Source organism: Pseudomonas syringae group sp. 26L6, from assembly GCF_032587815.1.
GTDB lineage: Bacteria > Pseudomonadota > Gammaproteobacteria > Pseudomonadales > Pseudomonadaceae > Aquipseudomonas > Aquipseudomonas amygdali.
This window is the reverse complement of the sequence record NZ_JAWHPJ010000001.1, coordinates 112,434-170,104: the sequence shown is the minus strand read 5'-3', so window position 1 is coordinate 170,104 and position 57,671 is coordinate 112,434. Positions and strand designations below refer to the sequence as shown.

At 59.9% G+C, this 57,671-nt stretch carries 43 protein-coding genes (2 of these 43 cut by a window edge); 24 read left to right on the top strand and 19 right to left on the bottom strand.

Annotation, left to right across the window (positions count from 1 at the left end; translation table 11 throughout):
* The 3 genes from dbpA to yccS form a co-directional block, all read left to right on the top strand.
* A protein-coding gene (gene dbpA, locus RYA97_RS00710; protein WP_316891686.1) for an ATP-dependent RNA helicase DbpA crosses the window boundary here: on the top strand, positions 1 to 756 show its 3' portion. 624 nt of this gene lie to the left of the window's left edge; 756 of the gene's 1,380 nt are visible here — the last part of the coding sequence; the start codon falls outside the window, past its left edge; its stop codon occupies positions 754 to 756.
* Positions 757 to 1,052: 296 nt separating this feature from the next.
* Positions 1,053 to 2,231 carry an NAD(P)/FAD-dependent oxidoreductase gene (locus tag RYA97_RS00705; protein ID WP_005778819.1) on the top strand — a complete coding sequence of 393 codons (1,179 nt, stop codon included), beginning with the start codon at positions 1,053 to 1,055 and terminating at the stop codon, positions 2,229 to 2,231.
* A gap of 123 nt (positions 2,232 to 2,354) precedes the next feature.
* On the top strand, positions 2,355 to 4,553 hold the full coding sequence (yccS, locus tag RYA97_RS00700; protein ID WP_011167518.1) for a YccS family putative transporter: 2,199 nt from the start codon (positions 2,355 to 2,357) through the stop codon (positions 4,551 to 4,553).
* On the opposite strand, the gene RYA97_RS00695 is transcribed toward yccS, so the two are convergent.
* The gene (locus tag RYA97_RS00695) at positions 4,516 to 5,271 is read right to left on the bottom strand and encodes a substrate-binding periplasmic protein (RefSeq protein ID WP_117140128.1); all 756 of its coding nucleotides are present in this window, start codon (positions 5,269 to 5,271) and stop codon (positions 4,516 to 4,518) included. The two genes, yccS and RYA97_RS00695, sit on opposite strands and share 38 nt — an antisense overlap.
* A 227-nt stretch (positions 5,272 to 5,498) precedes the next feature.
* Here RYA97_RS00695 and RYA97_RS00690 point away from each other — a divergent pair, with 227 nt between their 5' ends.
* Both RYA97_RS00690 and RYA97_RS00685 read left to right on the top strand, forming a co-directional pair.
* Entirely contained in the window at positions 5,499 to 5,957 is a 459-nt protein-coding gene (locus RYA97_RS00690) for a GNAT family N-acetyltransferase (RefSeq protein WP_002551760.1), read from the top strand.
* Positions 5,958 to 6,018: 61 nt separating this feature from the next.
* Positions 6,019 to 6,315 carry a helix-turn-helix domain-containing protein gene (locus tag RYA97_RS00685; RefSeq protein WP_002551759.1) on the top strand — a complete coding sequence of 99 codons (297 nt, stop codon included), beginning with the start codon at positions 6,019 to 6,021 and terminating at the stop codon, positions 6,313 to 6,315.
* Between the two features lie 16 nt (positions 6,316 to 6,331).
* On the opposite strand, the gene RYA97_RS00680 is transcribed toward RYA97_RS00685, so the two are convergent.
* On the bottom strand, positions 6,332 to 6,856 hold the full coding sequence (locus tag RYA97_RS00680; RefSeq protein ID WP_005731076.1) for a M48 family metallopeptidase: 525 nt from the start codon (positions 6,854 to 6,856) through the stop codon (positions 6,332 to 6,334).
* A gap of 33 nt (positions 6,857 to 6,889) precedes the next feature.
* Positions 6,890 to 9,028: an EAL domain-containing protein gene (locus tag RYA97_RS00675; protein ID WP_004654469.1), complete on the bottom strand. Its 2,139-nt coding sequence runs from the start codon at positions 9,026 to 9,028 to the stop codon at positions 6,890 to 6,892.
* A gap of 314 nt (positions 9,029 to 9,342) precedes the next feature.
* On the opposite strand from RYA97_RS00675, the gene RYA97_RS00670 reads away from it, so the two are divergent.
* Positions 9,343 to 10,014, top strand: coding sequence for a polysaccharide lyase family 7 protein (locus RYA97_RS00670; RefSeq protein ID WP_005743045.1), 672 nt, complete (start codon positions 9,343 to 9,345; stop codon positions 10,012 to 10,014).
* 98 nt (positions 10,015 to 10,112) lie between these two features.
* Here RYA97_RS00670 and putP read toward each other — a convergent pair whose 3' ends face one another.
* Positions 10,113 to 11,600 (bottom strand): sodium/proline symporter PutP, encoded by a 1,488-nt coding sequence (putP, locus tag RYA97_RS00665; RefSeq protein ID WP_005731074.1) that lies wholly within the window; start codon positions 11,598 to 11,600, stop codon positions 10,113 to 10,115.
* 448 nt (positions 11,601 to 12,048) lie between these two features.
* Here putP and putA point away from each other — a divergent pair, with 448 nt between their 5' ends.
* Together putA and RYA97_RS00655 are read left to right on the top strand one after the other, a co-directional pair.
* Positions 12,049 to 16,002: a trifunctional transcriptional regulator/proline dehydrogenase/L-glutamate gamma-semialdehyde dehydrogenase gene (putA, locus tag RYA97_RS00660; RefSeq protein ID WP_117140127.1), complete on the top strand. Its 3,954-nt coding sequence runs from the start codon at positions 12,049 to 12,051 to the stop codon at positions 16,000 to 16,002.
* A gap of 226 nt (positions 16,003 to 16,228) precedes the next feature.
* Positions 16,229 to 18,031 carry an acyl-CoA dehydrogenase gene (locus RYA97_RS00655; protein ID WP_010193706.1) on the top strand — a complete coding sequence of 601 codons (1,803 nt, stop codon included), beginning with the start codon at positions 16,229 to 16,231 and terminating at the stop codon, positions 18,029 to 18,031.
* A 21-nt stretch (positions 18,032 to 18,052) separates the two neighbouring features.
* Here RYA97_RS00655 and RYA97_RS00650 read toward each other — a convergent pair whose 3' ends face one another.
* On the bottom strand, positions 18,053 to 20,671 hold the full coding sequence (locus RYA97_RS00650; RefSeq protein WP_316891683.1) for a dermonecrotic toxin domain-containing protein: 2,619 nt from the start codon (positions 20,669 to 20,671) through the stop codon (positions 18,053 to 18,055).
* Positions 20,672 to 20,781: 110 nt separating this feature from the next.
* Positions 20,782 to 20,952, bottom strand: a complete 171-nt coding sequence (locus tag RYA97_RS00645) for a hypothetical protein (RefSeq protein WP_162232060.1) — start codon at positions 20,950 to 20,952, stop codon at positions 20,782 to 20,784.
* A gap of 248 nt (positions 20,953 to 21,200) precedes the next feature.
* On the opposite strand from RYA97_RS00645, the gene RYA97_RS00640 reads away from it, so the two are divergent.
* Both RYA97_RS00640 and mscK read left to right on the top strand, forming a co-directional pair.
* Positions 21,201 to 22,943, top strand: coding sequence for a potassium/proton antiporter (locus RYA97_RS00640; RefSeq protein ID WP_004666441.1), 1,743 nt, complete (start codon positions 21,201 to 21,203; stop codon positions 22,941 to 22,943).
* A 38-nt stretch (positions 22,944 to 22,981) separates the two neighbouring features.
* Positions 22,982 to 26,371, top strand: a complete 3,390-nt coding sequence (gene mscK, locus RYA97_RS00635) for a mechanosensitive channel MscK (protein WP_044295622.1) — start codon at positions 22,982 to 22,984, stop codon at positions 26,369 to 26,371.
* A gap of 69 nt (positions 26,372 to 26,440) precedes the next feature.
* Here the strand turns inward: mscK and RYA97_RS00630 are convergent, their stop codons facing one another.
* Genes RYA97_RS00630 through RYA97_RS00610 form a run of 5 tightly spaced genes read right to left on the bottom strand, consistent with a single transcriptional unit; the run spans position 26,441 to position 32,597 of the window.
* On the bottom strand, positions 26,441 to 28,174 hold the full coding sequence (locus tag RYA97_RS00630; RefSeq protein ID WP_316891679.1) for an acetyl/propionyl/methylcrotonyl-CoA carboxylase subunit alpha: 1,734 nt from the start codon (positions 28,172 to 28,174) through the stop codon (positions 26,441 to 26,443).
* A complete protein-coding gene (locus tag RYA97_RS00625; protein ID WP_316891677.1) occupies positions 28,171 to 29,775 on the bottom strand; it encodes a 5-oxoprolinase/urea amidolyase family protein in 1,605 nt (534 codons plus the stop codon). The genes RYA97_RS00630 and RYA97_RS00625 overlap by 4 nt, the downstream gene beginning before the upstream one ends.
* 9 nt (positions 29,776 to 29,784) lie before the next feature.
* The gene (locus tag RYA97_RS00620) at positions 29,785 to 30,582 is read right to left on the bottom strand and encodes a putative hydro-lyase (protein WP_316891675.1); all 798 of its coding nucleotides are present in this window, start codon (positions 30,580 to 30,582) and stop codon (positions 29,785 to 29,787) included.
* A gap of 2 nt (positions 30,583 to 30,584) precedes the next feature.
* On the bottom strand, positions 30,585 to 31,349 hold the full coding sequence (locus RYA97_RS00615; RefSeq protein ID WP_117140122.1) for a LamB/YcsF family protein: 765 nt from the start codon (positions 31,347 to 31,349) through the stop codon (positions 30,585 to 30,587).
* 15 nt (positions 31,350 to 31,364) lie between these two features.
* Complete coding sequence (locus tag RYA97_RS00610) at positions 31,365 to 32,597, bottom strand: NRAMP family divalent metal transporter (RefSeq protein ID WP_002551747.1); 1,233 nt, start codon at positions 32,595 to 32,597, stop codon at positions 31,365 to 31,367.
* 253 nt (positions 32,598 to 32,850) lie between these two features.
* Here RYA97_RS00610 and RYA97_RS00605 point away from each other — a divergent pair, with 253 nt between their 5' ends.
* Both RYA97_RS00605 and selO read left to right on the top strand, forming a co-directional pair.
* The gene (locus RYA97_RS00605) at positions 32,851 to 33,516 is read left to right on the top strand and encodes a GntR family transcriptional regulator (RefSeq protein WP_316891672.1); all 666 of its coding nucleotides are present in this window, start codon (positions 32,851 to 32,853) and stop codon (positions 33,514 to 33,516) included.
* Positions 33,517 to 33,654: 138 nt separating this feature from the next.
* Entirely contained in the window at positions 33,655 to 35,118 is a 1,464-nt protein-coding gene (gene selO / locus RYA97_RS00600; protein WP_316891670.1) for a protein adenylyltransferase SelO, read from the top strand.
* An 897-nt stretch (positions 35,119 to 36,015) separates the two neighbouring features.
* Here the strand turns inward: selO and RYA97_RS00595 are convergent.
* Genes RYA97_RS00595 through pilG form a run of 6 tightly spaced genes read right to left on the bottom strand, consistent with a single transcriptional unit; the run spans position 36,016 to position 45,954 of the window.
* Positions 36,016 to 36,486 (bottom strand): chemotaxis protein CheW, encoded by a 471-nt coding sequence (locus RYA97_RS00595; protein ID WP_002551743.1) that lies wholly within the window; start codon positions 36,484 to 36,486, stop codon positions 36,016 to 36,018.
* A complete protein-coding gene (locus RYA97_RS00590) occupies positions 36,479 to 42,439 on the bottom strand; it encodes an Hpt domain-containing protein (protein WP_316891669.1) in 5,961 nt (1,986 codons plus the stop codon). Before RYA97_RS00590 ends, RYA97_RS00595 begins: the two co-directional genes overlap by 8 nt.
* A gap of 47 nt (positions 42,440 to 42,486) precedes the next feature.
* Positions 42,487 to 44,529 carry a methyl-accepting chemotaxis protein gene (locus RYA97_RS00585; RefSeq protein ID WP_002551741.1) on the bottom strand — a complete coding sequence of 681 codons (2,043 nt, stop codon included), beginning with the start codon at positions 44,527 to 44,529 and terminating at the stop codon, positions 42,487 to 42,489.
* A 48-nt stretch (positions 44,530 to 44,577) separates the two neighbouring features.
* The gene (locus RYA97_RS00580) at positions 44,578 to 45,117 is read right to left on the bottom strand and encodes a chemotaxis protein CheW (RefSeq protein WP_002551740.1); all 540 of its coding nucleotides are present in this window, start codon (positions 45,115 to 45,117) and stop codon (positions 44,578 to 44,580) included.
* A 14-nt stretch (positions 45,118 to 45,131) separates the two neighbouring features.
* Positions 45,132 to 45,497, bottom strand: coding sequence for a twitching motility response regulator PilH (gene pilH, locus RYA97_RS00575; RefSeq protein ID WP_002551739.1), 366 nt, complete (start codon positions 45,495 to 45,497; stop codon positions 45,132 to 45,134).
* Positions 45,498 to 45,543: 46 nt separating this feature from the next.
* Positions 45,544 to 45,954: a twitching motility response regulator PilG gene (gene pilG, locus RYA97_RS00570; protein ID WP_002551738.1), complete on the bottom strand. Its 411-nt coding sequence runs from the start codon at positions 45,952 to 45,954 to the stop codon at positions 45,544 to 45,546.
* A 244-nt stretch (positions 45,955 to 46,198) separates the two neighbouring features.
* On the opposite strand from pilG, the gene gshB reads away from it, so the two are divergent.
* From gshB to RYA97_RS00535, 7 genes are all read left to right on the top strand, one after another.
* On the top strand, positions 46,199 to 47,158 hold the full coding sequence (gene gshB / locus RYA97_RS00565) for a glutathione synthase (protein WP_117140117.1): 960 nt from the start codon (positions 46,199 to 46,201) through the stop codon (positions 47,156 to 47,158).
* A gap of 156 nt (positions 47,159 to 47,314) precedes the next feature.
* Positions 47,315 to 48,217, top strand: a complete 903-nt coding sequence (locus RYA97_RS00560) for an energy transducer TonB (RefSeq protein ID WP_016982509.1) — start codon at positions 47,315 to 47,317, stop codon at positions 48,215 to 48,217.
* A gap of 75 nt (positions 48,218 to 48,292) precedes the next feature.
* Positions 48,293 to 48,865, top strand: a complete 573-nt coding sequence (locus RYA97_RS00555) for a YqgE/AlgH family protein (RefSeq protein WP_002551735.1) — start codon at positions 48,293 to 48,295, stop codon at positions 48,863 to 48,865.
* The gene (gene ruvX / locus RYA97_RS00550; RefSeq protein WP_002551734.1) at positions 48,865 to 49,305 is read left to right on the top strand and encodes a Holliday junction resolvase RuvX; all 441 of its coding nucleotides are present in this window, start codon (positions 48,865 to 48,867) and stop codon (positions 49,303 to 49,305) included. The genes RYA97_RS00555 and ruvX overlap by 1 nt, the downstream gene beginning before the upstream one ends.
* A 98-nt stretch (positions 49,306 to 49,403) precedes the next feature.
* Positions 49,404 to 49,916: a bifunctional pyr operon transcriptional regulator/uracil phosphoribosyltransferase PyrR gene (gene pyrR, locus RYA97_RS00545; RefSeq protein WP_057422021.1), complete on the top strand. Its 513-nt coding sequence runs from the start codon at positions 49,404 to 49,406 to the stop codon at positions 49,914 to 49,916.
* Between the two features lie 12 nt (positions 49,917 to 49,928).
* On the top strand, positions 49,929 to 50,933 hold the full coding sequence (locus RYA97_RS00540; protein ID WP_004666454.1) for an aspartate carbamoyltransferase catalytic subunit: 1,005 nt from the start codon (positions 49,929 to 49,931) through the stop codon (positions 50,931 to 50,933).
* Complete coding sequence (locus RYA97_RS00535) at positions 50,930 to 52,201, top strand: dihydroorotase (RefSeq protein WP_117140116.1); 1,272 nt, start codon at positions 50,930 to 50,932, stop codon at positions 52,199 to 52,201. The genes RYA97_RS00540 and RYA97_RS00535 overlap by 4 nt, the downstream gene beginning before the upstream one ends.
* Positions 52,202 to 52,769: 568 nt before the next feature.
* Here the strand turns inward: RYA97_RS00535 and RYA97_RS00530 are convergent.
* Positions 52,770 to 53,174, bottom strand: coding sequence for an NINE protein (locus tag RYA97_RS00530; protein ID WP_004666455.1), 405 nt, complete (start codon positions 53,172 to 53,174; stop codon positions 52,770 to 52,772).
* Between the two features lie 250 nt (positions 53,175 to 53,424).
* Here RYA97_RS00530 and RYA97_RS00525 point away from each other — a divergent pair, with 250 nt between their 5' ends.
* On the top strand, positions 53,425 to 54,102 hold the full coding sequence (locus RYA97_RS00525) for a C40 family peptidase (RefSeq protein ID WP_002551729.1): 678 nt from the start codon (positions 53,425 to 53,427) through the stop codon (positions 54,100 to 54,102).
* A gap of 95 nt (positions 54,103 to 54,197) precedes the next feature.
* Here RYA97_RS00525 and RYA97_RS00520 read toward each other — a convergent pair whose 3' ends face one another.
* A complete protein-coding gene (locus RYA97_RS00520; protein WP_002551728.1) occupies positions 54,198 to 55,232 on the bottom strand; it encodes a type IV pilus twitching motility protein PilT in 1,035 nt (344 codons plus the stop codon).
* A 55-nt stretch (positions 55,233 to 55,287) separates the two neighbouring features.
* Between RYA97_RS00520 and RYA97_RS00515 the strand changes: the two genes are divergently transcribed.
* From RYA97_RS00515 to RYA97_RS00500, 4 genes are all read left to right on the top strand, one after another.
* On the top strand, positions 55,288 to 55,974 hold the full coding sequence (locus RYA97_RS00515) for a YggS family pyridoxal phosphate-dependent enzyme (protein ID WP_005743062.1): 687 nt from the start codon (positions 55,288 to 55,290) through the stop codon (positions 55,972 to 55,974).
* Positions 55,975 to 55,996: 22 nt separating this feature from the next.
* A complete protein-coding gene (proC, locus tag RYA97_RS00510; protein WP_005743063.1) occupies positions 55,997 to 56,815 on the top strand; it encodes a pyrroline-5-carboxylate reductase in 819 nt (272 codons plus the stop codon).
* A gap of 25 nt (positions 56,816 to 56,840) precedes the next feature.
* Positions 56,841 to 57,431, top strand: coding sequence for a YggT family protein (locus RYA97_RS00505; protein WP_004666457.1), 591 nt, complete (start codon positions 56,841 to 56,843; stop codon positions 57,429 to 57,431).
* Positions 57,432 to 57,624: 193 nt separating this feature from the next.
* Positions 57,625 to 57,671: the 5' portion of a homoserine O-succinyltransferase MetX gene (locus RYA97_RS00500; protein ID WP_002551724.1), read on the top strand. Its footprint extends 1,093 nt past the window's final position; 47 of the gene's 1,140 nt are visible here — the first part of the coding sequence; its start codon is at positions 57,625 to 57,627; its stop codon lies off the right edge, out of view.

Sequence of the window (57,671 nt, the reverse complement as noted above, 5' to 3'; positions counted from 1 at the left end):
GAAGCGCTGCACGCCGACAGCCAGATCGAGCAGATTTTCTATGAAATCTCTCCGGAACAGCGTCTGGAAGCGGTGGTCAAGGTACTCGGTCATTTCCGCCCAGCGTCCTGTGTGGCGTTCTGCTTCACCAAGCAGCAGGTTCAGGAAGTGGTCGACCACCTGACCGCCAAAGGCATGTCTGCCGTCGGTCTGCATGGTGATCTGGAACAGCGCGACCGCGATCAGGTACTGGCGATGTTCGCCAACCGCAGCACCTCGGTACTGGTCGCCACCGATGTGGCCGCGCGCGGTCTGGACATCGAAGCACTGGACATGGTGATCAACGTCGAGCTGGCGCGCGATTCGGAAATCCACATTCACCGCGTAGGCCGTACCGGTCGCGCAGGCGAAAAAGGCATCGCGGTCAGCCTTGTGGCACCGTCGGAAAGCCAGCGAGCCCGCGCTATCGAAGAATTGCAGAAAGCCCCGTTGAACTGGCAGCAGTACGATCAGCTAAGCGTCAAGGAAGGCGGCAAACTGCTACCGACCATGACGACGCTGTGCATCGGTTCGGGTCGCAAGGACAAACTGCGCCCGGGCGACATTCTTGGCGCGCTGACCGGCGAAGCGGGTATTGCGGGCACTCAGGTGGGCAAGATCGCGATCTTCGATTTCCAGGCGTACGTCGCCGTCGAACGCAGCATGGCCAAGCAGGCACTGGAGCGTCTGAACAACGGCAAGATCAAAGGCAAGTCACTGCGCGTGCGGATTTTGTAAAGTTTATAGTTGACCCTGATAGTCCCTACACTCCGCGCCGAGCATCATATACAGGCCCCGAAGGTCCTGAAAACGCGGTTTTCAGGCCTCTGCCCGTAGAGCGTGGGAGCGAACTTGTTCGCGAAGACGGTAGTTCAGACGATAAATCTTCGGAGAACATACCGGCCCTTTCGCGAACAAGCGAAGCGTCGCCCGGTCCGCTCCCACGGCCTTCGGCCAGAATCAAAAACAGGCTTGTATATAGCTTAGCGCGGAGCATGGGAACGATCGTGACCTACAGATCGAGGAAACACGCTGTGCCCGTTACCGACGTTGTAATCATTGGCGCTGGCGCCGCTGGTCTGATGTGTGCGTTCACCGCTGCCGCTCGCGGGCGCCGGGTGATGTTGATCGATCACGCCAATAAACCTGGCAAGAAGATCCTCATGTCCGGCGGCGGACGCTGCAACTTCACCAACATGTACACCGAGCCGGCCAATTTCCTGTCGCAGAACCCGCACTTCTGCAAATCGGCGCTGGCGCGCTACACCCAGTGGGATTTCATTGCGATGGTCGCCAAACATGGCGTGCCGTATCACGAGAAAAAACTCGGCCAGCTGTTCTGCGACAACAAGTCCAGCGACATTCTGGAAATGCTCCTGGAGGAATGCCGTCAGGCCGGTGTCAGCCTGCACATGGACACTTCCGTGCAGCAGATCGACAAAACCGAATCCGGCTACAGCCTGCAAACCACGCTGGGCACGTTGAATTGCGAGGCGCTGGTTATCGCCACGGGCGGGCTGTCGATCCCGACGCTGGGCGCGACCGGCTTTGGCTATCAGGTCGGCAAGCAGTTCGGCCACACGCTGCTGCCCACCCGCGCAGGCCTGGTGCCGTTCACCATCACCGATCAGCTCAAGGAGCTGTGCACCGAGCTTTCGGGCACATCGGTGGATTGCCTGGTCAGTTGCAATGACACCAGCTTCCGCGAAAACATCCTGTTCACACATCGCGGCCTCAGTGGCCCGGCGATCCTGCAGATCTCCTCGTTCTGGCAGCCCGGTGACACGGTGGAAATCAACCTGCTGCCCGATCACGATGTGCCCGCCTGGCTCAGTCAGCAACAGGCCGAGCGTCCCAACAGCGAGTTGAAAACCCTGCTGGGCGAGATTTTCACCAAAAAGATGGCCAACCTGATCGCCGAACACTGGTTCGTGTCCAAGCCCATGAAGCAGTACACCCACGCCGAACTGTCCGACATCGCCGAAAAACTGGCGAGCTGGAAGGTGGTCCCGGCAGGCACCGAGGGTTATCGCACTGCTGAAGTGACGCTGGGCGGTATCGATACCCGTGAAGTGTCGTCCAAGACCATGGAGTCGCTGAAATCCCCTGGCCTCTATTTCGTCGGCGAAGTACTCGACGTGAGCGGTCATCTGGGCGGCTTCAACTTTCAGTGGGCGTGGGCCTCGGCCTACGCAGCGGCGCAGTACGTGTGACGTAGTGCGCACGACACTGCAAACCGGTATAAATTTTGCCAAGCGGATGTACAGCCAGTCGTTTGGTCTGTACATATCCTCCTGCAGAATTGATCAATTGCGAACAGGGCCGTCAGCTTACCCATGGCATCGAAATCTCTCCGTCATACATTCCGTCGATTGTGGGCGCTGGATAAATTCAGCTATAGCGTTCGAGTCTTTATCGCACTGACCGGCAGCATGGCGCTGTGCTGGTACCAAAACGAGATGGCATTGCTGATCCCGCTGTTTCTGGGGATTATTGCCTGTGCACTGGCAGAGACTGACGATAGCTGGCAAGGCCGGCTAAATGCTCTGGCCGTGACGCTGGTGTGCTTCAGTGTTGCCGCACTCGCCGTAGAACTGCTCTTCCCCTACCCCTGGCTGTTTGTCTGCTCGCTGGCGCTGGCCAGCTTCTGCCTGACCATGCTCGGCGCGCTGGGCGAACGCTATGGCGCGATTGCCTATGGCACGCTGATCCTCTCGGTCTACACCATGATCGGCGTCGATCAGCGCGGCGGTGAGGTACTGGACTTCTGGCATGAGCCGATGCTGCTGGTGGCGGGTGCAGCCTGGTATGGCCTGCTGTCAGTGCTGTGGCAGATGCTGTTTTCCAACCAGCCGGTGCAACAGGCGCTGGCCCGGCTGTTCCGTGAGCTGGGGCAGTACCTGAAACTCAAGTCGACGCTGTTTGAGCCGATCCGCACACTCAATGTAGAGGCCCGTCGTCTGGAACTGGCGCAGCAGAATGGCAAAGTGGTCGCCGCGCTGAACTCCACCAAGGAAATCATCCTGCACCGCGTTGGCAGCGGCCGCCCCGGTTCGAAAGTCAGCCGCTACCTGAAGCTGTATTTCATCGCCCAGGACATCCACGAGCGCGCCAGCTCGTCGCACTACCCCTACAACTCACTGGCCGACGCCTTTTTCCACAGCGATGTGCTGTTCCGCTGCCAGCGCCTGTTGCGTCAACAGGGCGTTGCCTGTCAGGCCCTGTCGGAATCCATCCAGTTGCGTCAGCCATTCGTATACGACCCAAGCTTCGCCGAAGCCATGGAGGACCTGCACGCCTCTCTGGAACACCTGCGCATCCAGAGCAACCCTGCGTGGCGTGGCCTGTTGCGTTCGCTGCGCGCGCTGGCTGCCAACCTCGGCACACTGGATCGCCTGATCAGCGACGCCAGCAACCCGGACGCCGTGGCCGATGCCACCGACAGCAGCCTGCTGGATCGCTCGCCGCGCAACCTCAAGGATGTCTGGACCCGCCTGCGCTTGCAGATGACGCCGACCTCACTGCTGTTCCGTCACGCCCTGCGCCTGCCGCTGGCGCTGACCATCGGTTATGCGATGGTGCACCTGATTCACCCGTCACAGGGCTACTGGATCATCCTGACCACGGTGTTTGTCTGCCAGCCGAGCTACGGCGCCACCCGACGCAAACTCGGCCAGCGGATCATTGGCACGGCAATAGGTCTGACGGTCGGCTGGGTACTGTTCGATCTGGTTACCAGTCCGATTCTGCAATCGATGTGCGCGGTGTTGGCCGGTGTGGTGTTCTTCGTCAATCGCACCACGCGCTACACCCTGTCGACCGCCGCCATCACAGTCATGGTGCTGTTCTGTTTCAATCAGGTCGGCGACGGTTACGGGCTGTTCCTGCCACGGCTGTTCGATACGCTGCTGGGCAGCTTGATCGCCGGGCTCGCGGTGTTCCTGTTCCTGCCGGACTGGCAAGGACGACGCCTGAACAAGGTGCTGGCCAACACCCTGACCTGCAACAGCATTTACCTGCGGCAGATCATGCAGCAGTACGCCAAGGGCAAGAGTGACGACCTTGCCTATCGACTGGCGCGACGCAACGCACACAATGCCGACGCTGCGCTGTCGACCACATTGGCAAACATGCTTATGGAGCCCGGTCACTTCCGCAAGGAGGCCGATGTCGGTTTCCGCTTTCTGGTCCTGTCACATACGCTGCTGAGCTACCTTTCCGGCCTCGGCGCGCACCGTGATACACAGTTGCCTGGCGATGTCCGCGAACACCTGATCGATAACGTCGGCGCTACGCTGGCAGCCAGTATCGACGAAATCGCCGCAGGGCTGGCCGAGAAGAAACCTGTCGCCGTACAGAGTGACGCAGAGGAAGCACTGGCCGCGCAACTGGAACAGCTGCCGGAAGAGATGGACGAAAGCCAGCGTCTGGTACAGGCTCAGCTAGCCTTGATCTGCCGCCAGCTGGCACCGCTACGCACCCTTGCCGCCCACCTGATCAAAGCTCCGGAGGCTGTTGCAGCCCATGCAGTCTGAACAGCTCGTCGTAGGTGCCGTCGGCCTTCATGGCGACAATTTCACGATCAAAATCGGCGACGATTTTTGCGTGCTGAGGGTTTTTCAGGCTGACCAGAATATGCAGGCTGTTCTTGCTCAACGAGCCGGGTAGAAACTCGACACGGTCGCGAACCGCTTCTGGCTCCATCGCAAGGTTATAGCGGGCGACGTATTCGTCCTCCAGTGTCAGGTCTACACGTTCGGCAGCGAGCATGCGTACGGCTGTGGAGAAGTTTTGTACAGGGACCTTCTTGAGCAGACTGTCGCCGTCAAACGCAGGGGAATAGGCATAACCGCGTACAACCGCAATCCTGTAATTGTGCAGTTGTTCATGGGTCCGAACCTCGATAGGCGATTCCCTGCGTTTGATGAAGCGCACGCGATTGAGCAAGTATTCGGCTGAAAACTGGCCAATTTTTGTGCGATCTTCGCTGAACCATGCGTTGATCAGCACATCGTGCCGCCCTTCACTCAACCCCAGCATTGCCCGCGCCCAAGGCACTTGCTCATACAGGGTGGTGTATCCGGCGCGGCGTAACGCCGTATTGACGATATCGGTCGCAAGCCCGCCGTTGAGCAGCAGCGCATCGGTAAAAGGTGGCCAAGGGTCAGCGACGAGGCGCAGTTTCTCCGCTGCACTGGCATGCGCCATCAGCAAAAAGACCAGCAACCCAACCGCTCGAAGCCACTGCGACATGCTCAGGTTCCTGAAAAGGGCGGTATACCCGATTTAATCCTATCGGCAGCAAAACCATCACTCATGAGAGTGCCAGCAGCTTTTAATTGAAGACCTGAAGCGGTCAGTAGACAAGCCGGAAGAAGAACATGCTCAGTAAAGCTGTACGCACATCGTTGACAGCGTTTATTGGGAATGTCGGCGGATACGTTTAGACTTCGCTTCTGGTTTCCCTGCGAGTCTGCGACATGTCTATCAAATGGATCTGCAAACATCACACCGAGTTGAGCATCCAGCAGCTGTATGCCGTGCTGCAACTGCGCGCCGAGGTGTTTGTGGTCGAGCAGCAATGTGTGTATCTGGACGTGGACGGGCAGGACCTGACGGGCGATACCTGCCACCTGATGGCCTGGCAGGAAGACAAGCTGGTCGCCTACCTGCGCTTGCTGGACCCTATCCAGCAGGGCGGCGACGTCACTATTGGGCGAGTCGTGACAGCCCCTTCGATTCGCAGCCGGGGCATTGGCCATGAACTGATGGAACAGGCTCTGGAAAACGCCGAACGCAAATGGCCTGACCAGCCAATCTATCTGTCGGCACAAGCCCACCTGCAAGGCTATTACAGCCGCTACGGTTTCAACCCGGTGGGCGAGGTCTACCTGGAAGACGACATCCCCCACATCGGCATGCGCCGCGATCTGGACTAAGAGCAGTTGCACGCCTTGAGCTGCAAGCTGCACATTGAAAGCATTGAAAAGGGATTCGTCGATGGAGGTCAGCAAGACCAAAAGCAGTTTCTATCGCCGCCTGTACGTGGCGTACCTGATTGATTCGAAGCTCGCCAGCAGCGTACCCGAACTGACCGCCGTGACCGGCATGCCACGCCGCACCGCGCAGGACACCATCAGCGCGCTCTCCGATCTGGACATCGTGTGTGAATTCGAACAGCAGGAAGGTGCCCGCAATCACGCAGGCAATTACCGTATTCGCAACTGGGGCGCCATCGACAAAACATGGATCGCCCGCAACCTGAACAGCATCAAGGCCGTGCTCGGGTATCCCTAGCAGGGCAGTTGCGAGCTTAAAGCTTGCCGTTCGAAGCCTGCAGCTCGTTATAGGTCAGGTAGACGCGCAGGTCGAATTCCAGCTGGTGATACCCGGGCAGCATGTGCTCGCATAACTGGTAGAACGCCTTGTTGTGGTCTGACTCGCGAAAATGTGCGAGCTCATGAACCACGATCATCTTCAGGAATTGTGCAGGGGCTTCCTTGAACAAGGCGGCTACCCGAATTTCATTGCTTGCCTTGAGCTTGCCGCCCTGCACTCTGGATATTTTAGTGTGCAACCCGAGCGCGCGATGGGTCAGGTCCAGGCGACTATCGAAGAGCACCTTCCTGATGGCCGGCGCGTTGCGCAGGTGATCCTGCTTGAGCGCCAGCGCGTAGGCGTAAAGAGCCTTGTCGCTTTGTATCTGATGACGCTCAGGGTAGCGCTGCTCCAGATAGTCCGCCAGACGGTTCTGGGCAATCAACTGATGCACTTGATCCTGCAGGGTCTGCGGATAGGCCTGCAGGTATTTGAGCGGAGCATGGCTGGCGGCAGTCATGGGGCCTTTTGCATGATGACGAAAGACGCCATTCTACAGCAATCCACTCGATCTCAAGCCTGCCACCTCAAAGTGCCCGGGGAAGCGCAGCGCGTCTTCGGGCACCATCGGATGCGCGATCAGAAAGCCCTGCATGACCTGACAGCCGTTGTCCGCCAGCCACTGGTATTGCTCGGGGGTCTCGACCCCTTCGGCAATAACCAGCATATCGAGGTTGCGACTCAGGTCGATGATGCTGCTGGCCATCGCCGCCTCGCGCCTGGACTCGACAATGTTGGCGACAAAACGCCTGTCCAGCTTCAAGGTGTCTAGCTGAAGATTGCGCAAGTGCGACAGCGAGCATTCGCCGGTCCCGAAATCGTCCAGCGCAATACGCACGCCGACGTCATGCAGCAACTTCAGCTGTTTATGGCTATGCGTAAGGTTATGCACCAGAGAGCTTTCAGTGATTTCCACCTCGATCTGCCCTGGTTTGAGCTCGAAGCGATCCATGGCACGCTTCAGCTCCGAAGCCAGGTTGGGCATGCAGAATTGCGTGGGGCTGACACAGACACTCAGTACCACATCGGCAGCAAACACCCGACTCCACGCCTGACGCTGTTCGGCACCCTGATCGAAAATCCAGCTGCCTAGCCGGTTGATCAACCTGGTCTCTTCAAGCAAGGGAATGAACAGTGCAGGAGGTACCTCGCCGACCGCCGGATGCTGCCAGCGCAACAACGCTTCGAAACCACGCAGGCGGCCATCCGCAACGTGGACCTGGGGCTGGTACACCACCGAAAAATCCTTGCCATCGATGGCCGTGCGCACGCTTTCCTCAAGCATCAGCCGTGAGCGGGCGCGTCCGTTCATGTTCTGGTCGTAGAACCGGTATTGCTGACGCCCTGCACGCTTGGCCTCGTACATGGCGATATCTGCCGCACGCAGCAAACCGTCCAGATTCGAGCCGCAGTCCGGAAAGGTCGCAATACCGACACTGGCACCCAAGGTGATATCGACACCGTCGACCTGGCGTCTTCCCGACACCCGTTCAATGAGCTTTTCGGCGATTTTGGCCGCCTGTTCGGGGTAATCAAGCCCATCGATCACGACCGTGAATTCGTCGCCGCCAATGCGCGCCAGAACATCATAGGGGCGCATGCTGTCCTTGAACTGCTCGGCGACCCAGAGCAATACCTGATCACCGGCGTCATGACCCAGCGCATCATTGATCTGCTTGAAGCCGTCCAGGTCCATGAACAGCACAACCAGGTATTTGTCTGTCTGCTCCTTTCGCAGGAGCATGCCTTCAACGGCCTGATAAAGCCCGCGGCGATTGAGCAGGCCTGTCAAAGCGTCGGTAACGGCCTGTTTTTCAAGTTGCTGATAAAGATCACGGACTACCGACATATCCAGAACCGTCATCACCATCGCCTTCTGCTCCGCAGGCAGCGCCGCGCAAGACAAGGCAACCGGCAACTGTGTACCTTGTGCGGTACGCAGAACGGCATCGTGCACCCGGTAGGTGTCGGCCTTGCGATAGTGCTTGTAGAAGCCAGACTCCAGCCAGTCGCCCACTTGCGGTTCGATAATGTAATCCAGCACTTGCGTACCGCGCAGTTGATCGACCGAAGCGCTCAACAACTGGCAGATGGCGGGATTGGCAAAACTGATGGTGCCCGCCTCATCAACGACCAGAATGCCTTCGGCGACGTTGGCCAGCACTGACGCGTTGAACGCTCGGGCCGATTCAAGCTCCAGCGAGAGCTGTTGCAGCGCACGACGGTTACGCTGCTGCTCAAGCAGGGTCTGCACCTTGGGCTTGAGAACGTTCGGGTCGAAGGGTTTGAACAGGTAATCCGTCGCGCCATTCGCATACCCCTTCTGCACGGCATCCTGAGTCTGCTCATTGGCCGTGAGAAAGATAATCGGCGTCAGACGGGTGCGCTGACTGCCTCGCATTAGCCGGGCGACTTCGAAGCCGTCCATGCCCGGCATCTGCACATCCAGCAGAACCAGATCGACTTCCTGCTCAAGAAGTACCGTCAATGCTTCGATGCCTGAACTCGCAGTCACAATATGCCAGTCCGTTCTTTGCAGAACAGCGCACATCGTCACCAGATTTTCCGGGTAATCGTCTACAACCAGTAAAACCGAAGAGCCATCGTGTGGCTGTGTTGGCACGCGTTCCATGCTGCTTCTCTATGTGGGCATGACGCCTGGGTTTCAGGACGACCGTCATACTTTGGAATAACTCTAGCCCCGTCTCGCAAAAAGCAGAAGCAAGGCACCCCTTCCCTACCATCAAAGTTCGATCTACCCGACTAACGGTCATTCCCTGTACGCCGTGCACACTCTGCTCTGCAGGAAAAGTGACAGCACTTTGACGTCATTGGTTCGACAACTTTTAATTAACAAATCGCCCTACAATCCGTATAAAACTCGCTCAAACCCTCTTGCTAGAGGCCCCCCTTGGTAGCAAACAGACATGCGCGGAAGGATTGAACATGATCGATCTCGGATCGTACCAACTCAGCATTCCAGTGGGCTCACCCCCCAAAACCATTACCACCGCTCAGCTTGTTAAGGGTTATGACGGCAAATACTTCAAATCAAAATCGGACTCCATTGTGTTCTGGTCTCCGGTGACCGGGACCAAAACCGAAAACGCTAAATATTCGCGCAGCGAGTTACGGGAAACATGGTCAGATGGATCACTGCACAATTGGGTATATCCCGACGCGGACAACTATCTGAACGCTAAACTGGAAGTCGATCAGGTGCCCTCTTCCGGCAAGATCGTGATCGGCCAGATACATGCCTACGAGAGCACCGAGCCTCTTCTGAAAGTCGAGTATCAATACAAGGAAGACACCAAGACCGGAGACATCGTTGCGAAAGTTCGCAATCGTTTCGATGACGACGAAAGCAAGGTCTATAAGATAGTCGAAGGTGTGAAGCTCAATCAGACATTCAGTTACGTCATTCACCTGAGCAAGGGTGGAAAATTGACTGTCAGTGTCAACGACACCGACTGGAGCAAGCGCATCAGCGAGACCTGGCGCGACAAGCCTTTGTATTTCAAAGCCGGTGTTTATACCCAGGACAACACCGGGTATACCTCGGAAGGCGGCAAGGCCACGTTCTATAATCTGGATATTGATCACAACAAGAGCTGAGTCGCACGCAGGCCTTGAATCAAACGATCAAAAAAACGGCCCGCACTTGCAGAAAGTGCGGGCCGCTTTTCATTTCATCGGTTATTCAAGCAGCATTATCAGCGGTTGGCTTTGAACTCCTGCTCAGCCGCCAGGAAACGTGTCTGCATGGACGCGGACGCAGGCTTGCCGATCAGACTGAATACCACGATGGCAATGCTGGCAAGGATGAAACCCGGGATGATTTCATACAGGCCAAGGGTACTGAACTGCTTCCAGAGTACGACAGTCGCAGCGCCGACTATTACCCCAGCCAGCGCACCATTGCGCGTCATGCCTTTCCACAGCACAGATATCAGCACCACAGGGCCGAATGCAGCGCCAAACCCTGCCCAGGCATAGCTCACCAGCCCCAGTACGCGATTCTCGGGATTGGCGGCCAGCAGAATGGCAATGACAGCGATCAGCAACACCATCGCACGCCCGACCCACACCAACTCAAGCTGCGAAGCCCCCTTGCGCAGATAAGCCTTGTAGAAGTCTTCGGTCAGCGCGCTGGAGCACACCAGCAACTGGCAACTCAGCGTACTCATCACCGCAGCCAGAATGGCCGACAGCAATACACCGGCAATCCATGGATTGAACAGCAGCTTGGCCAGTTCGATGAAGACCCGCTCCGGGTTCTCGGTCACCGGCCCGGCCACATCCGGGTGCGCGGAGAAGTAAGCGATACCAAAGAAGCCTACCGCCACAGTACCGCCAAGGCACAGGATCATCCAGGCCATGGAGATGCGTCGGGCGCTGGCAATCGACTTGACCGAATCAGCCGCCATGAAGCGCGCCAGGATATGCGGCTGACCGAAATAACCCAGTCCCCAGCCAAGCAGGGAAATGATGCCGATGAAGGTCGTGTTCTTGAACATGTCGAAGCTGGTCGGATCTTTCGCTTCAATGGCCAGGAAGGTGGTATCGACCCCGCCTGTTGCCAGCAGGACGATGATCGGCGTCAGGATGAGGGCGAAGATCATCAGCGTGGCTTGTACGGTGTCGGTCCAGCTCACGGCCAGAAAACCACCGACGAAGGTGTACGCAATGGTAGCCGCAGCGCCGGCCCACAGTGCGGTTTCGTAGGACATGCCGAAGGTGCTTTCAAACAGACGCGCGCCCGCAACGATGCCCGAGGCGCAATAGATGGTGAAGAACACCAGAATCACGATGGCCGAGATGATGCGCAGCAGGCCGCTGTTGTCTTCGAAGCGGCTGCTGAAGTAATCCGGCAGGGTCAGCGCGTCACCGTTGTGCTCTGTCTGCACACGCAGACGACCGGCCACGAACAGCCAGTTCAGGTAGGCGCCGATGATCAGACCAATGGCGATCCAGCTTTCCGACAGGCCGGACATATAGATAGCCCCCGGCAACCCCATCAACAGCCAGCCGCTCATGTCCGAGGCCCCTGCTGAAAGCGCTGTTACCACGCTGCCCAGGCTGCGCCCGCCGAGGATGTAATCCGAAAGGTTGTTGGTAGAGCGATAGGCCATCAGGCCGATCAAGACCATTGCCGCTATATAGATCACAAACGTGATCAAGGTAGGGTTACTGACACTCATGAGTTCTGCCTTGGCATTGTTTTTATGTTGGCACCCGATGCCAAAGGGAATAGCGACCGATATTCGGCGCATCCGTGCTTTTGCACCCGACACCGCGTTGACTGATCGCTCCGCAAGGATCGGCAATCAATGACTGGCGGTTGCACCGCGGGAATGAATCCTATTAAACAAACCAAACAAGGTGCAACCCATTTCAACGTGCAAGTTGCACCTGTTACAAAAAAACCAATAAAGGCGTTTTTCTGCGCCATTTTAGGGCGTTTTCGACCCTCTCTACAAACAATCGCGCACCAGCTCTGAGCAAAGCAGCACTCTCGCGGGTCACTTGCCGGGAATGTCACAAAATATTATCGAAACAGGGTTGCACTCGGTTGCACCTGACCCCGTCACAGCGCTAATCTTCGCCAAAGCCGATGCCACCGTTGCGTGGCTATAATGAGGACAACACATGGCCACCACTACTCTAGGCGTCAAACTTGACGACCCGACCCGCGAGCGATTGAAAGCCGCCGCCCATTCGATCGACCGCACACCGCACTGGTTGATCAAGCAGGCGATTTTCAATTACCTGGAAAAACTGGAGAGTGGTGCAACCTTGCTGGAGCTCAATGGCGCGACTGGCAAAGACAGCGAAGACCGAGGCGAAGTGGCGGAAGACACAGGCCTGCAATGCTTCCTGGATTTCGCCGAGAGCATTCAACCGCAGTCGGTATTGCGGGCGGCCATCACCTCCGCCTACCGCCGCCCCGAGCAGGAAGTGGTGCCGATGCTGCTGGAGCAGGCGCGCCTGACTGCACCTGTTGCCGAAGCCACCAACAAGATGGCCGCGTCTATTGCCGAAAAGCTGCGCAACCAGAAAAGTGCTGGCGGCCGCGCTGGCATTGTTCAAGGCCTGTTGCAGGAATTTTCGCTGTCCTCGCAGGAAGGCGTTGCACTCATGTGCCTGGCCGAGGCGTTGCTGCGCATTCCGGACAAGGGCACGCGCGATGCCCTGATTCGCGACAAGATCAGCAACGGCAACTGGCAGCCGCACTTGGGCAACAGCCCCTCGCTGTTCGTCAACGCTGCCACCTGGGGCCTGCTGCTGACCGGCAAGCTGGTCGCCACTCACAATGAGGCAGGCCTCACTTCTTCACTGAGCCGCATCATCGGCAAGAGCGGCGAACCGATGATCCGCAAGGGCGTCGACATGGCCATGCGCCTGATGGGCGAGCAGTTCGTCACCGGCGAAACCATCGGCGAAGCCCTGGCCAATGCCAGCCGTTTTGAAGCCAAGGGCTTCCGCTATTCCTACGACATGCTGGGTGAAGCGGCGCTTACCGAGCATGATGCGCAGAAGTATCTCGCGTCCTACGAGCAGGCCATACACTCCATCGGCAAGGCCTCCCACGGCCGCGGTATCTACGAAGGCCCGGGCATTTCCATCAAGCTGTCGGCACTGCACCCGCGCTATAGCCGCGCCCAGTACGAGCGCGTGATGGAAGAACTGTACCCGCGCCTGCTGTCGCTGACCCTGCTGGCCAAGCAGTACGACATCGGCCTGAACATCGATGCCGAAGAGGCTGATCGTCTGGAGCTGTCACTGGATCTGCTCGAGCGCCTGTGCTTCGAACCGCAGCTGACTGGCTGGAACGGCATTGGCTTCGTAATTCAGGCTTACCAGAAGCGCTGCCCTTATGTGATCGATTACGTGATCGATCTGGCTCGGCGCAGCCGTCACCGCCTGATGATCCGTCTGGTCAAGGGCGCGTATTGGGACAGCGAGATCAAGCGCGCCCAGGTCGAAGGTCTGGAAGGCTATCCGGTGTACACGCGCAAGGTGTACACCGACGTCTCGTACATCGCCTGTGCCCGCAAGCTGCTGGCGGCACCAGAAGTCATTTATCCACAATTCGCCACACACAACGCCCACACCCTGGCGGCTATTTACCAGATCGCCGGGCAGAATTATTACCCAGGTCAGTATGAGTTCCAGTGCCTGCACGGCATGGGCGAGCCTTTGTACGAGCAGGTCGTAGGCAAGGTCGCAGACGGCAAGCTGAACCGTCCATGCCGCGTGTACGCTCCGGTCGGCACGCATGAAACGCTGTTGGCCTATCTGGTCCGTCGTCTGCTGGAAAACGGTGCCAACACGTCGTTCGTCAACCGGATTGCCGACCATTCGATCTCCATTCAGGAACTGGTGGCCGACCCGGTCAGCCAGATCGAACGCATGGCAACACAGGAAGGCGGTTTCGGCTTGCCGCACCCGCGCATTCCGCTGCCGCGCGACCTGTATGGCACCGAGCGCGCCAACTCCAGCGGCATCGACATGGCCAACGAGCATCGTCTGGCTTCGCTGTCCTCGGCCCTGCTCGCCACAGCGCACAATGACTGGAAAGCTGCCCCCATGCTCGGCTGCCCGGCCAGCGCAGGCACACTGACTGCCGCGTTGAACCCATCGGACCTGCGTGATGTGGTCGGTCATATTCAGGAAGCCTCGCTGCAGGATGTCGAGAACGCCATCCAGTGCGCCTTGAGCGCTGGCCCGATCTGGCAGGCAACACCGCCTGCCGAACGCGCCGCAATTCTGGAACGTGCTGCCGATTTGATGGAAAGCGACATCCAGCCCTTGATGGGCCTGCTGGTCCGCGAGGCGGGCAAGACCTTCGCCAACGCCATCGCCGAGGTGCGCGAAGCCGTCGACTTCCTGCGTTACTACGCCGTACAGGCGCGCAATGATTTCACCAACGACGCCCATCGTCCGCTGGGGCCGGTGGTCTGCATCAGCCCGTGGAACTTCCCGCTGGCAATTTTCAGCGGTCAGGTCGCTGCTGCACTGGCTGCGGGCAACCCGGTGCTGGCCAAACCGGCCGAGCAAACACCGTTGATTGCCGCCCAGGCCGTGCGCCTGCTGCTTGAAGCCGGTATCCCGGAAGGCGTGGTGCAATTGTTACCGGGGCGCGGTGAAACCGTAGGTGCCGGGCTGGTCGGCGACGAACGCGTCAAAGGCGTGATGTTCACCGGTTCCACTGAAGTCGCCCGCCTGCTGCAACGCAACGTGGCGGGTCGCCTGGACTCGCAGGGCCGCCCCATCCCGTTGATCGCCGAAACCGGCGGTCAGAACGCGATGATCGTCGACTCTTCGGCGCTGACCGAACAGGTTGTCATTGACGTGGTTTCTTCGGCGTTCGACAGCGCCGGGCAACGCTGCTCGGCACTGCGCGTGCTGTGCCTGCAGGAAGACTCTGCGGACCGCGTCATCGAAATGCTCAAGGGGGCGATGGCCGAGAGCCGCCTCGGCAACCCGGAGCGCCTGTCCGTGGACATCGGCCCGGTGATCGATGCCGAGGCCAAGGCGGGTATCGAAAAACACATCCAGGCCATGCGCGACAAAGGCCGTACGGTTTATCAGGTGGCCATTGCCGACAGCACGGAGCTCAAGCGTGGCACTTACGTGATGCCGACCCTGATCGAGCTGGAAAGCTTCGATGAGCTGCAACGCGAAATCTTCGGCCCGGTGCTGCACGTGGTGCGCTACAAGCGCAAGGAACTGGGCCTGCTGATCGAGCAGATCAATGCATCCGGCTACGGCCTGACCCTTGGTGTTCATACCCGCATCGACGAGACCATCGCCAAGGTCATCGACAACGTCAACGCAGGCAACGTCTATGTAAACCGTAACATCGTCGGTGCTGTGGTGGGCGTCCAGCCATTTGGCGGCGAAGGCTTGTCCGGTACCGGCCCTAAAGCCGGTGGCCCGCTGTACCTATACCGCCTGCTGTCGACGCGTCCGCAGGATGCCATCGAGAAATCGTTCGTGCGCAGTGATGCACTGTCTGCTCCGGACACCCGCCTGCGTGACATCCTCAACAAACCGTTGCAAGCCTTGAAGGCCTGGGCAGCCAGTAACCAGCAAAGCGATCTGGATGCCCTATGCAGCCAATACGCCGAGCAATCGCAAAGCGGCATCACTCGCCAGCTGGCGGGGCCGACCGGCGAGCGCAACAGCTATGCGATTCTGCCGCGTGAACACGTGCTTTGCCTGGCGGATGACGAGAACGACCTGCTGATTCAACTGGCGGCCGTGCTGGCTGTCGGCAGCTCTGCCGTGTGGCCGGAAACAGACATCAGCAAGCCATTACGCGCTCGTCTGCCAAAGGACGTTCAGGCACGCATCAAGCTGATCCCTGACTGGACCAAGGACGAAGTCATCTTCGACGCCGTCCTGCACCACGGCGATTCCGATCAGCTACGCGCCATCTGCCAGCAGATCGCCCAGCGCAGCGGCGCAATAGTCGGCGTCAACGGCCTGTCCCACGGCGAAACCAACGTGCCGCTGGAACGCCTGGTGATAGAGCGGGCATTGAGCGTGAACACTGCGGCGGCGGGTGGCAATGCGAGCCTGATGACGATCGGCTGATGCCGCTAGGTAACAGATGACGCAGGGCGTCAAGAAAGGCCTTCCCACGCTGGAGCGTGCGGAACGAAAGGTGTCTGAAAAACACCGACCGTTCCCATGCTCTGGACGCTTCGCGTCCGCTCTCGATACCCCCCGCACACGCTCGACCATCACCCGAATCAATCTTGCTACCCTCCCCCCTCAACCCGACCTAGACTTGAGCCATTCCAAGAATAGGTACGCCATCATGTCCGAGTCGCTGCTCAGTTCCCGAAACCTGGCTTTCGAGCTGTATGAAGTGCTGGACGCCGAAGGGCTGACGCGGCGTGAGCGGTTTGCCGAGCATTCGCGGGAAACCTTCGATGCAGCGCTGGGGACGGCGCGTACTATCGCGGAAAAGTATTTTGCGCCGCACAACCGCAAGGCTGACGAAAACGAGCCGCGCTATGAAAATGGCGAAGCGATTCTGATCCCCGAGGTCAAGCCTGCGGTGGATGCGTTTCTCGCCGCTGGTTTTCTCAATGCATCGCGTGATTTTGAAGCGGGCGGCATGCAGTTGCCGACCCTACTGTCACAGGCCTGCTTTGCCCACTTTCAGGCAGCCAATGTCGGAACCACGGCCTACCCGTTCCTGACCATGGGCGCGGCGAATCTGATTGAGAGTTTTGGCAACGACGAACAAAAACAGCGCTTTCTGCAACCGATGATCGAGGGGCGCTTTTTCGGCACCATGGCGCTGACCGAGCCACACGCAGGCTCGTCGCTGTCAGACATCCGCACCCGCGCCGAACCGGCAGAAGACGGCACCTATCGGCTGCGCGGCAACAAGATTTTCATCTCGGGAGGTGATCACGCACTTTCGGAAAATATCGTGCACATGGTATTGGCAAAGCTGCCGGATGCGCCTGGCGGGGTCAAAGGTATCTCGCTGTTCATCGTGCCCAAGTTTCTGGTCAACGACGACGGCAGCCTCGGCAAGCGTAACGATGTGCTGCTGGCTGGCCTGTTTCACAAGATGGGCTGGAAAGGCACTACCTCTACCGCGCTGAATTTCGGCGATAACGGTGAGTGTGTCGGCTATCTGGTCGGCAAGCCTCATCACGGTTTGAGTTACATGTTCCAGATGATGAACGAAGCACGCATCGGCGTCGGCCTGGGCGCGGTCATGCTCGGCTATTCGGGGTATCTGTATTCTCTGGATTATGCCCGCGACCGACCTCAAGGTCGGCTGCCCGACAGCAAGAGCCCCGAGAGCACGCCTGTTCCGATCATTCAGCACGCCGACGTGCGGCGCATGCTGCTGATCCAGAAAGCGTATGTAGAAGGCGCGTTCGACCTGTGCCTGTATGCCTCACGACTGTTCGACGACACACAGACCGGAGAAACCGAAGACGCCCGCAAGCATGCCCATGAACTGTTGGACCTGCTGACTCCGGTGGTCAAGTCATGGCCCTCGGAGTTCTGCCTGAAGGCTAACGAGCTGGCGATTCAGGTTCTAGGCGGTCATGGCTATACCCGCGAATACCCTGTTGAGCAGTACTACCGCGACAACCGGCTTAATCCGATTCATGAAGGTACTCACGGCATTCAGTCGCTGGACCTGCTTGGCCGCAAGCTGGCGCAGAACGGCGGCACCGGCCTCAAGCAACTGCTGCGCCTGATATCCGATACCTGCGAGCGGGCGCAGGGCTACGATTCACTTCATGAGCTGCGCCAACCTCTGGAGCAATTGGTCGCTCATGTGCAGGCTGTCACCCTCGGCCTGCTGACCGATCTGGCGCAAGGCAGAATCACCAGTACGCTGGCCAATTCGGCGCTGTACCTCAAGGTATTCGGCCACACCATCATCGGCTGGCGCTGGCTGGAACAGGCGATCCGCGCCGAGGAAGGTCTGGGCAAAGGTGATTCGGCCGACAGCGGCTTCTACAAGGGCAAGCTGCAAGCTGCCCGCTACTTCCTGACATGGGAATTACCGGGCTGCCATCACGAACTGAGCATTCTGGAAAACCGCGATGACACTTGCCTTGCCATGCGCGATGACTGGTTTTAAATAAAACCGGGCGGCGCTTGATCAGTGAGGGCTGAACAGGTCAGTCATCGGGTTCTGTGGAAAGAACCGGTCGACCAATACCTTGGCATCTGCCCCCAACTTGAGCGCGTATTGCTCTCGACTGAATGGCTCGCCCGTGCGCATATCGTAAAGCGCTCTTCCCTGAACCGGGCGATCGACCTCCTGCATCTGGACTTTCATGAGACGATAAAAATCGCCGACCACTTCTTCGATACTCTCGATCTGAAAATAACAACCAGGCAAAAAGATCGATTCGGCCTCATCGGGCGAGGCTGAAAATGGCGCGATCGGCGTGGCCCTCAAATACCGTCCTTTGGGTAAAACAAAGACCACCGAAGTATCATCGAACGTTATCGGCCCAATCACCGCATTAGTAGGAGCACCGGCTCGACTGCTGGCGAACGCGCTGACCACATAGGGGTTTTCACTGAACGAAGTGATATCGGTATTGACCAGCACATCGCCAACCTTGATCTGCCCGCTGCGAAATACCGCACCCGAGGTGCCCCGATCACCGCTGCCACCCCGATACAACTCGACATCATTGCTATAGCCCACCACCTGGATGTCATCGGCAAGACGCTCAATGAACCTTACCTGGTTGGGGCCCCTACGTTCGCCTGTACGCAGGAATCGATTGAACACCGTATCCTCCTGGGTATAGAGCATGATGTTAGCGCCGTAATAGTCGTCCTCGCCCAGCTTGAATACCCTGTGTTTACAGTGCCACGGGTCCCGGTACACTTCATCGCCTTCGGGTGAAGAGTCAGACTCCAGAACATCGTCCGTGGTTGGCTCCCAGATATCCATGACCTCTTTCTGACGAGTCAGGGCTCTTTCTGCATAATATTGCTCATTGAATATGTCCGTTTGCAGGTACCTGTCCCAGAACGTTGAATGCACTGTTGCATAAGGTTTTCCTGGCGGGACTGATGAGCTGGTAGACGGCACCTGCGGATCCATAGGCGAGCCACCCTGCAAGCCAGGTGATTGAATCAGCGTCCATTCTCCGTCGAGCCCCAAGCGAACCGGCTTACTGCCAACGAACGCAAAAGGATTGTCAGGGTCAACGATAAACCAGCACTGCTGTTGCTCACTGAACATCACGCGGTACGGCAACCGCGCAAGCTTGATCCAGGTTTCGCCATTGCCCAACGAGTAAACGCCACGAAACCTGCCTTCCTCGGCTGAGGGCGTGAGGCTGTCCAGCAGCAGGTTGCCTTCCATGTTTTCCAGCGGATCGACAATCACGCCACTCTCCATAACTTCACTGGGGAGCGACACGACATCCGCCCGCACTAATGGCATACGCTCAGGCATGGCGCGAATGGACATCAGTAGCGGCAGATTAAAAAGCAGGTAAAGGGTGTTGATAATGGCACCCAATACACCAGCGCGACGTTGCGCCGGGGTCTTGCCATTGACCGCCTGATCAATGTTCAACCCGGTATTGGCGAGGCCTGCGCCAACCAGCGTCAGAGCAACGGGCCACCCCAACGCGGCTAGCCCGCCAAAAGCATGCATGAAGGCACTTAGATAACCGATCCACATCTGCTTGCGCAGATCGGCGTTGGACGTCAGCAACTGATGCGCGTCGGCGGTCATGACCTGACGCGCGATATCACGCAGATAAATAAAGGGATCACCCACGATGGGTGCCCGGGATTGATTGATAAGTCGGACATCGGCACGCCAGTCATGCGCGAGCAATTCACTGACTCCGCGCGCAAACCTGACGCTGTCCTGCGTTCGTGCCGCCTCGCCGCGCAGGAAATTGCCTGTCAGTGCCTTACCCGCCTGCTCGCTCGCGAACTGCACCTTGAGCCAGTTGTACAGCGCGCGTTCGTTTTCGAATACCTGAAAAGGCTGCTCGGCATCGGGCCGGTAAATCACTTCCCGGCCATCAGCGATAACGATACGCAGCATGTCGTAAGTCTTGACGCCGTTGATATCCAGCGTATGCACCGAAAGGCCTGGCGTTACCAAGGGCGAGTCCCGCAAGGCCTTCAGCGTCGCAGGCTGCGAGGGATCAGTGACGACGAATCGAGTGACGTGCTTGAAGTCGTCTGGCGAAAGCTGACCTTTGCGCAGGCAATTACCGGCTGCAACCAAATAGTGCGCTTTGGCCAGAATGCAAAAATTCTCACTGTGCGAACTCCAGAAACGCTCCATGCGGCGGGTGTGCAGCGAGCTGAAATCCAGCGTCCACATTTCTGCCAGCAAAGTCTGCGGCAGCATGGGCACCTCGTTGCGCTCGTCGAACACCTCATGATCCGGACCGTGGGTATAAAAACCGCCGTAAAGGGAAAGCTCATCACTGGCCTCTTGGTCGTGGGCGTTGAAGTTCTGCATGAGCAGTTCGATCAACGTCATCGATTGCAGCGGTTTGCCGGAATGTTGCCAGCCGGTAAATGTACGCGGACTGCTGCTTGCGCTGCCGAAACGATGCCAATAGACCTTGTCAGGGTTAAACACCTTTTGCGTGTGCTGAAGCATGATCTTGCTGACTACGCTATAGGCCAGATCGTGCAGATCGGGGTAGTCGAAAACAAATTGCTTCGCGCGTTCACGCAGCAGTTGCTGATCGGTTTTAGGTATTTTCAGAGATTGGGTCGTCATGACTTCTTCCTGTATGAGAGAAGTCACGCACGTAATCACTCATTACGGCATACGTGGCACTAACTATTTATAACGCGACCCTGCGCAGGCAGGCACGTGAACTGATTCAGTCAGAGGCCCGAACAGCAAAGGCGGCGGGTGACTGCAGATTGATCGGGTTCAGCCGGAAGTAATCGCGACCGAAAGTATTTGCTCGCCCGCCTCCAGAACTCTGCATGCGGATCCCGCTTATCGCCGAACGGATTTCCGCCCTTCTTATTTTCTGCAATTTCATCGTCCATGATGAAAACCTTCTATAGCTGAAGCTCGACAACAGGCCGCAAGAAGGCTTGGCTTGCGGCATATACGTCTGTGTCGACCGCAAGATTGCGACGAGTCACGTGCTCTGGAACGCCGAATCTGCGTGATCCGCCGGAAATTGATCTTTGACAGCCAAGCAATTCAACAGGTTAAATCGCTTGGCACGCGGACTGCATGGTCAGTTTTCGCCCCTCTCGCTTCAATTCAGTTTTTCTACGGAGTACCGCCCTTGGACGCCACCACCATCAACAGCCTGTTTCTGGTCGGCGCGTTGCTGGTAGCCGCAAGCATCCTGGTCAGCTCTCTTTCATCACGCCTGGGTATTCCGATCCTGGTCATCATCCTGGCCGTGGGCATGGTGGCGGGCGTGGATGGCGGCGGGATCATCTTCGACAACTACGCTACCGCCTACCTGGTCGGCAACCTTGCGCTGGCCGTGATCCTGCTCGACGGCGGGCTGCGCACACGGGTGGCCAGTTTCCGGGTTGCGCTGTGGCCTGCCTTGTCGCTGGCAACGGTGGGCGTGCTGATCACCACCGTACTGACCGGCATGGTGGCTGCCTGGCTGTTCAATCTCAGCGTCATTCAGGGCCTGTTGATCGGCGCGATCGTCGGTTCGACAGACGCTGCTGCGGTGTTCTCCCTGCTGGGCGGCAAAGGCCTGAACGAGCGGGTCACCGCCAGCCTTGAGATAGAATCGGGCAGCAACGACCCTATGGCCGTGTTCCTGACCGTCACCCTGATCGGCATGCTGGCCAGCGGTCAGACCGGCTTGCACTGGGGGCTGCTGGGGCATTTGATTCAGGAGTTCGGCATCGGCAGTTTCATCGGCCTGGGCGGCGGCTGGATCCTGCTGCAGCTGGTCAACCGCATCAATCTGGCGGCCGGCCTGTACCCTATTCTGGTGATTGCCGGGGGGCTTGCGATCTTTGCCCTGACCAACGCGATTCACGGCAGCGGCTTTCTCGCGGTCTACCTATGCGGTCTGGTGCTGGGTAACCGGCCGATCCGCAGCCGCCACGGCATCCTGCACATGCTTGACGGCATGGCCTGGCTGGCACAGATCGGCATGTTTCTGGTGCTGGGCCTGCTGGTCACGCCACACGATCTGCTGCCGATTGCGATTCCGGCGCTAGGCCTGGCGCTGTGGATGATTCTGGTGGCACGTCCGCTGTCGGTGATGGTCGGCCTGCTGCCGTTCAAGGCCTTCCATGGCCGCGAAAAAGCCTTTATCGCCTGGGTCGGCCTGCGCGGCGCGGTGCCGATCATCCTCGCCGTGTTCCCGCTGATGGCCGGGCTGCCCAATGCGCAGCTGTACTTCAACCTGGCGTTCTTTATCGTACTGGTCTCGCTGCTGCTGCAAGGCACCAGCCTGCCATGGGTGGCCAAACTGTTGAAAGTGACGGTTCCGCCAGACCCCGCGCCTATTTCCCGAGCCGCACTGGAGGTGCACGTCACCAGTGAATGGGAGCTGTTCGTCTACCGTCTGGGCGCTGAAAAGTGGTGCATCGGTGCAGCGCTGCGTGAGCTGAAAATGCCTGAAGGCACGCGTATTGCCGCGCTGTTCCGGGGCCAGCAGTTGCTCCACCCGTCCGGCAGTACGACGCTGGAAGTGGGCGACCTGCTCTGTGTGATCGGTCACGAACATGATCTTCCGGCACTGGGCAAACTGTTCAGCCAGGCACCGCAACGTGGCCTGGACCTGCGCTTCTTCGGCGACTTCGTTCTTGAAGGCGATGCACGGCTGGGTGAAGTCGCGGCCCTGTATGGCCTGAAACTCGATGGCATTGACCCCGGAATGCCACTCAGCCAGTTCATCGTGCAGAAGAATCGCGGCGAGCCAGTGGTGGGCGACCAGATTGAATGGAATGGAACTATTTGGACAGTTGCCGTCATGGACGGGAACAAGATTCAGAAAGTGGGCGTCAAATTCCCCGAAGGAACCCGCCCGGGCCCCGGACTGTTCCTTTAAACTGCCAATCCACACGTATCATCATGCGACCGGTGTCTATGTTTTCCCTGCGTTCCATTTGTGCTGCCGCACTGTTTGCGCTTTGCCTGTCCACCTTCCCGGCGCTCGCCGCCGACCCGCCCAGCAGCGATGCCGTGCAGCAAAGCCTCGACAAGATTGCTGATCGCAAGCTGCCTGATGCCGAGCAGAAAGCGCTGCAACAGGTACTCGAGCAAACGTTGGCTTTTCTCGCCAGCAAGAAGGACAGCGAGCAGAAACTCGAAGCGCTCAAGCAACAACTGGCCCAGGCGCCAAAACAGACCTCGGAAAACCAGCGCGAGCTGGCCCGCCTGAAAGAAAGCAAAGTGGTACCCGTCGCCCAGCGCTACGGCGGCCTTGATGTGCCACAACTGGAGCAGCTTCTCAGCCAGCGCAGTACCCAGCAAAGCGACCTGCAAAGCGAACTCAACGACGCCAACAGCCTGGCCATCACAGCGCAGACCCGGCCTGAGCGGGCGCAGACTGAAATCAGCGCCAATCAGACGCGTATCCAGCAGATCAACGCCATCCTCAAGAGCGGCAAGGACAATGGCAAGACCCTGAGCGCCGACCAGCGCAATCTGCTTAATGCAGAACTGGCCTCGATCAACGCCCTCAACCTGCTGCGCCGTCAGGAACTGGCCGGTAACAGCCAGTTGCAGGACCTGGGCAATAGCCAGCATGACTTGCTGACCGAAAAGGTCGCGCGCCAGGAACAGGAAATTCAGGACCTGCAGACCCTGATCAACGACAAGCGTCGCGCCCAGTCGCAGAAAACGGTCGCCGACCTGTCCCTGGAAGCGCAAAAGTCAGGCGGCAGCAGCCTGCTGGCGACCGAAAGCGCCGCCAACCTCAAGCTTTCCGACTACCTGCTGCGCGGCACCGACCGCCTCAACGAGCTGACCCAGCAGAACCTCAAGACCAAGCAGCAACTGGACAACCTGACCCAGACCGATCAAGCCCTCAGCGAGCAGATCAACGTGCTGAGCGGTAGCCTGCTGCTGTCCAAGATTCTCTACAAGCAGAAGCAGGCGTTGCCGCACCTGGAGCTGGACAAGGGCCTGGCCGACGAAATCGCCAACATCCGCCTGTATCAGTTCGACATCAACCAGCAACGCGAGCAGATGAGCACGCCGACCGCCTATGTCGAAAAGCTGCTCGCCACTCAACCGCCTGAAAACATTACCCCGCAACTGCGCCGTACGCTGCTGGACCTGGCAATCACCCGCAGCGACTTGCTGGAGCGCCTCAATCGCGAGCTGAGCGCGTTGCTCAACGAGTCCATCACGCTGCAACTGAACCAGAAGCAGCTGACCAGCACCGCTCAGGGACTGCGCGCCACACTCGACGAGCAGATGTTCTGGATCCCCAGCAACAAGCCGCTGGACCTGGAATGGTTTCAGAATATCTGGCCGCGCCTGCAAAAGCAGATCGCCACCCTGCCCTGGACATCCAGCCTGAGCGAGCTGTCAGACGGCCTGACTCAGCGACCGCTGCTGTTCCTGCCCCTGTTGCTGTTGATCGGCGTACTGACCTGGCGGCGCAAGGCGCTGTATCAGAAGCTGAATCGCCTGCATGCCGACATCGGCCACTTCAAACGTGACAGCCAATGGAAAACGCCACTGGCGCTGCTGATCAACGTGCTGCTGGCAATGCCTGTGGCGCTGGGCCTGGCGCTGTGCGGCTATGCCCTGCAAATCGATGCACGCGGGCAAAACGCCAACCTGGGCGAGGCCTTGTTGCAGATCGCCCTCGCCTGGCTGGTGTTCTACACCGCCTACCGCGTACTCGCCCCATCTGGCGTTGCCCAACTGCATTTCCGCTGGGAAACGGCGCAGGTCGAGTTCCTGCGTGGCTGGGTGCGTCGCCTCGGGCTGGTCGTTCTGGCCCTGGTGGCGGTGGTGGCCGTTGCTGAACACCAGCCTGCCGCACTGGCCGACGATGTACTGGGGATCGGCGTGGTCCTGACCTGCTACGCGCTGATGACCTGGCTGCTCGGTCGCCTGCTGATCTCAAGCCCCACGCATCACAATGCCTCACTGTTCCGCAAAACCGTCGGCGTGGTGTTCACGGCATTGCCGGTCGCGCTCTTCCTGGCGGTTTGCTTTGGCTACTACTACACCGCGCTCAAGCTCAGCGACCGTCTGATCGACACTCTGTACCTGATGATGATCTGGCTGATGGTCGAGGCGACCTTCGTTCGCGGCCTGAGCGTTGCCGCCCGGCGTCTGGCCTATCAGCGCGCGCTGGCCAAGCGTCAGGCAGCCCGGGAAAACGGCGACAGCGACATTCCGGTCGAAGAGCCGAAGCTGGACATAGAACAGGTCAACCAGCAGTCGCTGCGCCTGATCCGCCTGGCCCTGCTGGCCGGGTTCGTCGGCGCGCTGTATCTGGTCTGGGCCGAACTGATCACGGTATTCGCCTACCTGGACAACATCATCCTCTACGAATACACCAGCGGCACCGGTGCCAACATGAGCATGGTGCCGATCAGCCTGAGCGACTTCCTCGGTGCCGGGGTGATCATCGTCATCACCTTCGTGCTCGCCGGCAACCTGCCGGGTCTGCTGGAAGTGCTGGTGCTGTCACGCATGAACCTCGCGCAAGGCAGTGCCTACGCGACAACCACGCTGCTGTCGTACACCATCGCCGGTGTCGGCTTCGTGACCACGCTGTCGACGCTGGGCGTGAGCTGGGACAAATTGCAGTGGCTGGTCGCGGCGCTGTCGGTAGGGCTCGGGTTCGGCATGCAGGAGATCTTCGCCAACTTCATCTCCGGCATCATGATCCTCTTCGAACGCCCGGTGCGGATCGGTGACACCATCACCATCGGTGCCCTCTCGGGAACGGTCAGCAAGATCCGCATCCGCGCCACGACCATCACCGACTTCGATCGCAAGGACATCATCGTCCCGAACAAGACGTTCATCACCGGCCAGCTCATCAACTGGTCGCTGACCGACACCGTCACCCGCGTAACGCTCAAGCTGGGCGTCGATTACGGCTCGGACCTGGACCTGGTGCGCTCCCTGCTGCTGCAAGCCGCTAGGGAAAACCCTCGGGTGCTCAAGGAACCAGAGCCCATCGTCTACTTCCTGAACTTCGGCGAAAGCACCCTCGACCACGAACTGCGCATGCACGTCCGCGACCTGGGCGACCGCAATCCGGTGCTGGACGAGATCAACCGCTTCATCAATCGCGAGTTCAAGAAGCAGCACATCAACATCTCGTTCCGCCAGATGGAGATTTACCTCAAGAACACCCAGGGCCTGGAATACAAGCTGGTGCCCGCCGAGCCAAGCGACAAAACCGGTGCCCCGACCGGGCAAACAACGCTGCAACCGGTAAACACCAAAGTGGCCCCGGCGACCAAGGATGCGCCCGAGCCGCCTGAGTTGCGGCTGGACTGAGGCGATTATTTTCTGCAACAGCACGCGTCAATCGGGTAACCGCCCGGTTGACGCGCGATTGCAATGAAATCAGGCCTCAACCCGACCAATCACCACCTTCGCCTCCAGATACCCGCCAGGCTCCTTGCTGATCTGCACGGTTCCGGCACACGGCGCCAGTATCGATGTTTCCATCTTCATCGCCTCCATGATCGCGATCACCTGCCCCTTTTCTACCGTCGCTCCGTCCTCAACCGCCCAGGCATGCAGGTTGCCCGCGACCGGCGTCAGTACTGCGTGCGGGTCAGGGGCGTCGGCAGCTGGCTGGCTGGCGTCAGCCGGTGCGGCAGCGTTCAGGCTCATGCCGGCCAGCAGCGCAGTAGGCAGGCCCAGTTCGTGGCGTTTTCCGTCGATTTCGACGAAGGTGCGCAGCACGCCTGCATCAACTGGCGCAGCGCTGCGCGGTGCGAGGGTGACGTGTTCGGCGAAGTCGGTTTCGATCCAGCGGGTGTGGACGGCAAAGGTATTGGACGCCGTGAAGTCATCATGGTCCATGACCGCCCGATGGAACGGCAGCACGGTGGCCACGCCTTCCACCTTGAACTCGGCCAACGCACGGCGGGCGCGGCTGATGGCCTGTTCGCGGGTTGCGCCGGTGACGATCAGTTTGGCGATCATCGAATCGAAGTTCGCTGACACTCGCGAGCCTTCTGTCACGCCGGTGTCCAGCCGCACGCCCGGTCCGGACGGTGGCTGAAACACGTCGATGGTGCCCGGGGTCGGCAGGAAGCCGTTGCCTGCATCTTCGGCGTTGATGCGGAATTCAAAGCTGTGGCCGCGCGGTACAGGCGTACCGTCGAACGACAGCGGCAGGCCGTCGGCCACGCGCAATTGTTCGATGACCAGATCCACACCGCTGGTTTCTTCAGTCACCGGGTGTTCCACCTGCAAGCGTGTGTTGACCTCCAGGAATGACAGGGTGCCGTCGCCACTGAGCAGGAATTCCACCGTACCGGCACCGACATAGCCCGCTTCGGCACAGACCGCGCGGGCCGACTCGTGAATGCGCTGGCGCAGCTCGTCGGTCAGGTAAGGGGCCGGGGCTTCCTCGATCAGCTTCTGGTTGCGACGCTGCAACGAGCAATCCCGGGTGCCGACCACAACCACCCGGCCATGCCGGTCGGCGATGATCTGCGCTTCAATGTGCCGTGGGCGATCCAGAAAGCGTTCGACGAAGCACTCGCCACGACCGAACGCGGTCACCGCTTCACGCACCGCAGACTCGTACAGCTCGCTGACTTCATCGAGCTTCCAAGCGACTTTCAGGCCGCGACCACCGCCGCCAAATGCCGCCTTGATGGCAATCGGCAGGCCGTACTGCTCGGCGAACGCAAGCACTTCAGAAGCATCTTTCACCGGGTTTTCAGTGCCAGCTACCAGCGGCGCACCGACTTTCAAAGCGATGCGCCGGGCTTGCACCTTGTCGCCCAGCGCGTCGATGGTTGCAGGGTCCGGGCCGATCCAGGTCAGGCCGGCGTCGATTACGGCGCGGGCAAAGTCGGCGCGTTCCGAGAGGAAGCCATAACCTGGGTGAACCGCGTCGGCACCGGCACGAGCAGCGACTGCCAGCAGCTTTTCGATGTTCAGATAGGTGTCGGTGGGGCGCTCACCTTGCAGCCCATAGGCTTCATCGGCCTGACGCACATGCAGCGCGTCGATATCGGCATCGGCATACACGGCCACCGAGGCAACCCCATAGTCACGGCAGGCGCGGGCAATACGCACGGCAATTTCGCCACGGTTGGCAATCAGAACCTTTTTCATCTGTTATTGGTCTCGTCTGAAGTGGCGGAGCGCACTGGTTCGAAGGCGCTCAGCGGGTTGAAACGAATGCGAGCATTGACCGGAATCTGCCCGGCCTTGTCCAGGTGATAGGTAGCGACTGCGCCGATGACCGGGTAACCGCCCGTCAACGGGTGGTCCGCCAGAAACAGTACCGGCTGGCCACTGGGCGGCACCTGAATGGCACCGACCGTGGTGCCCTCGCTGGGCAGTTCGCCACTGACGGCGCGCGCAAGCGACTGCTCGCCTGCCAGGCGGATACCGATCCGGTTGGATTGCGGTGTGACCAGCCAGGTCTGCTGCGCAAGCAACGCCTGCGCCTCGGCGGTGAACCAGTCGCTGCGCGGCCCCATGACCACATCCAGGGTAATGACCTGATCATTACGCGGCATATCGAAGGCCGGTTGTTCGCCAGTCGACACCGCAGCACCACCGGTTCTGCGCCTGAAGCCCAGCCGGTCATCCGCCGCCAGCGCTGCGGGCCCCACCTGGGCCAGCGTGTCGGTGGACAGACTACCCAGCACCGGCTCGTGGACAAAACCGCCGCGCACGGCCAGATAACTGCGCAAGCCTGCGGTGGGCGAACCGATGCTCACCTGATCGCCGCTCTGCAACGAAAACGGCGCGTAAAGCGGCGGCTGCATGCGTTGGCCATCAGTCGTCAGCACCTCGACAGGCGCCTGAGCACCGGTAACCGCTACCACGGCCTGGCCCTGACAGGTAAACGTCAGGCCACCCATGAGAATCTCCAGACAAGCAGTGCCCGGCTCGTTGCCTACTGCGCGATTGGCCGCACGCAATGCGCCGCGATCCAGTGCACCCGATGCGGAAACACCCTGCCCTGCCCGACCAGGACGACCCAGGTCCTGAAACAGGGTTTGCAAACCCGGCGTAACGACTTGCAGATAGTCTTCGGTGATTGTCGACGCCTGCTGACGAACGGGCGCAGCAACCGAAACGCTGGTCACGGGCAGCGGACCGGCGTCTTGAAAGCGCACGCGATAGCCAGGCTGAAGCAAGGCTGGCTCGTCGCGGCCCAGATCCCACATTTTTGAGTGAGTCACGCCGATGATCTGCCAGCCACCGGGGCTGGCCTGTGGATAAATGCCGCTGAAACCACCGGCCAACGCCACTGCACCAGCCGGAATGCGCGTACGCGGTGTGCTGCGCCGCGGCACGACAAAGCCGGCACCGCCGCTGAGGTAGGCAAAACCGGGCGCAAAGCCACAGAAGGCAACGTTGTAGTCGCTACCGGTGTGGCGCTTGATCACTTCGTCAACGCTGATGTCCAGCTCGCGGGCCACATCAGCCAGGTCTTCACCGTTGTAATGCACGGGTATTTCAATCAGCTTGCCGGGCTCGCGAGCGCTGCCGCGAATGTCACGCGAGGCAATCTGCGCCGCCAGCGCTTCGAAACTGATGCCAGACGGACGAAAATGCACCAGCAGCGTCCGGGCCGCCGGAACGATTTCCTCCACGCCGAAAATGGGCATCTGCTGTAACGATTCGAACAGGGCCAGAGTCTCGTCCAGGTTCGACAGTTCAACCAGGAGCGCGTCCAGGTTGGCCGGGTAGAAACGCATGAGCCTCTCCTATACGTGGTAGTAGCTGTCCGGAATATCGGTAATGAACATGTGCCCCGGCGCATGGGAAATCGCGAACGGCACACGAGACGCCATGACAACCGCCTGCGGGGTCACGCCGCAGGCCCAGAACACAGGAATCTCGCCGGGCTTGATGCTCACTGCATCGCCGAAGTCCGGATGCGCCAAGTCCTTGATGCCAAGCAGCTCAGGTTCGCCGACATGCACCGGGGCGCCGTGCACGCCGGGGTAGCGCCCGGTGATCCGCGCTGCCTCGGCAACCCGGTCGGCAGCGATGGGCCGCATAGAAACCACCAAGTTTCCCTGCAAGCGCCCGGCAGGTCGACAGACACGATTGCTGCGGTACATCGGTACGTTGCAGCCTTCGCTGATATGGCGCACGTCGATCCCAGCGTTCATCAGGTCGGTTTCGAAGGTGAAGCTGCAGCCGATCAGAAAACTGACCAGATCGCCGTGCTGCGCCCAGATTTCGCTGGCGTCGCTGACTTCTTCAGCCAGTTGCCCATCACGCCAGACCCGATACAACGGCAAGTCGGTGCGCAGGTCGGCCTGCTCGGCCAGCAACGTGGTGTAACTGCCGGGCTCGGTCACATCCAGCACCGGACAGGCTTGCGGGTTGCGCTGGGCGAACAGCAGAAAGTCATAGGCCCAGTCGCGCGGCAGCGTGATCATGTTGCACTGGGTCAGACCGGGAGCCTGACCTGCGGTAGGCGAGACAAACCCTTGTCGATAGCGGGCACGTGCGTCGATAGCCGCCTGACGGGCGTGTTGCAAGGTGTTGTTCATGATCAGCCCCTATTGAATGCGCGGACGGTAACGCCTGCGTCGTGCAAACGGTCTTTCAGGATGCGGGCGATGTTCACCGCGCCCGGGCTGTCGCCGTGTACGCAGATAGAATCGGCTTGCAGGCTGATTTCGCGGCCATCTTCAGTCTCGATAACCCCGTCGCGCACCAGGCGCAACATGCGTTCGGCGATCCGTTCGGCATCGTGCAGCACGGCACCGGGCCGCGAGCGCGAGACCAGCGTGCCTTCAGCGGTATAGGCGCGGTCGGCGAACGCTTCGGCGACGCACGCCAGTCCGGCTTCCCGCGCCCAGCCGAGCAGCGGGGAATTAGCCAGACACACCAGCTTCAGCGCAGGGTCGATGCGCAGCAGCGCCTGAATGACCGCCGCTGCCTGGCGCTGATCGCCAGCGATGGTGTTGTACAGCGCGCCGTGGGGTTTGACGTATGTCACGTTGGTACCAGCGCTGCGCGCCAGCCCCTGAAGCGCGCCGATCTGGTAAATGACGTCGGCGGTCAGTTGGTCGCTCGGGATATCCATGTTGCGGCGGCCAAACCCGACGAGGTCCGGGTAAGCCACATGCGCACCAATGGCCACGCCGCGGGCCGCAGCGGCCTCAAGGGTACGCAGGATGCCGGCCGGATCGCCAGCATGAAAACCGCAGGCCACGTTGGCACTGCTGACCACATCGAGAATCGCCTCGTCGTCGCCCATGCTCCAGGCGCCGAAGCTTTCACCGAGATCACTGTTGAGGTCTATTGCAGGCATTTTTATTCTCCGAAATCAGGCTGCATTGATGAAGGCAAAGATGGCTCCCGCCGATTTGAACGCCATGTACCACGACAGCAGACAGGTCAGCACGCCCAGCACCAATAGCCAGCGCGGGTAGTGGTAGCCGTCCATCATGTCGGACCGACGCCAGCCGACGTACATGAAAATGCTCAGGCCCAGTGGCAGAATCAAGCCGTTGAAGCCACCGGCAAACACCAGCAGCGCAGCCGGTGGTTTGCCCCACATGACGTATACGACCACGGTGATCAGGATAAAGCCGACCGTGGCAAGGTTGCGCACGCGCTCGGTGATGCGTTTGGAAAATACCGTGATGAACGACATCGAAGTATAGGACGCGCCGATCACGCTGCTGATGCCGGCCGCCCAGAGCACCAGGCCGAACATGATCAGGCCGAAGTTGCCAGCGGCAGCGGTGAACGCCTGGGCCGCAGGGTTTGCGCCCTGGCCGGATACATCGATGACAACGCCGCTGGCGACCACGCCGAGGATTGCCAGAAACAGTATGTAACGGACAACCCCGGTGACCAGAATACCGGTCAGCGCCGCCTTGGACACTACATCGATGTTCTCGACCCCGACGGTGCCGCGATCCAGCAAGCGGTGAGCACCGGCGTAAGTGATATAGCCACCGACCGTGCCGCCGACGATGGTGGTGATGGCCGCGAAATCGACCATGTCCGGCAGGATCGTCTGGCGCAGAGCCTCGCCCAGCGGCGGGTGCGAGGCAAAGGCGGCGAAGAGGATCAGGCAGACCTTCAGGGTGCCCAGCACCATCATGATGCGGTCCATGGCAATGCCGGCGCGGTGGGATGAGAAAATCGCGATGGCGATCAGCGCGCTCAAGGCGCCCCCCCATTTGGGATCAAGACCGGTCAACGCATTCAAGCCCAGGCCCGCACCGGCGATGTTGCCCAGACTGAACACCAGGCCGCCGAAGATGACCAGTACCGCGAGCAGATAACCACTGCCCGGGATCGCTGCGTTGGCCAGATCGGCCGCGCGCATTCTGGTCAGCGTTACGATGCGCCAGACATTCAACTGCACCACGAAGTCGATCAGGATCGACGCCAGAATGCCGAAGGCAAACGCCGCCCCCAGGGTCGCGGTGAAAGTGGCTGTCTGGGTCAGAAATCCTGGGCCGATGGCAGAGGTCGCCATCATGAAGATCGCGGCGATCAATGAGGCGCGACGCGCCTTGGTGAACTCATTGGCAGTCTGTGTCACGGCGGCATTCCTGAGATGAGAGGTAACCTGCCAGAGCAATGAGCATGCCAAAGGGCATTAAACAGCGCCAAGTTGTAGATACATAAAGATAATATTGTTGAACAATCCATATGTTATGGATCAACAATGCGCACCATATTGTTACGCTTGAACTCAAGTGTGCTACCTGATGAAGCATCGGATGGCCTTCGTCCTTGCCAGCCAATGAGCTGTCGTGGAATATCGACTCGGCTTTTCCTTATCCGGACCCTTTATGAACGACGCTGCCTCTCTCCTCCCTCGTACGCTTGGAGAATCCATCACCACAGAGCTTCGCAGAATGCTGGTCGAGGGTGAGCTGGTTCCCGGTCAACGCCTTTCGGAAGCGGCGCTGGCCGAAAGCCTGCAGATTTCCCGCAATACCTTGAGAGAAGCTTTCAGAATTCTGACCCGCGAGGGTTTGCTCACTCATGAACCCAACCGCGGCGTGACTGTGGCCAAGCCTGACATGGCTTCGATCATCGATATTTATCGCATCCGGCGCTTTATCGAATGCAGGGCGATTGCCCAGGCTTATCCACAGCATCCCGGTGTGCTGCACATGCGCAATGCGGTCCAGGCCGGCGTGCAGGCGCGTGAGGCCAAGGACTGGATTGCCGTGGGCACCGCCAACATGATGTTTCACAAGGCCATCGTCGAGCTGTCCGACAGCCCGCGACTGGCGGCGTTTTATGCGCAGATATCAGCAGAGTTGCGCCTGGCCTTCGGGCTGCTCAACGACCCGGAGCTTCTGCATTCACCCTATCTGGACATGAATGCAGCGGTTCTCGGGCGCCTTGACGCGGGCAAGACCGATGAGGCGACGCGCATGCTCGAGGATTATCTGGTGCAATCGGAACGAACGATTCTGGCCGCCTTCGAGCGAAGCCGGAACCGATAGTCCGGGCGCAGCCCCGATCACCAGAACTACCACCCAAGGACCCGGTCTACGGGTTCTGACCGTTGCAACACGCCCGACGAGCCAGGAAGGCCGCCGCTTCGTTGAAAGCCTGAAATTCCCCTCTGGAGGCGATACGCTTTGAAAGCACTCGACGAACTCACTTTCGACAACCGCTTTGCCCGACTGGGCGATGCGTTCTCAACTTCCGTGCTGCCTGAGCCCATCGATGCGCCACGGCTTGTGGTTGCCAGCGAATCCGCGCTGGCGCTGCTGGACCTGGCCCCTGAACAAGCCGATCTGCCGCTGTTAGCGGAGATATTCAGCGGCCACAAGCTGTGGTCAGAAGCCGAGCCGCGAGCGATGGTTTATTCCGGCCACCAGTTTGGTTCCTACAACCCGCGCCTGGGCGACGGCCGCGGGCTGTTGCTGGGCGAGGTGTATAACGACGCTGGCGAACACTGGGACCTGCACCTCAAGGGCGCGGGCCGCACGCCGTACTCGCGGATGGGTGACGGGCGCGCCGTGCTGCGTTCGTCGATCCGCGAGTTTCTGGCTTCCGAAGCGTTGCACGCGCTGGGTATCCCCAGCAGCCGTGCAGGGTGCGTAGTCAGCTCCAGCACGCCGGTATGGCGCGAAACCCAGGAACACGCAGCGATGGTGCTGCGTCTGGCGCAGAGCCATGTGCGCTTCGGCAGTCTTGAATACTTCTTCTACACCAAACAGCCAGAGCAGTTGAAGACCCTCGCCGAGCATGTGCTGACGATGCATTACCCGCTCTGCCAGGAGCAGCCTGAGCCGTATCTGGCGATGTTCCGGGAAATCGTCGAGCGTAACGCCGAGCTGATTGCCAAGTGGCAGGCCTACGGCTTCTGTCATGGCGTGATGAACACCGACAACATGTCGATTCTGGGCATTACCTTCGATTTCGGACCGTTCGCGTTTCTGGACGATTTCGATGAGCACTTCATCTGCAACCATTCCGATCACGAAGGTCGCTACTCCTTCAGCAATCAGGTGCCTATCGCGCAATGGAACCTAAGCGCACTGGCGCAGGCGCTGACGCCGTTCATCAGCGTGGAAGCGTTACGCGAGACCATCGGCTTGTTCCTGCCGCTTTATCAAGCGCACTACCTGGACCTAATGCGTCGTCGACTGGGCCTGACCATTGCCGAAGATCAGGACGAACAACTGGTCAGCCAATTGCTGAAGCTGATGCAGAACAGCGGCGTGGATTACACCCTGTTTTTCCGTCGCCTGGGCGATCAGCCCGCCGTAGAAGCGCTGCGCACATTGCGCGACGACTTTGTCGACATCAAGGGCTTCGATGGCTGGGCAGAAGCGTATCTGGCGCGTATTGCCGGCGAGGGCAAAGGCACCGAGCAAGAGCGTCAAACCCGCATGCACGCGGTCAATCCGCTTTACATCCTGCGCAACTACCTGGCCCAGAACGCTATCGCCGCAGCGGAAAAAGGTGACTATGCAGAAGTCCGCCGCCTGCACCAAGTGCTCTGCACGCCCTTCACAGAACAACCCGGAATGGAAGGCTACGCCCAGCGACCACCGGACTGGGGCAAGCATCTGGAAATCAGCTGTTCGTCGTGAAGCTTTTGGTCCCCTATCGTGCCCATGCTCAGCGTGCTCTGCGTCCTGCCTTGAGTGTGCGGCGCGACATAGATCTGTGACGCGGAGCGTCACGCACGGCATTCCCATGCTGGAGCGTGCGGAACGATAATCCTGTAACTATCGTGCGGCGGTCCGCGTCGCATGCCGTTCTGGACGCTCCGCGTCCTATCCGGAATGTGCGGTGCGGCACAGATCTGTGATGCGGAGCGTCACGCACGGCATTCCCACGCTGGAGCGTGAGGAACGATAATCCTGTAACTACCGTACGGCGCTCCGCGTCGCATGCAGTTCTGGACGCTCCGCGTCCTATCCGGAATGTGCGGTGCGGCGCAGATCTGTGACGCGGAGCGTCACGCACGGCATTCCCACGCTGGAGCGTGAGGAACGATAATCCTGTAACTATCGTGCGGCGGTCCGCGTCGCATGCAGTTATGGACGCTCTGCGTCCGATCCTGACTGTGCGGTGCGGCGCAGATTTGTGACGCGGAGCGTCACACCCGGCATTCCCACGCTGGAGCGTGCGGAACGATAACCCTGTAACTATCGTGCGGCGGTCCGCGTCGCATGCCGTTCTGGACGCTCCGCGTCCTATCCGGAATGTGCGGCGCGGCACAGATCTGTGACGCGGAGCGTCACGCACGGCATTCCCACGCTGGAGCGTGAGGAACGATAACCCTGTAACTATCGTGCGACGCTCCGCGTCGCATGCCGTTCTGGACGCTCCGCGTCCGATCCGGAATGTGCGGTGCGGCACAGATCTGTGACGCGGAGCGTCACGAACGGCATTCCCACGCTGGAGCGTGCGGAACGATAATCTCAACTATCGTGCGACGCTCCGCGTCGCATGCCGCTCTGGACGCTCTGCGTCCTCTTTACCTATGACAGCCCTGCATCCACCAGCCACTGCTCCAGCCCTTCCAGGTCGGGGATGCGCGCCACGGTTTCGCCGATCTGTACGGCAGCCAGCTCCAGTTCGGCCAGTGGGACGTCGACGTAGCTCAACTGGCTGTCGACTTTGCACGAGCGCGGAATGCCTTGGGTGAGCAACGCGATGAACCTGACGTCGTTACGCCCGCCCAGTGCATTGAGCACTACAATCCGGGCCCGGCCACCCACGCGGGTGCGGCCTCCGCAGGCGGCTTCGAAACTGAGCAACGGCAAGGTCAGCTCGCGCCAGCTGATCGGTCCCAGATACCACTCGGGAGCGCCCGGCTCCGCGCTGCAGTCCTGGTAGTCGATCAACTCGGCGACCGCGACGTTGGGCAGCAGCAAATGCCGGTCACTCAACGGCAGCAGCAGGCCGGTCAGGCTGGTCAGGCGACTGGTCTGGAACGTACCTTCAGACATGCACCTGACTCCAGTAAGCAATACTCTCCAGCAACACGGTTTCCTGATAAGGCTTGCTCAGGTACTCGTTGACGCCCACCGCCATGGCCCGATCCCGGTGCTTCTGGCCCGAGCGGGAAGTGATCATGATGATGGGCAGTTCCTTGAGCTGTTCGTCCTGGCGGATCTGGCTGGCTACTTCAAAGCCGTCCATGCGCGGCATTTCGATATCCAGCAGCATGATGTCAGGCGTGTGCTCCTGCAACAGGGTCATAGCGTCAATCCCGTCCTTGGCGGTCAGCACATGCATGCCGTGGCGCTCAAGCAACCGGCTGGTGACTTTGCGTACCGTCACCGAATCGTCCACCACCATCACCAGCAACGGCCTGGCGTGCTCGGCTTCGTGGTAGACAGGCGCCAACCCTCTGAAAGGCAAGCCCTGCAAGGTACGAATCTGCGCCATCAAGTCGAGAATCAGGACCACACGCCCATCACCCAGAATGGTCGCACCGGAAATGCCCTGCACCCTTGAGAACTGCGTACCAAGGCTCTTGACCACAATTTCGCGTGAACCTGCCAGCGCATCGACCTGCACCGCCACCCACTGATCCTGCAAATGCACCAGCAATACAGGCAGCGGCTGCAATTGCCCGGCAAGCCTGGGTGGACTGCTGCCCAGCAACTCGCCCAGATAACGCAGCTCGTAGCTGCGTCCGCCGTATTGATAACGCGGCGGGCTGGTCTGGTAATAGCCATCGAGCTCGTTGGCCATGACGCGCACGATGCCATCGACGGTATTGAGCGGCACGGCATATTGCTCTTCGCCGCAGGTCACCATCAGCGCACGGTTGACCGAAACCGAAATCGGCAGGCGAATACGGAAGCGCGTGCCCTTGCCAGGCACCGAGTCGATGACCATCGAGCCGCCCAGTTGTTTGACCTCGGCATGCACCACATCCATGCCGACGCCACGTCCGGAAATCTGGGTGATGATCTCGCTGGTGGAAAACCCCGCCTGCAGAATGAACGGCAAAACCTCATGGTCGGACAGATCGGCATCCGGATGGATCATGCCGCGTTTGATGGCCTTGCGGCGCACGGCCGCCAGGTCGACACCCGAGCCGTCATCGCTCAACTCGATCACCATATCGCCGCCTTCGTACATCAGCTCAAGGCTGATATGGCCCTGCTCCGGCTTACCGGCAGCGATGCGTTTTTCAGTGCTTTCCAGGCCATGATCAACAGCGTTGCGCAGCATGTGTTCCAGCGGCGCGACCATCCTTTCAAGCACATTGCGATCCATTTCACCGTCGGCATTGCCGACCTCGAAATGGACCTTCTTGTGCAGTTCCGAGGCAACCTGGCGCACCACGCGACGCAAACGCGGCACCAGGCGTTCGAACGGCACCATGCGCGTACGCATCAGGCCTTCCTGCAACTGGGTGTTGACCCTGGCCTGTTGCGACAGCAGCGTTTCAGCGTCGCGGGCCCGCGCACCGAGGGTTTCCTTGAGGTCCATCAGGTCGGAGGCAGACTCGAAAAGCGCACGCGACAACTGTTGCAACTGCGAATGACGGTCCATTTCCAGCGGGTCGAATTCCTCATAACCCAGCCGCTCGGCCTGAACCTGCTCGCGACTGAGAATACGGCCTTGGGTTTCCATATCCAGGCGACGCAATTGATCGCGCATCCGCTCGATAGTGGTTTCAACTTCCAGCAGCGCGACCTGCGAATCCAGAATCTGCTGTTCGATCCGCCCACGGAAAATAGATGTTTCACCGGCCAGGTTGACCAGGTCTTCCAGTTGCTCGGCGGGCACCTTGACCATTTCCGGCCCACTGCGCTCGACCTCGCCGTCAGCAGCAGGCGCGACGGCCACCACCGATTCAGGACCGGTTTCAAAGGCTTGCGCAACCACCGGCTCGCCCACCGGTTCATCGCTGGCCAGTCTGCGGATGCTTTCAATCAGCAGCGAGGCATCAGGCAGCGGCTTTTCGTTACGCACTGCGTCGAGCATATCGGCCAGCACATCGTGACCGCTCTGCAACAGGCTGATCGTCAATGGCGCAGGCTGCAGGTTGCCGGCAGAAAGCCCTTCATAAAGCGTTTCCAGCTCGTGGGCCAGATCGCCTATCGGGGCGATTTCGACCATCCGCGCGCCGCCCTTGAGGGTGTGCAGGTCGCGCAACAGGTTTTCGACTTCCAGCAGGTTGTGCGGATCGGCCTGCCAGCGGGCCAGCGCAGCGCCCGAGCTTTCGATGATATCGAAACCCTCCTCAAGGAAGACTTCACGCAGCTCGGTGTCATGTTCGGGAAGATCTTCGCTGGCCGCTGGCGGTGCCTGCACATCAGACCCAGAGCTCTCGAGCGTACGACAGCGGCCCAGCGCTTCGATCAAGGCCGAGGGATCACTGAGCGCTTCCTGCCGATACAACTGCTCCAGCAGAATCGCCAGATGGTCATGACTCTCGTGCAGCAGTTCGGCCAGCGCTGGCGAATGGTTGAAGCGCCGGTCGATCAAGCCTTCGTAGAGGTTTTCCAGTTCGTGGGCAAGGTCGCCCACCTCGGCCACCTCGGCCATCCGCGCGCCGCCCTTGAGGGTGTGCAGGTCGCGCTGCAGTGAGGCCAGCGGCGCGGAGTTTTCCGGATCAGCCAGCCAGCGCTGTAATGCCTGACCGGCGCTGTCGAGGATATCGACAGCTTCTTCCAGAAATATCTCGACGATCTCGTCGTCAGGGCCAGCAGTTTCAGCATGCTCAGCCTCACTGGCCAATTGCTCGGTGGCCGCGTTGAGTTCGGTAACGCTCAGGGTCCGATGGCCATCGCTCTTGACCAGACCGGTCGCCGAAGGGTCCAGCGCCTGATCCAGCAACTGGTTCAAGGCTCGCACGCACTCGGGACGTGGTTCGACGTCCTGACCGGCAGCCACCTGATCAAGCATATTGATCAACGCTTCGTGGGCGCTCTCTGCTGCATCGAAAAAGCGTTCGCTGACCGCCAGGCTGCTTTCCTCGACCGCCCCGTATAGGTCGAGCAAGGCTTCGCAGAGCTCATCGACCTGCGGCAGATCGGCCAGATGCGCGCCATGCCCCAGCGTAGTCAGTTCATCGAGCAACGCGCTCAGCTCCTGACGTTCGCCCGGGTGCTGACGCCAGCGCCGCAACAGGTTTTCCGCGTCCAGTACGATATCCATGCCTTCGGCCAGAAAGCCGGCAAGCAGCGTGGGATTACGCTTGATCCGCAGGCCACTGTCCGACTCGCGCAGCACCACAGTGAGCCGCTCGTTGAGTAGCGCCAGGGCCGCTTCGATCAGCTCCGCAGCACCCGCAATGGCTGCCAGCGGGGTTGTGTCGAGTTGCTTGAGCCCGCTGTGCAACAACGGTTCTGCGCTGCGCAGCAGGGCGAGTTCGGGCGCGCCGATGTCGATAAGGTTGGCTTTGTATTCGCGCACCAACTGGTCGAGCGGGCTGGCCAGCTCGGCAATCGGCAACACACCGGCCATGTGCGCGCTGCCTTTGAGGGTGTGCAGCGCACGCAGCACTGCGTCGCTGATTGAAGGCGATGCCGATTGTTCGGCGTTGTCGAGGAAGCGACCCAGGGTATTCAGATGCCCTAGCGCTTCCTGACGGAAAATTTCCAGCAATTGCGGATCAAGCGCTTCGACCGGCACAGATTCACCGGTTGCGGGCAGTGCCGGCAGCTCAAGTCCATTGGCCAGCGCATGGGCACGGCCCGCCAGCAGGTCGACATCGTTACGCTGGCGCTGCGCATCCTCGGCGAAATCGCGAATCACCGACGGCAGCAGCGTCAGCACTTCGCTCATCAATTGCTGAACTTCAAGACCCGCCAGCACATCGCCTTCCAGCACCCGGTTGAGCAGGTTCTCCACCGACCAGGCCAGTTCGCTGAGAATCAGCGCACGCACCATCCGGCCGCTGCCCTTGAGGGTATGAAACGCCCGGCGCACTTCGGTCAGTGCGGTGCTGTCCCAATGGCCGCCGCTGCCCAGTGAGGCAAACCAGCGCGGCAGATACTCGCGCAATGCGTCGAGCACCTCGTCGGCCTCTTCCAGAAAGACTTCGCGCAACTCGTCGTCCACCGCCTCTTCGTCTGCCGAGGGCGGCAACAGGCTGGTGGGTACGTTGCGGGCAGGCGGATTGACTGCCGACACCGGGCTGGCGAGAACCTGGGCAATGGTTTGCGCAGGGCTGACCAGCGCCTTGCGATCATCCAGTTCCAGCAACTCATCCTGGGTGATGATTTCTTCCAGCAGCGGCACTTCAAGGGTGTCGGCAGCGGGCGTATAGCCCAGCCGCGCCAGGCTTTGCTGGGCCATGTCGAGGACCTGATCACCCGGCGCTTCATGGTCTTCGAGCATGCGCTCCAGGTAATACTCGATGCCAGTAATTGTATCGGCCAGGCAATCGAGCTGAACCCAGCTGGGACGGGTTTCGTCCACCAGCAGGTGTTCCTGAATGTATTCGTTGCAGGCGGCCAGCAGGCTGGCAGCACGGGCCAGCGGGATCATCGCCAGCGCACCGCGAACCTGCACGATCAGCGCGCAAAGCGGGTCGAGCCGCTGGCGGTCCCACTCACCGTCGATGTAATCGAGGATCACGTCCTTGGCCTGCTGCAACACCGTGCGGGCTTCGCGAATCACCAGTTGATGAATTTGCGTCAGGTCAGTGGTCGGCAGGCGGCTTTCTTCACGGCTGGTCTGTTCGTTGCTCCCGGCCATGCCCGCGAGGGTCGATTCGACGTAGAGCAAGGCGCCCGCGACATCCATCAGCGCGCCGTCGCTGGGCTCGCGCTGCCCCTGCGCCAGCCCCAGAACGACAGAAAGCTGATCGATGATCACCTTGCGCGGCTGACCGAAGCCAAGCACCGCCAGGGTATCGGCGATCTGCCGCAGCGGCGGCAGCAGCGCGTTGAGCTCACTGACATGCTGGCGGTCACCGCGCACGAACACGTCAAGCCGTTCCTTGACCCGGACCAGCCCTTCGCACAGGGCTACGATTACCGAGCGCATGGCGTCGCGGTCCGGTCCGGCCATGCGTGCGCGTTCTTCGTTGACCACATCGTTGCCGGGCAAGGCATCGGCCAGCGCGTACTGGTCTTTGAGGTCGAGCATCTTCGGTGCCAGGCTGTCGGACTTGGCGATGTAGAACAGCAGGCTTTTCAGCAGCTCTTCGGGGGCCGGCTGATTGATGCCGGTCACGCCCTGCTCGGCCAGCCGCTTGAGTTCCTTGTCGGCATCCTTCAGCAGGCTGCGCAGGGCCGGGCTGTTGGTGAAGTTACCGTTGAGCATGGTTTCGACCAGCGCCGAGGCGATTCGCCAGAGCGGACCGAGCGGCGCGTCCTCGCATAACTGCTCCAGCCGGGCAAACACCTTGGCCATGTAACCGAGCTGGGTCTGAACACCCTGCTCGCGCATCAGGCCCGCCAGCGCCGCCTGCAAGGTCTGACGCAGCTTGCGCAGCAGGTTGGGCAATTCAGGGGTATTGCGCCGCGCCAGTTCCTGGTCATCGAGCGCAGGAACGACGACCAGTTGCGGGGCGAACAGGCTGGTTTCCGAGAGCAGACTTTCGCCCCGCGCACTGCGCAGGTCATTGAGCAACGGCAACACCACCAACGGCAGGTCGCGGCGCGCGGAGTGGATACGCTCCAGATAAACCGGCAACTGACTCATAGCCTGTATCAGCAGTTGCTCGGACTCCGCCGGATGGCTGACACGGTTCTGCTGGACCGCCAGCGCCAGTTGCTCGATTTCCTCGGCCAGCAACGCCGCGCCGTAAAACTCGATCATCTGCAGGCTGCCGTGAACCTGATGCACCAGGTTCAGACATTCGGCCATCGCCGCGCTGTTGGCCGGGTCTTCAATGAAGGCATCCAGCTCGTTACGGGCCTGGCGCAGCGTTTCGGCGATTTCGCCCTTAAGCCATTCAAGGGCCACGTAATCGTGACGATCAGCCATGACGAGTACCGCCTGTTACCCAATCAAGGTTGTTCATTGGTTGTACATCATCCGGCTTTCTTCGATGACGGCAGGGCAAAACCCGATACCGAACGACGCATTTCGCTGGCCATTTTTGCCAGATTGCCGATGCTTTCGGCCGTGGCCGAGGTGCCCGAGGTGGTCTGCGAGGTGGTCTGCTGAATGACAGTCATGATCTGTGAAATCTGACCGGCCGACTCGGCCTGCTGGTGAGCGGCATCGGTGATACTTTCGATCAGTTCGGCCAGCACTCGGGAAACCCCTTCGATTTCCCCCAGCGCCACCCCGGCGTCCTGCGCCAGTCGTGCGCCGCGTACCACCTCGCTGGTGGTCTGCTCCATGGAGATGACCGCCTCGTTGGTGTCGTTCTGAATGGCCCGCACCAGCGTTTCGATCTGCTTGGTGGCAGACGACGAGCGCTCGGCCAGCCGCTGTACTTCGTCAGCCACCACGGCAAAGCCACGTCCGGCATCACCGGCCATCGAAGCCTGAATGGCCGCGTTGAGGGCCAGAATATTGGTCTGATCGGCAATGTCGTCGATCAGACTGACAATATCGCCGATTTCCTGAGAAGACTCACCCAGGCGCTTAATACGCTTGGACGTGTCCTGAATCTGTTCGCGAATGTTGTCCATGCCGTGGATGGTGTTGTGTACGACCTCGTTGCCCTTGTTGGCAATCGCTACGGAGCGCTCTGCCACCGCCGAGGATTCCGATGCATTGGTCGACACCTGATCGATGGACGCTGCCATGTCGTTGATTGCCGTCGAAGCCGCGCTGATCTGCAGCGCCTGATGCTCGGAGGCGGCAGACAACTGCATGGCCGTGGCCTGAGTTTCGGTAACGGCAGCAGCAACCTGTTCGGCCGTCAGGTTGATGGTCACCACCAGCTCGCGCAACTGGTCGATGGAATAATTGATGGAATCGGCAATCGCGCCGGTGAAATCTTCGGTCACCGAGGCCGTCACCGTCAGATCACCGTCAGCGAGGTTCTCGATCTCGTCCAGCAAACGCATGATCGCGGTCTGGTTACGCTCGCTCTTCTGTGCGGTTTCGCGCAACTGGCGGTTGGTCTCGCGGACCATGACCAGACCGATAAGGATGATCGACATCAGCGCCAGCAAGCCCAGTACATAGCCACCGATGGTATTCACAGTACGGCGCTTGGCCATGTTTTCCAGGCTGTTGGTGAGTACCGAGGTTTCATCCAGCAGGGTCTGTGAGGTGTTGAAAATGTTTCCGGACGCCTCACGCACCTGATACAGCTCGGGCGAGGTTTCAAGAATCTCGTCCACCGAGCCGGACACAAACTCGAACAGCTCGGCAATTTCCGCCAACCGTGCACGGGCATCGCGGTCTTCGACCTGGGAGATTCGCAGCGTGGCGTTGCCCTCCAGCATGCCGTTGAGCACACGACCGAACTGGCTGGCGTCGCGGCCAAACGCATCGGCTGCCTGCACCGCTGTTTCGTCACCGGCCAGCACGGTATTGACCGAGCCGAGGATTCGTTCTGCGAGCAGCGCCTGACGCTGCGCAACCACCACCTGCGCAGCCGGCGCACGGCTTTGCAGAAGGCTTTCCACGACTTTTTCGTATTCGGCCTGCAATTGCGGGATGGTTTCGGCCAGTGTCGCAGCCACCTGATGCAGCGACAAAACCGTCTGTTCGCTGGCCAGAATCACATCGGTACTTTTGCGCAGCCCTTCCCAGTCGCGCTGAACGGTGCGCAATTCGTCGCGTATCAGATCAGGAGCCGCAGGCAGCCCGGTGGCCGGATCGCCTTTTCTCAGGTAGCCCCAGCGCACGTCGAAATCGTTGCGCGCATCGGCCAGCAGCTTGAACGCCTGGGTTTTACCGGCGGCCGCTTCGGTGGCGTTTTTCGCGATGCGCTGGGATAACACACGTAGCTCACCAGCATGCCCGATGTACTGTTTGTCGTAGTTCGATTGAGTGTTGAGATAGGCGAAGTTGGCGAACAGCAACATGATGAAAACGATAAGCGCGACAAACAGCAGAATAATCTGCGTCCGGCTGCGCGCGCCTTCCCTTGATCTGCCTGTATTACTCATTAATCAGGCCCCCGCCTGGATCAATTGTGAAACAAAACAAACCAGAGCCTAAGATGCCAGGTCCATGAAGTCTGCAGACTGCACCAGCGCCCACGGACTGAATATCTGCCACGCCTGCTCGCGAATGAACTGCCCGCGCAAGAACGGCGCGATACCTTGATCGATGTCTTGTGATGTCTGGGGTATGAGGCTCAACTGACTGAAACGTTGCATGCCGAACACCTCATCGACCAGCAGACCGGCGAACACATCGTTGTGCTCGACAACCAGCACCCGGCGCTGTTTGCGCGCGGGGGTCAGTTCGTGGCCGAAAAACCCGCATAAATCCATGAGTGGCAACAGTCGGCCGCGCAGATTGGCGATACCCGCCACCCAGAACTTCACGCCCGGCATCACTGCATGATGAGGCTCGTGAAGGATTTCGGCGATTTCGCCGATAGGTGCCACGAAGCGCTGCTCACCCATCCGGAAACCGATGCCGACCCAATCCTGCTGATGAGCTTCCTGCAGCGGCAGGCCCGCCGCCAGCGAACGACAGCGTCGATCCATATCAAGAAGCAGTTCAAAGGCAGTACGTGGCTCGGCCATGGCGATTCCGGCAATCAGCCGGCCAGCACCGCATTCAGGGTTTTCATCAGGGTTTCTTCATCCACCGGTTTGGTCAGGTAATCCCGCGCGCCCTGGCGTTTGCCCCAGACCTTGTCGGTCTCCTGATCCTTGGTGGTGATCATGATCACCGGGATCATGTTGGTGTCGGCATCCTTGGTCAGCTGACGCGTGGCCTGAAAGCCGTTGAGCCCGGGCATGACGATGTCCATCAGCACTGCATCGGGTTTTTCCTGACGGGCCAGAGCCACGCCATCAGCGCCATTTTCGGCCTTAAGCACTTCATGACCGTGCTTTTCCAGCATGCCGGTGAGTTTGTACATTTCAGTCGGCGAGTCATCGACGATCAATATTCGAGCCATGGGTATTCCCCGTCAGGTTACGAGCGTGCCACATCGGGCGCGGGCGTCATGATATGTGTTGTTCTGCTGCGACGAAGCCCGGCACATGAGCCTTGATCGCGCTGAGCAGTTCTTCCTTGCTGAAAGGCTTTGTCAAAAACTGATCGGAACCGACAATCCGCCCCTTGGCCTTGTCGAACAGACCGTCCTTGGAGGACAGCATGATGACCGGCGTGGACTTGAATGCGCGGTTGTTCTTGATCAGCGCACACGTCTGATAACCGTCCAGACGCGGCATCATGATATCTACGAATATGATTCGTGGGTGGTTATCGGCAATCTTGGCCAGCGCGTCGAAACCGTCTATCGCAGTGATGACTTCACAACCTGCGTTTTTAAGCAGTGTTTCGGCGGTGCGGCGAATGGTCTTCGAGTCATCGATGACCATGACTTTCAAGGCGGAGGCGTGTTGTTCCATAGCTGCTCTTCCATCGCCGCAGCGAATTTTTGCGCATTCTGCGAGGCACTGGGAGCCTGACGGTATCGCTTCATTGATCCCCAAGGATCGAAAACCGGATGCCGAGCCTTTTTAGCATACTCTCCAGACTCAATCCATAAAGCGCACCGTGGCGGGCCTGCCCCTTGACCCGGAGCAAACGGAACGCCACCCTGATGCCAATTTTACGGCCGTTGCGGCCCTTACCGATCAGAGGATATTGCCCATGAGCGTTCGCCTAGGGATTGTCATGGACCCCATTGAGCGCATTTCCTATAAAAAGGACAGCTCGCTGGCCATGCTGCTTGCCGCCCAGGAACGCGGTTGGTCACTGTTCTATATGGAACAGAAAGACCTGTATCAGAACGCCGGCCAGGCCCGCGCGCGCATGAAGCCGCTCAAGGTGTTTGCCGATCCGGCCAAATGGTTCGAGTTCGAAGCCGAAGTCGACGCAGGTCTCGACGACCTGGACGTGATCCTGATGCGCAAGGACCCGCCGTTCGACATGGAATTCGTCTACGCCACCTACCTGCTGGAGCAGGCCGAGCGCGCTGGCGTGCTGGTCGTCAACAAGCCGCAGAGCCTGCGTGACTGCAACGAGAAGCTGTTCGCCACGCTGTTCCCCCAATGCGCCCCGCCGACTCTGGTCAGCCGCCGCGCCGACATCATTCGCGAATTCGCCGAAAAGCACGGCGACGTCATCCTCAAGCCGTTGGACGGCATGGGCGGCGCGTCGATCTTCCGCCATCGGGCGGGCGATCCGAACCTGTCGGTGATCCTTGAAACCCTGACCGCTCATGGCACACAGCAAATCATGGCGCAGGGCTACCTGCCCGCCATCAAGGACGGCGACAAGCGCATCCTGATGGTCGATGGCGAACCAGTCCCGTATTGCCTGGCGCGCATCCCTGCCGCAGGTGAAACACGTGGCAACCTGGCCGCAGGCGGGCGTGGCGAAGCCCGTCCGCTGAGCGACAAGGACCGCTGGATCGCCGAGCAGATCGGCCCCACCCTGCGCGAAAAAGGCCTGTTGTTCGTCGGCCTCGATGTGATCGGTGAGCACCTGACCGAAATCAATGTCACCAGCCCGACCTGCATCCGCGAAATCGACAACGCCTTCGGCACCAATATTGGTGGGCTGCTGATGGACGCGATCGAGAAGAAGTTGCAGGCGCGCAAGGGCTGATCAACGACTGACGCCGCTGGCCACGGTTCAAACCGTGCGCCGCGGCGTCCCTTCGTCTGATCCGCAACAGAGCTTCGCCGTACATTGCGTTATCATGCGCCACCTGTAACACGACACGGATTTTGACATGCAGGCTGACGAGATGCTGAACCGCCAATGACATCCATGGCCAGAAACGACCTTCCCCTCGAACTCGCCAATGTGGGTGTGCGTCCTGCCGATCGCCTGGGCTTCACCATGATGATCGCGGCGCTGATCCACCTCGCGGTGATCCTTGGCGTGGGTTTCACCTATGTAAAGCCGGAGCAGATCTCGCAGACCCTGGAAATCACCCTCGCTACGTTCAAAAGTGAAGAAAAGCCTAAACAGGCGGATTTCCTGGCACAGGACGATCAGCAGGGCAGTGGCACGCTGGACAAGGCCGAAACGCTCAAGACCACCGAGCTGGCGCCGTATCAGGACACCAAGGTCAACAAGGTCACCCCGCCTCCGGCCAGCAAGCCGGTGGTCAAGCAGGAAGCGCCAAAGACTGCCGTCGCGACCACTGCGCCCAGCCAGCAGAAAACCGTCGCCAAGCGCGATGAAGTCAAGCCCGAGCCAACCACCAAGGCCGCACCGACCTTTGACAGCTCGGAGCTGAGCAATGAAATTGCCAGCCTGGAAGCCGAACTGTCGACCGAGCAGCAGCTTTATGCCAAGCGCCCGAAGATCCACCGCCTCAATGCGGCCTCGACCATGCGCGACAAAGGTGCCTGGTACAAGGACGACTGGCGCAAGAAGGTCGAGCGGGTCGGAAACCTGAACTATCCTGAAGAAGCGCGACGCAAGCAGATCTACGGCAATTTGCGACTTCTTGTGTCAATCAATCGCGACGGCTCGTTGTATGAAGTGCTGGTGCTTGAATCATCAGGGCAACCTTTGCTGGATCAGGCAGCACAACGAATCGTGCGTCTGGCGGCACCTTTTGCGCCGTTCACCGGCGATCTGGCCGACATCGACAGGCTGGAGATCATCCGCACCTGGAAATTTGCACGCGGCGACAAGCTGTCGAGTAATTGAATTTTTTGCAAACTGACACTCGACACGTACAAGTGTCAGTTGTCAGGCGCGCAAGGCAACGCCAAACTAGGACTCATGAAAAAAGTCTCCCCGAGTTATCTAAAGCACCAGTTCCTGATCGCCATGCCGCACATGCACGACGAGAACTTTGCTCAGACCTTGACCTACGTTGTCGAGCACAACGCCAATGGCGCAATGGGGCTGGTGATCAACCGCCCGCAAAGCCTGACCCTGGCGGATGTACTCGAACAACTGCGACCGGAGCTTCCTGCGCCCAAACGCTGCCAGGAAATCGCCATACATTCGGGTGGCCCGGTGCAGACCGATCGTGGCTTTGTCCTGCATCCCAGTGGCCAGACGTTTCAGGCCACAGTCAATCTTCCCGGCGGGATTTCGCTGTCGACCTCACAGGACGTGCTGTTTTCCATCGCCGATGGCTACGGGCCTGATCAAAATGTGATCACCCTCGGCTACGCAGGGTGGGACGCAGGCCAACTGGATGCGGAAATGGCCGATAATGCCTGGCTGACCTGCTCGTTTGACCCGGCCATCCTGTTCGATGTCGACAGCGAGCAGCGCCTGGATGCGGCAGCCAGACGCCTGGGCATCAATCTCAACCTCATATCGACCCAGGCAGGACACGCTTGATGGCCGCTTTACGGCTGCTGCTGGGGATTGATTACGGCACCAAACAGATCGGCGTTGCGGTCGGTCAAGCCATTACCGGTCAGGCACGTGAACTCTGTACGCTCAAGGCGCAGAATGGCGTGCCGGACTGGGACAAGGTTCAGGCACTGATCAACGAATGGAAACCTGACGCCATCGTGGTCGGCCTGCCGTTGAACATGGACGGCACGCCGAGCGACATGAGCGCGCGCGCGGAAAAGTTTTCGCGCAAGCTCAACGGCCGCTTTGGTGTAACCGTCTACACCCATGATGAACGCCTGACCACCTTCGAAGCCAAGGGCGAGCGCATGGCTCGCGGCGGCCAGAAAGGCAGCTACCGCGATAATCCGGTGGATGCCATTGCTGCTGCGCTTCTTCTGCAAGGCTGGCTGGACGAGCACCCCGAGCTGTTGAATGTGTGACTTTTTCTGCCTTTATCGCTTCGAGATACCCGGATTCCACGTTATCGCTTGAGCATTGCGCCATGGACCGACGCTGCCTGAGCCTCTAAGGAGAAACCATGAGCCTGCCCGATCCCGCCGAATTGATTCGTCAGATGGCCACTGACCTGAACGCTCACCTGAGCAAGCGCGGCATCAGCGACCCTCGTTTCATTGGTATCCGCACGGGCGGTGTATGGGTTGCCCAGGCGCTGCTCAAGGCACTGAACAACCCCGCTCCGCTCGGCACCCTGGACGTTTCGTTCTATCGCGATGACTTCAGCCAGAACGGCCTGCACCCTCAAGTGCGACCTTCGGACCTGCCGTTCGAAATAGAAGGGCAGCATCTGGTGCTGATCGACGACGTGCTGATGAGTGGTCGTACCGCCCGCGCCGCCCTCAATGAACTGTTCGATTACGGCCGCCCGGCCAGCGTCACGCTGGTCTGCCTGCTGGACCTGGACGCCGGTGAACTGCCGATCCGCCCGAATGTGGTTGGCGCGACTCTGTCGCTGGCACCCGATGAACGCATCAAGCTGTCCGGCCCAGAGCCGCTGGCGCTCGAACTTCAAGACCTCTCCACCGCCCTTTAAGAGTCCATTGCGATGACGCCTCTCGACGCCAAGCGCCCGCTGCAGCTCAACCATCAGGGCCAGCTGCGCCATTTTCTGTCTCTGGACGGCTTGCCCCGCGAGCTGCTTACCGAAATTCTCGACACCGCTGACTCGTTCCTTGAAGTCGGCGCGCGGGCGGTGAAAAAAGTCCCGCTGTTGCGCGGCAAGACGGTGTGCAACGTGTTCTTCGAGAACTCCACCCGTACCCGCACCACCTTTGAACTGGCTGCGCAGCGGCTGTCGGCCGACGTGATCACGCTGAACGTCTCGACCTCGTCCACCAGCAAGGGCGAAACGCTGTTCGATACCTTGCGCAACCTTGAGGCGATGGCCGCCGACATGTTCGTTGTGCGTCACGCAGATTCGGGCGCTGCGCACTTCATCGCCGAACACGTATGCCCGGATGTCGCGATCATCAACGGCGGCGATGGCCGCCACGCACACCCGACCCAGGGCATGCTCGACATGCTGACGATTCGTCGGCACAAGGGCGGCTTTGAAAACCTGTCGGTGGCCATCGTTGGAGACATCCTGCATTCACGGGTAGCGCGCTCCAACATGCTCGCGCTCCAGGCGCTCGGCTGCCCGGACATCCGCGTGATAGGGCCGAAAACCCTGCTGCCGGTCGGCGTCGAACAATATGGGGTGAAGGTCTACACCGACCTCAACGAAGGTTTGAAGGACGTGGACGTGGTCATCATGCTGCGCCTGCAACGCGAACGCATGACCGGTGGACTGCTGCCCAGCGAAGGCGAGTTCTACCGTCTGTTCGGCCTGACCACCGCGCGCCTTGCGGCCGCGAAGCCGGATGCGATTGTCATGCACCCCGGCCCGATCAACCGCGGCGTGGAGATCGAATCGGCAGTGGCCGACGGCGCGCATTCGGTGATTCTCAATCAAGTGACCTACGGCATCGCAATCCGCATGGCAGTGCTGTCCATGGCCATGAGCGGGCAAAACGCACAACGTCAATTCGAACAGGAGAACGCCCAGTGAAGCTCAGCATCCTCGGCGCTCGCGTCATCGACCCGGTCAGCGGGATGGATCAGGTTACCGACCTGCATGTTGAAGCAGGCAAGCTCACCGCTATCGGTGCCGCCCCGGAGGGTTTCGAGCCCACCCAGATCATCGATGCTGCCGGACTGGTCGCAGCACCCGGTCTGGTCGACCTCAACGTGTCCCTGCGCGAGCCGGGCTACAGCCGCAAAGGCAGCATCGCCAGCGAAACCCGCGCGGCGGTGGCAGGCGGCGTGACCAGCCTGTGCTGCCCGCCGCAGACCAAACCGGTGCTAGACACCTCGGCGGTGGCCGAACTGATTCTGGACCGCGCCCGTGAAGCCGGTTTCAGCAAGGTGTTTCCTGTCGGCGCACTGAGCAAGGGCCTGGAAGGCGAACAACTGGCAGAGCTGATCGCCCTGCGCGACGCTGGCTGCGTGGCGTTCGGCAACGGTCTGAGCAGCTTCAGCAACACCCGTACGCTGTGCCGGGCGCTGGAATATGCGGCCACCTTCGACCTGACGGTGATTTTCAATTCGCAGGATCGTGATCTGGCCGAAGGCGGTCTGGCGCACGATGGCGCGACGGCGGCGTTTCTGGGTCTGGCGGGCATCCCCGAGACGGCCGAGACAGTGGCGCTGGCTCGCGACCTGTTGCTGGTCGAGCAAAGCGGTGTGCGCGCACATTTCAGCCAGTTAACCAGTGCGCGTGGTGCGGCGCTGATTGCCCAGGCGCAGGCACGTGGTCTGCCAGTGACAGCGGATGTGGCGTTGTATCAGTTGATTCTGACTGACGAGGCGCTGATCGACTTCTCCAGCCTCTATCACGTCCAGCCGCCACTGCGCACTCGCGCAGACCGCGATGGCCTGCGTGAAGCGGTGAAGAGCGGTGTCATTCAGGCGATTTCCAGCCATCACCAGCCACATGAGCGTGACGCCAAGCTGGCGCCATTCGGTGCCACGGAACCGGGAATCAGCAGCGTTGAGCTGCTGCTGCCGCTGGCCATGACGCTGGTGGATGACGGCCTGCTCGACCTGCCGACCCTGATCGCCCGCCTGAGCAGCGGCCCTGCCGCCGCCTTGCGCCTGCCAGCCGGCAAGCTCAGCGCAGGAGCGCCAGCGGATATCGTGCTGTTCGACCCTGCCGCCTCGACGGTTGCGGGCGAGACCTGGCTGTCAAAAGGCGAGAACTGCCCCTTCATCGGCCACTGCCTGCCCGGCTCGGTACGCTATACGCTGGTGGATGGACGGATCAGCTACAGCCGTTGAGGCACTACGCTCAGACCAACGAAGGAGAGCGAGACCTCTGTAGGAGCGGACCGGGCGACGCTTCGCTTGTCCGCGAAGACGGTGTGTCAGTCGATGTATTCTCGGCGATCATAAAGACCCCTTCGCGAACAAGTTCGCTCCCACGCCCTTCGGCCAGAGGCTTTAATGATGAGGCTTCTGTAGGAGCGGACTTATCCGCGAAGACTGTAATTCAATCGATGAACTTTTGGTGAATGTAACGGCCCTTTCGCGAACACGTTCGCTCCCACGCCCTTCGGCCAGAGGCTTTAATGATGGGGCTTCTGTAGGAGCGGACTTGTCCGCGAAGACTGTAATTCAATCGATGAACTTTCGGTGAATGTAACGGCCCTTTCGCGAACAAGTTCGCTCCCACACCCTTCGGCCAGAGGCTTTAATGATGGGGCTTCTGTAGGAGCGGACTTGTCCGCGAAGACTGTAATTCAATCGATGAACTTTCGGTGAATGTAACGGCCCCTTCGCGAACAAGTTCGCTCCCACGCCCTGCGGGCAGAAGCCCTGACGCTCTGCGTCCGCCGCTGAGCAAGCCTCACCCGCGCTGGGCGTTCTTCATCGAGATCTGGTCATTCAGGGTCCAGAAGTCATACAGAATCCCCAAGAGAAACAACCCGCCCGTGCACAGGTAGATAATGCCGGTGATCCACTTGCCCTGATACATGCGGTGTACACCAAACAGGCCCAGGAAGGTCAGCAGGATCCACGCCAGGCTGTAATCGGTGGAACCCGAGGTAAAGCGCAGGTCGGCTTCGCGGTCCATCGAAGGGATCAGAAACAGGTCAATCAGCCAGCCGATACCAAACAGACCGAACGTGAAGAACCAGAGGGTCCCGGTCACCGGCTTGCCGTAGTAAAAGCGATGCGCCCCCAGGAACCCGAAAATCCACATCAGGTAGCCCATGACCTTGCTGTGCGTGTCCGAACGATAGGCGTTCATTTTTACCCTCTTTGCGCTGATAGAAAAAAATACATAACAAATTTGTGACTTGGTTTCCCTCTTCCGACGTATGGCACACGAGGCGGTTTTATGCCGCCAAGCCCTTGTCGTTAAAGGGATTAGCAAGAAAAAAGAAAGAGTCTGTCGCATAAAACGCAATGATACCAGTGTGATGCGCTCGACAAATGGGGTCAGATTTTCCGAAAAAGCTGTTATAAAGTTGCGCGCTGACCACTACGAGCCCTGCCGAATGCGTCCTTTTTTCAAGACATGGCTAACCATTTGCCTTTTTATGCCACTGGCCGCCCACGCCACCAATCGTGAGCAACAACTTCCTGCGAGCTTCACGGGCTACACCGCCAAAAGTCACTCTTCACCGGCACTCGCGACTCGCAATGCACCTCAGGAAGCCACACCAGTATCCGTTCACCCCAAAAATGCCCGCGCCTCCAAGCCGGTTTCACGCAAGAACGCCAGCAAGGCCACCTTGCAGGCGTCGGCTGCTGTACCTGCCAAGCAGGGCAATGCCGTCGTGAAACGCGCCTTGCAGGCTGTCGGTACGCCTTACCGCTGGGGCGGCACCACGCCCGGCAAGGGACTGGACTGCAGCGGGCTGGTCAAATATGCCTACACGGATGTCCGTGAGGTCGACCTGCCACGCACCTCCAATGCCATGGCCCAGGGTCATGGTCAGACGGTGGATCGCAAGGATCTGAAACCCGGTGACCTGCTGTTCTTCAATATCAAGAGCCGCAACATCAACCACGTCGCCATTTACCTGGGCGACAACAAGTTCGTTCATGCGCCGCGCCGTGGCAAGGCCGTAACTGTCGATACGCTGAACAAACCGTATTGGAACAGTCACTACAAGATCGCCAAGCGTGTGTTGCCCAAGCAACCCGGACAGATGCGTGTGGTTCAGCGCTGATCCTGGCGTGAATCTGCGGTCCGCAAGCCGCATCTGAAAAAAGGGGTCTTGAACGCGTTCAAGACCCCTTTTTCGTTCCTGCAGCCTCCCTGCGATCAGAAGTTATCCGGCACCTTGGCGCGTTCGCGCGCGCTTTCGCGGGTGATCAGCCCCTTCTTCACCAGATCGGCCAAGCACATGTCCAGCGTCTGCATGCCCAGCGAACCGCCGGTCTGGATAGACGAATACATCTGCGCCACCTTGTCCTCGCGAATCAGGTTACGGATGGCCGGGGTGCCCATCATGATTTCATGCGCTGCCACGCGTCCGCCGCCGACCTTCTTGAGCAGCGCCTGCGAAACCACGGCGTGCAATGACTCGGAGAGCATCGAGCGAATCATCGATTTTTCCTGAGCCGGAAACACATCGACGATCCGATCGATGGTCTTGGCTGCTGAAGTGGTGTGCAGCGTGCCGAATACCAGGTGACCGGTTTCAGCGGCGGTGAGCGCCAAACGAATGGTCTCCAGATCACGCATCTCACCGACCAGAATCACGTCCGGGTCTTCACGCAACGCCGAGCGCAGCGCCTCCGAGAAACCCAGTGTGTCGCGGTGCACCTCGCGCTGGTTGACCAGGCACTTCTTCGACTCGTGAACGAATTCGATCGGGTCCTCGATGGTCAGGATGTGGTGATGCTTGTTGCAATTGAGGTAGTCAATCATCGCCGCCAGCGTCGTCGACTTGCCTGAGCCGGTCGGCCCGGTGACCAGAATCAGGCCGCGTGCCACGTCGGTAATCTTCCGAAACACACTGCCCATCCCCAAGTCTTCCATGCTCAGGATTTTCGAGGGAATGGTACGAAACACCGCGCCTGCGCCGCGATTCTGGTTGAAAGCGTTGACCCGAAACCGCGCCACGCCCGGCACTTCGAAAGAAAAGTCGGTTTCCAGCCGTTCTTCGAAGTCCTGCCGTTGCTTGTCGTTCATGATGTCGTAGATCAGCGCCTTGACCTCTTTGGCGTCCAGCGGGGGCAGGTTGATACGCCGCACATCGCCGTCGACGCGGATCATCGGTGGCAGACCTGCAGAGAGGTGCAAGTCCGACGCGCCCTGTTTGGCACTGAAGGCCAGCAGCTCGGTAATATCCATACAGCTCCTCAATCACATAGAATGCCGCAGACTTTAGCCCTGCTGGCGCAAATCAATGTCCACGATAGCAGCGAACATTTCAACGCTCGAACAACGAATTCGCGACGCAGCCCTCGCCGCCAACCGCGAACCGGCGTCCGTCGGCCTGCTGGCGGTGAGCAAAACCAAGCCCGCCGGCGACCTGCGTGAAGCTTACACCGCAGGCTTGCGCAACTTTGGCGAAAATTATTTACAGGAAGCATTGGGCAAACAGCTCGAACTGAGCGACCTGCCCTTGTGCTGGCACTTCATCGGCCCCATTCAATCGAACAAGACGCGCGCTATCGCCGAGAACTTCGCCTGGGTACATTCCGTGGACCGCCTGAAAATCGCCCAACGCCTGTCCGAGCAACGCCCCGAGGCGCTTGAACCACTGAACATCTGCATTCAGGTGAACGTCAGTGGCGAAGCCAGCAAGTCGGGCTGCTCGCCTCAGGACCTGCCGGCACTGGCCGCCGCCATCATCGCCCTGCCGCGACTGAAGTTGCGTGGCCTCATGGCGATCCCCGAGCCCACAGACAACCCTGCTGCTCAGCATGCCTCGTTCGCCGCTGTGCGCACGTTGCAGGAGCAATTGAACCTGGCGCTCGACACACTTTCCATGGGCATGAGCCACGACCTGGAAGCCGCCATTGCACAAGGCGCAACCTGGGTGCGTATCGGCACAGCTCTCTTTGGCGCCCGCGACTATGGCCAGCCATAACCTTCCCCATAAGGACCCCTTCATGAGCAAGACTCGTATTGCCTTCGTCGGTGCCGGAAACATGGCTGCCAGCCTGATCGGCGGCCTGCGCGCCCAAGGCGTGGACGCGGCACTGATCTGTGCCAGCGCGCCGGGTGCCGAAACCCGCGAACGCATCGCCAACGATCATGGCATCCAGGTATTTGCCGACAACGCCGAGGCGATCAAGGGCGCTGATGTGGTGGTAATGGCGGTCAAGCCGCAGATGATGAAAAACGTCTGCCAGGCGTTGAAGTCCAGCCTCGAAGCCAATCAGTTGATTGTTTCGGTCGCAGCCGGCATTACCTGCGCCAGCCTGACTCAATGGCTTGGCGATCAGCCGGTGGTGCGCTGCATGCCCAATACCCCATCACTGCTGCGTCAGGGTGCCAGCGGGCTGTATGCGACCGACAAGGTCACTGCCGAACAACGCGAGCAGGCCGAGCAACTGCTGTCGGCCGTCGGTGTGGCAGTCTGGGTCGAGCAGGAAAAACACATGGACGCTGTAACAGCGGTGTCCGGCAGTGGCCCTGCGTACTTCTTTTTGATGATGGAAGCGATGACCGCGGCAGGTGTAAAACTGGGCCTGCCGGAAGACATCGCGAAAAAGCTGACCCTGCAAACCGCACTGGGCTCGGCACTGATCGCGACCGGCAGTGATGTGGGTGCGGGCGAGCTGCGTCGTCGTGTCACCTCGCCGGGCGGGACCACCGAGGCGGCCATCAAGGCATTTCAGGCAGGCGGCTTCGAAGCACTGGTGGAAACGGCACTAACTGCCGCAGATCACCGTGCAGCCGAGCTGGCTGAGCAACTGGGCAAATAATTTTCGGGTTTTCTGGAGCAGATCGATGATCGGATTGAACACCGCTGCAATTTACGTCCTGCAAACGCTTGGCAGTCTTTACCTGCTGATCGTGCTGTTGCGCTTTGTGCTGCAACTGGTGCGGGCCAATTTCTACAACCCGCTGTGCCAGTTCATCGTGCGCGCCACCCAGCCGCTGCTCAAGCCGCTGCGGCGCATTATCCCAAGCCTGGGCGGGCTGGACATGTCTTCGCTGGTACTGGCGATCATCGTGCAGATGATCCTGATGGCCCTGACCCTGCTGCTGATGTTCGGCACCACGGGCGATCCGCTGCACCTGCTGCTCTGGTCGATCATCGGCGTCACCGCACTGTTCCTGAAGATATTCTTCTTTGCCCTGATCATCAGCGTGATTCTGTCTTGGGTAGCACCGGGTAGCAGCAACCCCGGCGCAGAGCTGGTCAACCAGATCTGTGAACCCGCCTTGGCACCGTTCCGCAAGATTGTCCCGAACCTGGGCGGGCTGGATATCTCGCCGATCCTCGCATTCCTGGTGCTCAAGCTGCTGGACATGCTGGTCATCAACAACCTCGCCGCCATGAGCGGCATGCCGGATGTGCTGCGGTTGCTGATGTAAGCACTCTTGTTCCACGCTGGAGCGTGAGGAACGATAACCTCAACTATCGTGCGACGCTCCGGCGTCGCATGCCGTTCTGGACGCTCTGCGTCCTGTCCCGAGGTGCAGCTGATTTGTGCCTCACAACATCGCTTATTGCCGCTGCACCCCGCGGTCTTTAGACTTACGCCTCATTTATGCGAGAGCAGGGTCGATGCCCACGGTATTCCCTCACGATTCTGTCGGACTGGTCACACCACA

Coding starts and splice junctions, on each gene's coding strand:
- pyrR (WP_057422021.1), top strand. CDS start 49,404: ATGAGCCTGCCCGATCCCGCCGAATTGATTCGTCAGATGGCCACTGAC.
- RYA97_RS00680 (WP_005731076.1), bottom strand. CDS start 6,856: ATGACTGCCGCCAGCCATGCTCCGCTCAAATACCTGCAGGCCTATCCG.
- RYA97_RS00540 (WP_004666454.1), top strand. CDS start 49,929: ATGACGCCTCTCGACGCCAAGCGCCCGCTGCAGCTCAACCATCAGGGC.
- RYA97_RS00615 (WP_117140122.1), bottom strand. CDS start 31,349: ATGCCTGCAATAGACCTCAACAGTGATCTCGGTGAAAGCTTCGGCGCC.
- proC (WP_005743063.1), top strand. CDS start 55,997: ATGAGCAAGACTCGTATTGCCTTCGTCGGTGCCGGAAACATGGCTGCC.
- RYA97_RS00670 (WP_005743045.1), top strand. CDS start 9,343: ATGATCGATCTCGGATCGTACCAACTCAGCATTCCAGTGGGCTCACCC.
- RYA97_RS00690 (WP_002551760.1), top strand. CDS start 5,499: ATGTCTATCAAATGGATCTGCAAACATCACACCGAGTTGAGCATCCAG.
- RYA97_RS00525 (WP_002551729.1), top strand. CDS start 53,425: ATGCGTCCTTTTTTCAAGACATGGCTAACCATTTGCCTTTTTATGCCA.
- pilG (WP_002551738.1), bottom strand. CDS start 45,954: ATGGAACAACACGCCTCCGCCTTGAAAGTCATGGTCATCGATGACTCG.
- RYA97_RS00625 (WP_316891677.1), bottom strand. CDS start 29,775: ATGCGTTTCTACCCGGCCAACCTGGACGCGCTCCTGGTTGAACTGTCG.
- RYA97_RS00695 (WP_117140128.1), bottom strand. CDS start 5,271: ATGTCGCAGTGGCTTCGAGCGGTTGGGTTGCTGGTCTTTTTGCTGATG.
- RYA97_RS00515 (WP_005743062.1), top strand. CDS start 55,288: ATGTCCACGATAGCAGCGAACATTTCAACGCTCGAACAACGAATTCGC.
- RYA97_RS00580 (WP_002551740.1), bottom strand. CDS start 45,117: ATGGCCGAGCCACGTACTGCCTTTGAACTGCTTCTTGATATGGATCGA.
- RYA97_RS00685 (WP_002551759.1), top strand. CDS start 6,019: ATGGAGGTCAGCAAGACCAAAAGCAGTTTCTATCGCCGCCTGTACGTG.
- pilH (WP_002551739.1), bottom strand. CDS start 45,497: ATGGCTCGAATATTGATCGTCGATGACTCGCCGACTGAAATGTACAAA.
- RYA97_RS00530 (WP_004666455.1), bottom strand. CDS start 53,174: ATGAACGCCTATCGTTCGGACACGCACAGCAAGGTCATGGGCTACCTG.
- RYA97_RS00595 (WP_002551743.1), bottom strand. CDS start 36,486: ATGTCTGAAGGTACGTTCCAGACCAGTCGCCTGACCAGCCTGACCGGC.
- RYA97_RS00650 (WP_316891683.1), bottom strand. CDS start 20,671: ATGACGACCCAATCTCTGAAAATACCTAAAACCGATCAGCAACTGCTG.
- gshB (WP_117140117.1), top strand. CDS start 46,199: ATGAGCGTTCGCCTAGGGATTGTCATGGACCCCATTGAGCGCATTTCC.
- RYA97_RS00590 (WP_316891669.1), bottom strand. CDS start 42,439: ATGGCTGATCGTCACGATTACGTGGCCCTTGAATGGCTTAAGGGCGAA.
- ruvX (WP_002551734.1), top strand. CDS start 48,865: ATGGCCGCTTTACGGCTGCTGCTGGGGATTGATTACGGCACCAAACAG.
- RYA97_RS00555 (WP_002551735.1), top strand. CDS start 48,293: ATGAAAAAAGTCTCCCCGAGTTATCTAAAGCACCAGTTCCTGATCGCC.
- mscK (WP_044295622.1), top strand. CDS start 22,982: ATGTTTTCCCTGCGTTCCATTTGTGCTGCCGCACTGTTTGCGCTTTGC.
- putA (WP_117140127.1), top strand. CDS start 12,049: ATGGCCACCACTACTCTAGGCGTCAAACTTGACGACCCGACCCGCGAG.
- RYA97_RS00585 (WP_002551741.1), bottom strand. CDS start 44,529: ATGAGTAATACAGGCAGATCAAGGGAAGGCGCGCGCAGCCGGACGCAG.
- RYA97_RS00630 (WP_316891679.1), bottom strand. CDS start 28,174: ATGAAAAAGGTTCTGATTGCCAACCGTGGCGAAATTGCCGTGCGTATT.
- RYA97_RS00560 (WP_016982509.1), top strand. CDS start 47,315: ATGACATCCATGGCCAGAAACGACCTTCCCCTCGAACTCGCCAATGTG.
- RYA97_RS00520 (WP_002551728.1), bottom strand. CDS start 55,232: ATGGATATTACCGAGCTGCTGGCCTTCAGTGCCAAACAGGGCGCGTCG.
- RYA97_RS00675 (WP_004654469.1), bottom strand. CDS start 9,028: ATGGAACGCGTGCCAACACAGCCACACGATGGCTCTTCGGTTTTACTG.
- RYA97_RS00645 (WP_162232060.1), bottom strand. CDS start 20,952: ATGGACGATGAAATTGCAGAAAATAAGAAGGGCGGAAATCCGTTCGGC.
- RYA97_RS00620 (WP_316891675.1), bottom strand. CDS start 30,582: ATGAACAACACCTTGCAACACGCCCGTCAGGCGGCTATCGACGCACGT.
- putP (WP_005731074.1), bottom strand. CDS start 11,600: ATGAGTGTCAGTAACCCTACCTTGATCACGTTTGTGATCTATATAGCG.
- RYA97_RS00655 (WP_010193706.1), top strand. CDS start 16,229: ATGTCCGAGTCGCTGCTCAGTTCCCGAAACCTGGCTTTCGAGCTGTAT.
- RYA97_RS00605 (WP_316891672.1), top strand. CDS start 32,851: ATGAACGACGCTGCCTCTCTCCTCCCTCGTACGCTTGGAGAATCCATC.
- yccS (WP_011167518.1), top strand. CDS start 2,355: ATGGCATCGAAATCTCTCCGTCATACATTCCGTCGATTGTGGGCGCTG.
- RYA97_RS00505 (WP_004666457.1), top strand. CDS start 56,841: ATGATCGGATTGAACACCGCTGCAATTTACGTCCTGCAAACGCTTGGC.